General features: G+C 64.9%; 52 protein-coding genes, 1 tRNA gene and 2 pseudogenes (2 of these 55 only partly in view). 28 read left to right on the forward strand and 27 right to left on the reverse strand.

Annotated elements, in window-relative coordinates:
• On the forward strand, positions 1-503 hold the 3' portion of the coding sequence (locus XH87_RS27630) for an alpha/beta fold hydrolase (RefSeq protein ID WP_271589651.1). It extends 223 nt beyond the left edge of the window; the window shows 503 of its 726 coding nt (coding positions 224-726); its start codon lies beyond the left edge, outside the window; the stop codon is at positions 501-503.
• A gap of 36 nt (positions 504-539) precedes the next feature.
• On the opposite strand, the gene XH87_RS27635 is transcribed toward XH87_RS27630, so the two are convergent.
• The 3 genes from XH87_RS27635 to XH87_RS27645 all read right to left on the reverse strand — a co-directional run bounded on the left by XH87_RS27635 (position 540) and on the right by XH87_RS27645 (position 4,001).
• Positions 540-1,679, reverse strand: coding sequence for an amidohydrolase/deacetylase family metallohydrolase (locus XH87_RS27635; RefSeq protein ID WP_271589652.1), 1,140 nt, complete (start codon positions 1,677-1,679; stop codon positions 540-542).
• A 151-nt stretch (positions 1,680-1,830) separates the two neighbouring features.
• Positions 1,831-3,291 carry a catalase gene (locus XH87_RS27640; protein ID WP_271589653.1) on the reverse strand — a complete coding sequence of 487 codons (1,461 nt, stop codon included), beginning with the start codon at positions 3,289-3,291 and terminating at the stop codon, positions 1,831-1,833.
• Between the two features lie 68 nt (positions 3,292-3,359).
• Positions 3,360-4,001 carry an HD domain-containing protein gene (locus tag XH87_RS27645; protein WP_271589654.1) on the reverse strand — a complete coding sequence of 214 codons (642 nt, stop codon included), beginning with the start codon at positions 3,999-4,001 and terminating at the stop codon, positions 3,360-3,362.
• A gap of 105 nt (positions 4,002-4,106) precedes the next feature.
• Between XH87_RS27645 and XH87_RS27650 the strand changes: the two genes are divergently transcribed.
• Positions 4,107-5,090: a GlxA family transcriptional regulator gene (locus XH87_RS27650; protein ID WP_271589655.1), complete on the forward strand. Its 984-nt coding sequence runs from the start codon at positions 4,107-4,109 to the stop codon at positions 5,088-5,090.
• Positions 5,091-5,113: 23 nt separating this feature from the next.
• On the opposite strand, the gene XH87_RS27655 is transcribed toward XH87_RS27650, so the two are convergent.
• Positions 5,114-5,190, reverse strand: a tRNA-Arg gene (locus XH87_RS27655).
• 141 nt (positions 5,191-5,331) lie between these two features.
• Between XH87_RS27655 and XH87_RS27660 the strand changes: the two genes are divergently transcribed.
• Positions 5,332-5,685, forward strand: a complete 354-nt coding sequence (locus tag XH87_RS27660; protein WP_271589656.1) for a VOC family protein — start codon at positions 5,332-5,334, stop codon at positions 5,683-5,685.
• A gap of 125 nt (positions 5,686-5,810) precedes the next feature.
• Complete coding sequence (locus XH87_RS27665; protein ID WP_271589657.1) at positions 5,811-6,104, forward strand: GYD domain-containing protein; 294 nt, start codon at positions 5,811-5,813, stop codon at positions 6,102-6,104.
• A gap of 211 nt (positions 6,105-6,315) precedes the next feature.
• Here XH87_RS27665 and XH87_RS36650 read toward each other — a convergent pair.
• The 3 genes and pseudogenes from XH87_RS36650 to XH87_RS27680 form a co-directional block, all read right to left on the reverse strand.
• Positions 6,316-6,664 (reverse strand): annotated as a pseudogene (locus XH87_RS36650) (cupin domain-containing protein).
• A 27-nt stretch (positions 6,665-6,691) separates the two neighbouring features.
• A complete protein-coding gene (locus tag XH87_RS27675; protein WP_271589659.1) occupies positions 6,692-7,330 on the reverse strand; it encodes an RraA family protein in 639 nt (212 codons plus the stop codon).
• A gap of 21 nt (positions 7,331-7,351) precedes the next feature.
• A complete protein-coding gene (locus tag XH87_RS27680; RefSeq protein WP_271589660.1) occupies positions 7,352-8,866 on the reverse strand; it encodes an AMP-binding protein in 1,515 nt (504 codons plus the stop codon).
• A gap of 231 nt (positions 8,867-9,097) precedes the next feature.
• On the opposite strand from XH87_RS27680, the gene XH87_RS27685 reads away from it, so the two are divergent.
• Complete coding sequence (locus XH87_RS27685; RefSeq protein WP_271589661.1) at positions 9,098-9,721, forward strand: hypothetical protein; 624 nt, start codon at positions 9,098-9,100, stop codon at positions 9,719-9,721.
• Positions 9,722-9,823: 102 nt separating this feature from the next.
• Here the strand turns inward: XH87_RS27685 and XH87_RS27690 are convergent, their stop codons facing one another.
• Both XH87_RS27690 and XH87_RS27695 read right to left on the reverse strand, forming a co-directional pair.
• Positions 9,824-10,039: a hypothetical protein gene (locus XH87_RS27690; RefSeq protein ID WP_271589662.1), complete on the reverse strand. Its 216-nt coding sequence runs from the start codon at positions 10,037-10,039 to the stop codon at positions 9,824-9,826.
• 18 nt (positions 10,040-10,057) lie between these two features.
• Positions 10,058-11,065: a 2-dehydropantoate 2-reductase gene (locus XH87_RS27695; protein ID WP_271589663.1), complete on the reverse strand. Its 1,008-nt coding sequence runs from the start codon at positions 11,063-11,065 to the stop codon at positions 10,058-10,060.
• A 159-nt stretch (positions 11,066-11,224) separates the two neighbouring features.
• Here XH87_RS27695 and XH87_RS27700 point away from each other — a divergent pair, with 159 nt between their 5' ends.
• The gene (locus XH87_RS27700; protein WP_035708274.1) at positions 11,225-11,785 is read left to right on the forward strand and encodes a YidB family protein; all 561 of its coding nucleotides are present in this window, start codon (positions 11,225-11,227) and stop codon (positions 11,783-11,785) included.
• Between the two features lie 90 nt (positions 11,786-11,875).
• Entirely contained in the window at positions 11,876-12,148 is a 273-nt protein-coding gene (locus XH87_RS27705; protein WP_007599301.1) for a GlsB/YeaQ/YmgE family stress response membrane protein, read from the forward strand.
• A 154-nt stretch (positions 12,149-12,302) separates the two neighbouring features.
• Here the strand turns inward: XH87_RS27705 and XH87_RS27710 are convergent, their stop codons facing one another.
• Entirely contained in the window at positions 12,303-13,088 is a 786-nt protein-coding gene (locus XH87_RS27710; RefSeq protein ID WP_271589664.1) for an SDR family NAD(P)-dependent oxidoreductase, read from the reverse strand.
• 247 nt (positions 13,089-13,335) lie between these two features.
• On the opposite strand from XH87_RS27710, the gene XH87_RS27715 reads away from it, so the two are divergent.
• The 3 genes from XH87_RS27715 (at position 13,336) to XH87_RS27725 (ending at position 16,457) form a co-directional block, all read left to right on the forward strand.
• Positions 13,336-14,400 carry an acyl-CoA dehydrogenase family protein gene (locus tag XH87_RS27715; protein ID WP_271589665.1) on the forward strand — a complete coding sequence of 355 codons (1,065 nt, stop codon included), beginning with the start codon at positions 13,336-13,338 and terminating at the stop codon, positions 14,398-14,400.
• Between the two features lie 18 nt (positions 14,401-14,418).
• A complete protein-coding gene (locus tag XH87_RS27720) occupies positions 14,419-15,579 on the forward strand; it encodes an acyl-CoA dehydrogenase family protein (protein WP_035675223.1) in 1,161 nt (386 codons plus the stop codon).
• Positions 15,580-15,644: 65 nt separating this feature from the next.
• Positions 15,645-16,457, forward strand: coding sequence for an enoyl-CoA hydratase/isomerase family protein (locus tag XH87_RS27725; protein WP_271589666.1), 813 nt, complete (start codon positions 15,645-15,647; stop codon positions 16,455-16,457).
• A gap of 192 nt (positions 16,458-16,649) precedes the next feature.
• On the opposite strand, the gene XH87_RS27730 is transcribed toward XH87_RS27725, so the two are convergent.
• The 3 genes from XH87_RS27730 to XH87_RS27740 form a co-directional block, all read right to left on the reverse strand.
• On the reverse strand, positions 16,650-17,402 hold the full coding sequence (locus tag XH87_RS27730) for a hypothetical protein (protein WP_271589667.1): 753 nt from the start codon (positions 17,400-17,402) through the stop codon (positions 16,650-16,652).
• A gap of 2 nt (positions 17,403-17,404) precedes the next feature.
• Positions 17,405-18,196, reverse strand: a complete 792-nt coding sequence (locus XH87_RS27735) for an enoyl-CoA hydratase (protein ID WP_085973855.1) — start codon at positions 18,194-18,196, stop codon at positions 17,405-17,407.
• Between the two features lie 121 nt (positions 18,197-18,317).
• Positions 18,318-19,523 (reverse strand): ABC transporter substrate-binding protein, encoded by a 1,206-nt coding sequence (locus tag XH87_RS27740; RefSeq protein ID WP_271589668.1) that lies wholly within the window; start codon positions 19,521-19,523, stop codon positions 18,318-18,320.
• Positions 19,524-19,818: 295 nt separating this feature from the next.
• On the opposite strand from XH87_RS27740, the gene XH87_RS27745 reads away from it, so the two are divergent.
• Complete coding sequence (locus tag XH87_RS27745) at positions 19,819-20,670, forward strand: thermonuclease family protein (protein ID WP_271589669.1); 852 nt, start codon at positions 19,819-19,821, stop codon at positions 20,668-20,670.
• Positions 20,671-20,803: 133 nt separating this feature from the next.
• Entirely contained in the window at positions 20,804-22,195 is a 1,392-nt protein-coding gene (locus XH87_RS27750) for a M48 family metalloprotease (protein WP_271524866.1), read from the forward strand.
• Positions 22,196-22,234: 39 nt separating this feature from the next.
• Here the strand turns inward: XH87_RS27750 and XH87_RS27755 are convergent, their stop codons facing one another.
• On the reverse strand, positions 22,235-23,563 hold the full coding sequence (locus XH87_RS27755; protein ID WP_035708261.1) for an MFS transporter: 1,329 nt from the start codon (positions 23,561-23,563) through the stop codon (positions 22,235-22,237).
• 181 nt (positions 23,564-23,744) lie between these two features.
• On the opposite strand from XH87_RS27755, the gene cyoA reads away from it, so the two are divergent.
• Genes cyoA through XH87_RS27790 form a run of 7 tightly spaced genes read left to right on the forward strand, consistent with a single transcriptional unit; the run spans position 23,745 to position 30,681 of the window.
• Positions 23,745-24,905, forward strand: a complete 1,161-nt coding sequence (gene cyoA / locus XH87_RS27760; protein WP_271589670.1) for a ubiquinol oxidase subunit II — start codon at positions 23,745-23,747, stop codon at positions 24,903-24,905.
• A gap of 11 nt (positions 24,906-24,916) precedes the next feature.
• A complete protein-coding gene (cyoB, locus tag XH87_RS27765) occupies positions 24,917-26,914 on the forward strand; it encodes a cytochrome o ubiquinol oxidase subunit I (protein WP_035708249.1) in 1,998 nt (665 codons plus the stop codon).
• Complete coding sequence (gene cyoC / locus XH87_RS27770) at positions 26,915-27,544, forward strand: cytochrome o ubiquinol oxidase subunit III (RefSeq protein ID WP_271589671.1); 630 nt, start codon at positions 26,915-26,917, stop codon at positions 27,542-27,544. It begins immediately after the preceding gene.
• Positions 27,541-27,918, forward strand: coding sequence for a cytochrome o ubiquinol oxidase subunit IV (gene cyoD, locus XH87_RS27775; protein ID WP_158668289.1), 378 nt, complete (start codon positions 27,541-27,543; stop codon positions 27,916-27,918). The genes cyoC and cyoD overlap by 4 nt, the downstream gene beginning before the upstream one ends.
• A gap of 13 nt (positions 27,919-27,931) precedes the next feature.
• Complete coding sequence (locus XH87_RS27780; protein ID WP_271589672.1) at positions 27,932-28,783, forward strand: SURF1 family protein; 852 nt, start codon at positions 27,932-27,934, stop codon at positions 28,781-28,783.
• Complete coding sequence (locus XH87_RS27785; protein ID WP_035708238.1) at positions 28,755-30,158, forward strand: ATP-binding protein; 1,404 nt, start codon at positions 28,755-28,757, stop codon at positions 30,156-30,158. The genes XH87_RS27780 and XH87_RS27785 overlap by 29 nt, the downstream gene beginning before the upstream one ends.
• Complete coding sequence (locus XH87_RS27790; protein ID WP_035708235.1) at positions 30,148-30,681, forward strand: response regulator transcription factor; 534 nt, start codon at positions 30,148-30,150, stop codon at positions 30,679-30,681. The genes XH87_RS27785 and XH87_RS27790 overlap by 11 nt, the downstream gene beginning before the upstream one ends.
• Before the next feature lie 182 nt (positions 30,682-30,863).
• On the opposite strand, the gene XH87_RS27795 is transcribed toward XH87_RS27790, so the two are convergent.
• From XH87_RS27795 to XH87_RS27815, 5 genes and pseudogenes are all read right to left on the reverse strand, one after another.
• The gene (locus XH87_RS27795) at positions 30,864-31,706 is read right to left on the reverse strand and encodes a CarD family transcriptional regulator (protein ID WP_081492469.1); all 843 of its coding nucleotides are present in this window, start codon (positions 31,704-31,706) and stop codon (positions 30,864-30,866) included.
• 344 nt (positions 31,707-32,050) lie between these two features.
• On the reverse strand, positions 32,051-32,389 hold the full coding sequence (gene fdxA / locus XH87_RS27800; protein ID WP_035708232.1) for a ferredoxin FdxA: 339 nt from the start codon (positions 32,387-32,389) through the stop codon (positions 32,051-32,053).
• A gap of 132 nt (positions 32,390-32,521) precedes the next feature.
• A pseudogene (locus XH87_RS27805) lies at positions 32,522-32,785 on the reverse strand (RNA-binding S4 domain-containing protein); the annotation flags it as partial.
• A 70-nt stretch (positions 32,786-32,855) separates the two neighbouring features.
• A complete protein-coding gene (locus XH87_RS27810; RefSeq protein ID WP_271589673.1) occupies positions 32,856-36,227 on the reverse strand; it encodes a helicase-related protein in 3,372 nt (1,123 codons plus the stop codon).
• A 774-nt stretch (positions 36,228-37,001) separates the two neighbouring features.
• Positions 37,002-37,823, reverse strand: a complete 822-nt coding sequence (locus tag XH87_RS27815) for a DUF3108 domain-containing protein (RefSeq protein WP_271589763.1) — start codon at positions 37,821-37,823, stop codon at positions 37,002-37,004.
• A 627-nt stretch (positions 37,824-38,450) separates the two neighbouring features.
• On the opposite strand from XH87_RS27815, the gene rpmB reads away from it, so the two are divergent.
• The 4 genes from rpmB to ftsZ all read left to right on the forward strand — a co-directional run bounded on the left by rpmB (position 38,451) and on the right by ftsZ (position 41,499).
• Entirely contained in the window at positions 38,451-38,759 is a 309-nt protein-coding gene (gene rpmB / locus XH87_RS27820; protein ID WP_131872631.1) for a 50S ribosomal protein L28, read from the forward strand.
• 523 nt (positions 38,760-39,282) lie between these two features.
• On the forward strand, positions 39,283-39,501 hold the full coding sequence (locus XH87_RS27825; protein WP_333909200.1) for a phospholipase effector Tle1 domain-containing protein: 219 nt from the start codon (positions 39,283-39,285) through the stop codon (positions 39,499-39,501).
• A gap of 81 nt (positions 39,502-39,582) precedes the next feature.
• Positions 39,583-40,209 carry a hypothetical protein gene (locus XH87_RS27830; protein ID WP_271589674.1) on the forward strand — a complete coding sequence of 209 codons (627 nt, stop codon included), beginning with the start codon at positions 39,583-39,585 and terminating at the stop codon, positions 40,207-40,209.
• Between the two features lie 33 nt (positions 40,210-40,242).
• Positions 40,243-41,499 (forward strand): cell division protein FtsZ, encoded by a 1,257-nt coding sequence (ftsZ, locus tag XH87_RS27835; protein WP_271589675.1) that lies wholly within the window; start codon positions 40,243-40,245, stop codon positions 41,497-41,499.
• A 300-nt stretch (positions 41,500-41,799) separates the two neighbouring features.
• Here ftsZ and XH87_RS27840 read toward each other — a convergent pair whose 3' ends face one another.
• On the reverse strand, positions 41,800-42,450 hold the full coding sequence (locus XH87_RS27840) for a hypothetical protein (RefSeq protein ID WP_271589676.1): 651 nt from the start codon (positions 42,448-42,450) through the stop codon (positions 41,800-41,802).
• A gap of 187 nt (positions 42,451-42,637) precedes the next feature.
• On the opposite strand from XH87_RS27840, the gene XH87_RS27845 reads away from it, so the two are divergent.
• Both XH87_RS27845 and XH87_RS27850 read left to right on the forward strand, forming a co-directional pair.
• Positions 42,638-43,972, forward strand: a complete 1,335-nt coding sequence (locus tag XH87_RS27845; protein ID WP_271589677.1) for a DUF2235 domain-containing protein — start codon at positions 42,638-42,640, stop codon at positions 43,970-43,972.
• 431 nt (positions 43,973-44,403) lie between these two features.
• Positions 44,404-44,649, forward strand: coding sequence for a PilZ domain-containing protein (locus tag XH87_RS27850; protein WP_028177491.1), 246 nt, complete (start codon positions 44,404-44,406; stop codon positions 44,647-44,649).
• A gap of 174 nt (positions 44,650-44,823) precedes the next feature.
• Here the strand turns inward: XH87_RS27850 and XH87_RS27855 are convergent, their stop codons facing one another.
• The 5 genes from XH87_RS27855 to cobS form a co-directional block, all read right to left on the reverse strand.
• Positions 44,824-45,231, reverse strand: coding sequence for a hypothetical protein (locus tag XH87_RS27855; RefSeq protein ID WP_271589678.1), 408 nt, complete (start codon positions 45,229-45,231; stop codon positions 44,824-44,826).
• Between the two features lie 320 nt (positions 45,232-45,551).
• Entirely contained in the window at positions 45,552-46,664 is a 1,113-nt protein-coding gene (locus XH87_RS27860) for an NADH:flavin oxidoreductase/NADH oxidase (protein WP_271589679.1), read from the reverse strand.
• Between the two features lie 299 nt (positions 46,665-46,963).
• Entirely contained in the window at positions 46,964-48,061 is a 1,098-nt protein-coding gene (locus tag XH87_RS27865; RefSeq protein WP_271589680.1) for an esterase-like activity of phytase family protein, read from the reverse strand.
• Complete coding sequence (gene cobT, locus XH87_RS27870) at positions 48,058-49,962, reverse strand: cobaltochelatase subunit CobT (protein WP_271589681.1); 1,905 nt, start codon at positions 49,960-49,962, stop codon at positions 48,058-48,060. The genes XH87_RS27865 and cobT overlap by 4 nt, the downstream gene beginning before the upstream one ends.
• Positions 49,963-50,144: 182 nt before the next feature.
• The gene (gene cobS, locus XH87_RS27875; protein ID WP_035708178.1) at positions 50,145-51,143 is read right to left on the reverse strand and encodes a cobaltochelatase subunit CobS; all 999 of its coding nucleotides are present in this window, start codon (positions 51,141-51,143) and stop codon (positions 50,145-50,147) included.
• A 297-nt stretch (positions 51,144-51,440) separates the two neighbouring features.
• On the opposite strand from cobS, the gene XH87_RS27880 reads away from it, so the two are divergent.
• Positions 51,441-52,094, forward strand: a complete 654-nt coding sequence (locus XH87_RS27880) for a DedA family protein (RefSeq protein ID WP_271589682.1) — start codon at positions 51,441-51,443, stop codon at positions 52,092-52,094.
• Positions 52,095-52,362: 268 nt separating this feature from the next.
• On the opposite strand, the gene XH87_RS27885 is transcribed toward XH87_RS27880, so the two are convergent.
• On the reverse strand, positions 52,363-53,928 hold the full coding sequence (locus XH87_RS27885; RefSeq protein WP_271589683.1) for a winged helix-turn-helix domain-containing tetratricopeptide repeat protein: 1,566 nt from the start codon (positions 53,926-53,928) through the stop codon (positions 52,363-52,365).
• Between the two features lie 144 nt (positions 53,929-54,072).
• Here XH87_RS27885 and XH87_RS27890 point away from each other — a divergent pair, with 144 nt between their 5' ends.
• Both XH87_RS27890 and XH87_RS27895 read left to right on the forward strand, forming a co-directional pair.
• The gene (locus XH87_RS27890; protein WP_271589684.1) at positions 54,073-54,312 is read left to right on the forward strand and encodes a DUF1127 domain-containing protein; all 240 of its coding nucleotides are present in this window, start codon (positions 54,073-54,075) and stop codon (positions 54,310-54,312) included.
• Between the two features lie 811 nt (positions 54,313-55,123).
• Positions 55,124-55,963, forward strand: coding sequence for a Crp/Fnr family transcriptional regulator (locus XH87_RS27895; protein WP_271589685.1), 840 nt, complete (start codon positions 55,124-55,126; stop codon positions 55,961-55,963).
• A 246-nt stretch (positions 55,964-56,209) separates the two neighbouring features.
• Here the strand turns inward: XH87_RS27895 and XH87_RS27900 are convergent, their stop codons facing one another.
• Positions 56,210-57,101 carry the 3' portion of a citrate synthase family protein gene (locus tag XH87_RS27900; protein WP_271589686.1) on the reverse strand. The gene runs 329 nt beyond the window's last position, so the window shows 892 of its 1,221 coding nt (coding positions 330-1,221); its start codon lies beyond the right edge, outside the window; its stop codon occupies positions 56,210-56,212.

Below are 57,101 nucleotides of genomic sequence, written 5' to 3' on the forward strand. Positions count from 1 at the left end.
ATGGCGGCATGGTCATCACCGGTGTCGCCGACCTCGCGCCGGAGCGCATCCGCCGCCTAGTCTACTGGAACGCCTTCGTGCCCAACAACGGCGAATGCCTCAACGACATGGTGCCGCCGCACTATGTCGGGCTGTTCGACGCCATCGCGGCCGAGCGCGGCGACGGCTCCGTGGTGCTGCCCTTCCAGATCTGGCGCGACGCCTTCATCAACGATGCCGATCTGGAGACGGCGCAGCGCGCCTATGACGTTCTCAATTCGCATCCGCTGGCGACCTTCACCGACAAGATCGCGCTCAAGGCCAGTCCGGCGGAGATGCCGCTGGCCAAATCCTACATCAACTGCACCGAAGACACCGCGCTGCCGCACAGCCATGGCTGGCATCCGCGTCTGTCGGAGAAGCTCGGCCTGTTCCGTCTGGTGCAGGTACCCGGAAGCCATGAGCTCTGCTTTACCGACCCGGCACGGCTCGCCGATGCGATCATGGAGGCGGGACGGGACTAACAGCGCGCCCTGATGCCCCTCTCGATCCGTGGCAGCTCAATTCGGATACCACCAGCGGCCGCCGATGACGACGCCTTCGGAGACGATCTTGCGGTCGCCGATCAGGTGCTCGCCGACGACGTCTTCATAGTCGAACTGGCCCTGCCTGATCGAGATCAGCGTGGCGTCGCCCACGCTGCCCGGCTTGAGGCTGCCGAGCTCGGGGCGGCGCAGCGCCATCGCCGCGTTCACGGTCGAGGCCGCGATCACGTCCGGCAGCTCCATGCCCATGCACAGGAATTTCGACATGGTCGTGACCTGGTCGTAGGCCGGGCCGTCGATGCAGAGCTGATGGATGTCGGAGGAGATGGTGTCGGGATAGAAGCCGTTGGCGAGCATCGCCCGCGCGGTCTTGAACGCGAACGAGCCCTTGCCGTGGCCGATGTCGAACAGCACGCCGCGCTCGCGCGCATCCAGCACCGCCCTCTTCACCGTGCCCTGCGCGGTGGCCGGCGTGTTGGGGAAGGGACGGAACGCGTGGGTCAGCACGTCGCCGGGCCGCAGACGTGCCAGCACCTCCTCATAGCTCGGCGGCGGGTGGTCGATATGAGCCATCAGTGGCATGCCGACCTCGTTCGCAACCTCCAGCGCAATATCGAGCGGCACGGCCCCGGAGGTGCCCGAGGAATGCAAGCCCACGCGCACCTTGATGCCGACGATGAGATCGCGATTGGCATCGGCGACCTTGGCCGCGTCGACCGGATTCATCAGCCGCAGCTCCTCGCTTTCGCCGACCATGATCCGGTGCGAGAAGCCGAAGATGCCGGCATGCGAGACGTGCAGGTAAGCGAGGATGCGAACCTGGCTCGGCTCGATCACATGCTTGCGGAAGCCGGCGAAATTGCCGGGCCCGGCGCTGCCGGTATCGACCGCCGTGGTCACGCCGGAGAGACGACAGAATTCCTCGGCATCGATGCCGAGCGAGGTGCCGCCCCAATAGACATGGGTGTGGAGATCGATCAGCCCCGGCGTCACGATGAGCTGCGAGACGTCGCGCACCTCGGTGCCCGGATCCGTCTTGAGCCCGCTGCCGATCGCAGCGACCTTGCCGCCAGAAAAGGCGACATCGGTCACGGCATCGAGCTTCTGGGACGGGTCGATCACCCGCCCCCCGCGCAGGATCAAGTCGAAAGGCATCGTTGTCTCCGGATCTAGCTGTGAGGCGGCCTATTGGTCAGCCGAGAGGAGGGACTCCCCACACTTCTAGCAATTTTTGCGCCGGAGTCCTTGGCAAACCGAGACGAAGACCCATGACAAATCAGCAGTCCCGGGCATGCCGTCGATGCACCTATTCGGAGCGAGCCGTGGCAAGGCGCATCAGCGCTTTGCGGACACCGGCGCCATAGGCCGGATCGGCTTTCGTGCAGTTCGCGATGTGGCGCTCCTGGATGTGGATGGCGGCACTGCCGACGGCGCGCGCCGTATTGTCGAACATGACCTGCCGCTGCGCCGCGTTCATCTTGCGGAACAGGTCTCCGGGCTGCTGATAGTGGTCGTCGTCGACCCGATGATCCCAGTGGGCAGCTGCGCCCTCAATCTCCAGCGGCGGCTCGTTGAGGTCGGGCTGATCGGTCCATTCGCCGTGACTGTTCGGGAAGTAGCTCGTCGTCCCACCCAGATTGCCGTCGGTCCGCATTGCGCCGTCGCGATGATAGCTGTGATACGGACATTTCGGGGCATTGACCGGAATCAAATGATGGTTGACGCCGAGGCGATAGCGCGCCGCGTCTCCATAAGACAACAGACGAGCCTGCAGCATCTTGTCGGGCGAGAAGCCGATGCCGGGCACGACATGGGCCGGCGAGAAGGACGCCTGCTCGACCTCCGCGAAGACGTTTTCGGGATTCCGGTTCAGCTCGAAACAGCCGACCTCGATCAGCGGAAAGTCCGCCTTGGGCCAGACCCTGGTCAGATCGAACGGGTTGAACGGAAACGCCTTGGCTTCTTCATCGGTCATGACCTGCACGAACATGGTCCAGCGCGGAAAATCGTCACGCCCTATGCTCCCGAACAAATCGCGCTGATGAGACTCGCGGTCCTTGCCGACGAGCGCCTCGGCATCAGTGTCCGTCAGGTTCTCGATGCCCCGCTGCGTGCGGAAGTGAAACTTCACCCAGGTCCGCTCACTGGCAGCGTTGAGGAAACTGTAGGTATGGCTGCCGAACCCGTGCATGTGACGATAGCTCTTGGGAATGCCGCGCTCGCTCATGACGATGGTGACCTGATGCAGCGCTTCCGGCAGCAGCGTCCAGAAGTCCCAATTGCTGTCGGCGCTGCGCATTCCCGTCCGCGGGTCGCGCTTGATCGCGTGATTGAGGTCGGGGAAACGCAGGGGATCGCGGAAGAAGAACACCGGGGTGTTGTTGCCCACCATGTCCCAGTTGCCTTCCTCGGTGTAGAACTTGAGCGCAAAGCCGCGGATGTCGCGCTCGGCGTCGGCCGCGCCGCGCTCGCCGGCGACGGTCGAGAACCGCGCGAACATCGGCGTCTGGTTGCCGACTTTCGAGAAGATCTTCGCCTTGGTGTAGCGGGTGATGTCATGGGTTACGGTGAAGGTGCCGAAGGCACCCGATCCCTTGGCATGCATCCGCCGCTCGGGAATCACTTCGCGGTCGAAATGAGCCAGCTTCTCGATCAGCCAGATGTCCTGAAGAAGGGCGGGGCCGCGACGCCCCGCGGTCATGATGTTCAGATTGTCGCCGACGGGAGCGCCGGTCGCGTGCGTGAGACGGGGTGGCTTGTCGCTCATGTGATGATTCCCGATCGGTGATTTGGAGAAAGAGGCGGTAGGGCCGCGCGGCGGCGCCGAACGCCGGCTCAGCCGTGCCAATGCGAGCCGCGGATGACGCTGCAGAAATTGCCGCGATGGAAATGCGGCTCCTTGTCGGCGATGACGTCGGCCTTGACGTTGCCGAAGGTGGTGTCCGGCCTGTGCTTGATGCCGTCGTAGAACGCCTGGATGATGTCTTCCTTGAAGTGCGGCGTTCGCGGAAACGCCTCCACCACCGCCTCGCGTTCCTCGTCGGGATAATCCTCGTAGGTGAGGCCGAGAACGTCCATCTCGACGCCGGCGGTCACCAGAGCGACAACGGGATGCATGTGCTGCGGCACGCCCGGCGTCGTGTGCAACGCGATCGCGGTCCAGACCGTGTAGGCGTCGGCTTCGGAGATGCCATGGCTGCGCAGGAAGTCACGAGCGGCGTGCGCGCCGTCCACCTCGAACCGCTCGTGCTTGCTGCCATGGCCCGGCATCAGGCCGATGTCGTGGAACATCGCGCCGGCATAAAGCAGCTCGCGGTCGAATTTCAGCCGGCGGCGAATGCCGGCCAGCGCGCCGAAATGATAGACGCGGCTGGAATGGTTGAAGAGCAGGTCGGTCTCGGTGTCACGGATGTAGTCGGTGACGGCGCGCGCCAGCTTGCTGTCGGGAATGGCGGCGGCTTTGACAATCTGTGGCATGGGGGTCTCCTGAAAATCTCTGGTCGCCTGCAAGCTAGATCCGGGCTATTCTGTCTTCAATTGACGTAATACGTCTAAAGCGGACAAATACCGACCGAGGCGGACATGAGCGGGAAGCCGAAACCGAGGACAGTCGTGATCGTGGCTTTGCCCGGAGTGCAGCTTCTCGACGTGGCGGGACCGCTCGACGTCTTCGCCGAGGCCAACATGCAGGCCGGCCACCTGGCCTATGTGCTTTTGGTGGCTGGAGCGGAACCCGGCCCGATTCGCAGCTCTTCAGGCGTGCGACTGATGCCCGACCGGATCGTCGATCGCGGCTTCCAGGAGAGCGTCGACACATTGCTGATCGCGGGATGCCCGCACGCCGGCGACGCGCCGGCTGACGGCATCGTGACCGATTGGCTCCGCCGGCGGGCGACCAGGACCCGGCGCTTCGGATCGGTTTGCAGCGGCGCCTTCTTCCTTGCCGCGGCGGGACTCCTCGACGGCAGACGAGTCACGACACACTGGGCGGTCGCCGACCGGCTTGCCGAGAAATACCCGTCAGTCACCGTCGACAAGGACGCGATCTACGTCACCGACGGCAAGCTTCGCACGGCTGCTGGCGTCACTGCGGGGCTCGATCTCGCGCTCGCTCTCGTCGAGGAGGATCTCGGGCGCGAGACGGCGATGAAGGTTGCGAGCCAGCTGGTGATGTTCTTCAAGCGCCCGGGCGGACAAATGCAATTCAGCCGCAAGGGAGAGACCGTCCCCGCCGGCCGGGCCGCACTGCAGGAACTGCAGCGCTGGGTCGCCGCCAATCCTGGACTGGACCACAGCGTCGCGAGCCTCGCGGCACGCATGGACATCAGCCCGCGTCACTTTGCGCGGCTATTCCGGGCCGAAGTCGGAACCACCCCCGCGACCTGGGTCGAGGAGGCCCGCGTCAACGCAGCGCGACGCCTGCTGGAGCTTGGAAACGAAGCGCCCAAGCAGGTGGCCCTGCATTGCGGCTTTGCCGACGCGGACACGTTGCGCCGCGCATTCGCCCGCCATGTTGGCGTGACACCCGCCGAATATCGCAAGCGCTTTGCGCGGATCGCGGCCTGATACGCGATACCAGAGGAAGAGAGTGGCGATCCCGGCATGACTCGAACATGCGACCTACGGTTTAGGAAACCGCCGCTCTATCCGGCTGAGCTACGGGACCGCGGAACCCGCGGGGCGGGCTCGGCCCCCTCATAGCAGAGCAGGATGCGGTTCGCCAGCCGCAAGGCGGGCCGGACCATCCTCAAGCTGAGCAAGGCGGCTGTACAATCGCGGCCCGATCCCTCCCGGCGGAGCAGTCCACATGATCGACAGCATCAGCGCCATCACGCTCGGCACCCATGACATGGCGCGCGCCGTGCACTTCTACCGCTCGCTCGGGGTCGAGCTGCTGTATGGCGGCGATGCCGCGGCATTCACGAGCTTTCGCGCCGGCAGCGGCTATCTCAACCTGACGGCGCAGCCGGACGACAGGCGCTGGTCCTGGTGGGGCCGCGTCATCTTCCATGTCGCCGACGTCGACGCGACCTATGAGCAGGCCCGTGCTGCGGGATGGCAGCCGTCGACCACGCCGCGCGATGCCGAATGGGGCGAGCGCTACTTCCATCTCACCGACCCGGACGGCCACGAGCTCAGCTTCGCGCGGCCGTTGTCCTGACCGAATAAGTCGCAGTCGCTGACGTTCCCCAACGTGCAAGTGGCGCTGTCTCAGCCGCTGTGGCAAGCTCGGCGTGGTTTCCTCGAGCGAGAATTGCATCTGGGCTCAAACCAGGGAGGACGACCATGGTGACCTATGTCGTGCTGGGAAATTTCACTGATCAAGGAGTCCGCAACGTCAAGGACTCGCCGAAGCGGGCGGAGGCCTTCAAGGAGATGGCCAAAACGTTCGGCGTGACCGTGAAGGAGATCGTCTGGACGCAGGGACGATATGACGTTGTGACGGTTCTCGAGGCTCCGGATGAGGCCGCCGCGATGTCGCTCGGCCTTAGTCTCGGCGCACTCGGAAACGTCCGCACCGAAACGCTGCGCGCGTTCTCGGCAGCGGATATGAAAAATATCGTCAGCAAGATGCTCTGACGCTCAAGGCTGCGCGAGCGCACTGAACTTGGCACTGGACTTGGGATGGTCTCCCGGGAAGAGGGTCTCACGCCCTGATATTGTTGTCCTTCACCACCTTGCCCCAATAGGCGACCTGCTTGTCGAAGAAGGCGGCCAGCAGCACCCGTCGTGTGATCGTCATGGTCCCCTCCCTTTTGATTTTGCTCTTTGTTTTTTGTTCTTGAGCGCTTCAGGTCGTGCCGAAACCCGACCCCGCTTTTTTGTATTCTGGCCGAGGCGGACTGAAGATGTCCAGCACGCGGGCGCCGTCGGGACCGGCGCGCATGGTGTGTGGCACGTTGCCGGGCGTGCGCCAGAAGTCGCCCTTCTTCACCGGGATTTCCTCGTCGCCCTGGACGCGGATCGCCGAGCCGTCGAGCAGCACGCCCCATTGCTCCTCGGGATGATGGTGCAGCGTGCCTTGCCGACAGCATCGCCTGCTCGCCGGAGAAGATGCGCGTGGTCACCCCAGCCGCCAGCTCGCGGAAGAGGCCGTCGCTGGCATCGTCGATGTTGTGGAATTCGTCCTTCTGGCTCACGCGATCCTCCCCTTCGTTCCTCTCCGATCAGGACTTGCCGTATGAGCCCTGATAGCGGCCCTCGCGGATCGCCTTCAGCGTCTCCTCCTCGCGCGCGACCTGGGCGCGGACGGCGTCCAGCAGCGCGGCGGCGCCGGCGGCGGGAAACGACACCACGCCGTCCTCGTCGCCGACCACGATGTCGCCGGGGGAGATCACGCTGCCGCCGACGGCAACGGGCACGTTGATCTCGCCGGGGCCGTTCTTGTAGGGGCCGCGATGGATCACCGCACGCGCATAGCAGGGAAAGTCGTCGGCCGCGAACGCCGCGACGTCGCGGATCGCGCCGTCGATGACATAGCCTTCGGCTCTGCGCCACTGCGCGATGTTCTTCATGATCTCGCCGACCAGCGCCCGCGTCTCGTCGCCGCCGCCGTCGACCACGATGACGTCGCCGGGGCCGACCAGTTCGAGCGCGCGATGGATGGCGAGATTGTCGCCGGGCCGGGTGCGCACGGTGAAAGCCGTCCCCACCAGCTTGCCGCCGCGATGATACGGCCTCAGCCCCACCGCGCCCGGCAACCGGGCGAGATTGTCCGAGATCACCGAGGTCGGCGCACCGCGGAAGCCCTCGATGATATCGGCCGGCGGCTTCGGCACGCTGTTCGCTGCGATCGTGATCGTCATGTCAGTCCTTCCGTACTAGTCCTACTCATGCGCCTGCGCCTTCGCCGGCCAAATCCGGAAGGCGCGCCCCTCCTTCATCCACGCCGCGCGCTCATCGCGCAACAGCGTGCGGCGGACTTTTCCGGAATCATCGCGCGGCGCGGTATCGACGATCTCGAAGCTTTCCGGATGCTTGTAGCGGCTGAGCCGGTCCTTCAAGAATTCCGCCATGCCGTCGGCGATGACCTGGCCGTCGGCATCGCCCTCCGGTTCGATGATGGCATGCACGCGCTGGCCCAATTCCGGATCGGGCAAGCCCACCACGACGCACGAACGCACGCCGAGGCAGGCGGAGACCGCAGCCTCCACCTCGGCCGGATAGATGTTGGCGCCGCCGCGCAAGACCATGTCGGCGAGGCGGTCGCCGAGATAGAGATAGCCTTCCGCATCCAGCCTGCCGATATCGCCGAGCGACTCCCAGCCATCAGCGCGGCGTTTCGGCTCGGCGCCGAGATAGTGATAGGTGGCGTCCTTGCCGTCGTTGTTGAGAAAGTAGATCTCGCCGGTCTCGCCCGGCGCGACGTCGTTGCCGTCCTCGCCGATGATGCGAAGCTTCGCCATGTCGCCGATCTTGCCGACCGAGCCCTTGTGCGTCAGCCATTCGGTGCCGGAGATGATGCAGGCGCCCTGCCGCTCGGTGCCGCCATAGAGTTCCCAGATCCGCTCGGGCCCGAGCCAGGCGATCCAGTTCTCCTTCAGCCAGGACGGCATCGGCGCAGCCATGTGGAAGACCGTCTGCAGGCTCGACACATCGTAGGCGTTGCGCACGTTCTCCGGCAGCGCCCAGATCCGGTGCATCATGGTCGGCACGAAATTGACCCATTGCACGCGCTCGCGTTCGATCTGGCGCAGCGTCTCCTCGGCATCGAACTTGGCAAGGCCTGTGAGCTTGCCGCCGGTGAACAGCGCATAGTGCGACACGATGAACGGCGCATTGTGGTAGAGCGGGCCGGGATTGAGCAGCGAGACTCCGAACGGGATGTTGAGCGGCGGCGCGGCCACCGTGTCGGTCACCGCCGGCTGGTGATCGAGGATCACCTTGGGACGGCCGGTCGAGCCGCCCGAGGTCATCGCTTTCCAGTAGCGCGCCACCGGAGCATCGAGCGGCTCGTCCGAGAAACCTTCCGGCCCGAAGTCCGCGGGCAGCCGGTTCGGCGCATTCCAGTCGGCCTCGCCGCCAACCACCAGCGCGGGCTTGAGGATGTCGAGCACGGCAGCGGCTTCGCCGCGCGGCAGCCGCCATGACAGCGAGGTCGGCGTCGCCCCGCACTTCCATACCGCAAAGGTGGTCTCGAAGAACGCGTTGCCGTTCGGCAAGCCGATCGCGACAAAATCGCCGGGCTTGACGCCCTTGGCTGCAAAGGCCCGCGCGCGCCGGTTGGCGCCGCGCTCGAGCTCGTCCCATGTCAGCGCGTCCTGCCCGTGACGGATAGCGATCGTGCCATGCGGTTTGCGTTCAGCGTACCAGCGCGGCACGTCGGACAGGGGCAGCAGCATCAGGCGTTTCCACTTCGTCTTCTTGGCGTCACCTCGGGAGTAAGGCGCTCGCAGCAAGAGTGTAACAGCCTGCGGGCGCGGCGCTGTGACTCTCGCGCCACGTCAAGCATAAAATGTCAGCATTACAGACATGAAATTCCCTGGTTCCATGGGTGACAAGGCAGCAATAAAGGGGCAAAAATCCGTTTCGACTCAGTCCGGGTTGAGTCTTGCAGGGATTGCTCTCGCAGAATGTCGGCCGTGTCTACATCGCGTCGTGCGGCGCAGCTTTTCGTTACCGCAGCAGGGTTTTTCCTGCTGACGCATGCGCATGCCGAGGCGCAATGGTGGAAGCGCGCGCCGGTTGATTTCGAGGAGTGCGCCGACGCCGCCGAGAAGGCCGCCACCAAGGCCGAGAAGACATCTGCGCTGGCCGATTGCAACGCCAAGTTTGCCGGCCGCCGCAAGCCGGGCGGCGGCTATTCCTATTACGACTTCCTCCAGGATCGCACCTTCGACATCGCCGGCCCCAATCCGACGCCCGAGGAGCAGAAGAAGATCGACGAAGCCTACACTGCCTACCTCGCCCAGCAGCGCCGCAGCAACGAAGCGGCCCAGGCCACTGCCCGCCAGCAGCGCGAGCAGCAGGAGCAACAGGTGCGGCAGTTTCAGCAGGTCGCGCTGCGAACCGAGGTCGAGCGCGTGCCTATCCCGGTCGGACGGCCGAAGGTCCAGCAGGCCGCAGGCCCGAGGCCGAAGGGCCCGCCCTGCACCAAGGGCTCGTTCTCCTGCGAATGGCCGCGGCTGTCGGAAAGCTTGAACGATCTGAAGAAGCTGTTCAACCCGACACCGAGCAAGCCCGCGAAGAAGGGCTGAGCTGCGCTGTTTCGTTCCGCTGTCGCCACCAACTCCGCTGTCGTCCCGGATCTGCGCGCGCTTAGGCCGCGCTTGTCCGGGACGACAGCGGAGTGTGGAGCGTCAGTTCGCGTGCTTCTTCTTGCGGTGCTTCGGTTTGACCGACGGCGTACTCGCAGGCTCCGTTACTGTCGGCGAACTCCCCAGCTGCGACCGGCTCTCCTGCAATCGCCTGTCATAGCCGGGCGAGTTCACGACCGTCGGCGGCCTCGCATAGGCCAGCGTCGAGGCGCCGCAGAGCGCGGCCAGCGCGAGCCCGACCATCAACCAACGCTTCATCGAATTCCTCCTTCACACTCACGCCGACCCGCGAATCTGCCGCGGCGTCAGACGCGGCGGACCGTTGCCGGCCGCCTCGGCTTCCTTGATCAGCGCAACAATGCGGCGCATCAGCGGCACGTCGACCTGGTTCTGCTCGGCGAGTGCGACGACCACGCCCTGGAGATAGTCGATCTCGGTCTTGCGGCCCTGCTTCAAATCCTGCCACATCGAGGAGCGCGCCTCGGGATCTATCTTCATCGTGCGTCCCAGGATGGCCTTGAAGATCGCATCCGGCAGCCGCAGCAAGGTCGGAGACCAGCTCATCGGGATCGGCGTTGACGAGACCGGAGCGATGCCGGCGGCCTTCAGCGCAGCCAGCCCTTCCGCCATCTGGTCGGCGAACAGCCTTCGCCAGTCGCGGTTTGCCAATTGCGCGGCGAGCGGCAAGTCCGACAACGCACTGAGCGCATTGTTCAGATTGATGATCAGCTTGCCCCATTGCACGCCGGTGATGTCACCGCTGGCGCGCACCGTCAGGCCGGCCACCGAGAGCGCGGCGGCCGTGTTCCCCGGATCCTCTCCCACATGGATGTCGCCGGAGGTCGAGCGGTGGAAACGGCCCTCGCCCATCGCGATCACGTTGAACGGCACCATGCCGGCGAGCACGCGGCGGCCGACGAGACGCTGGCGCAGCGCCGCGACATTGCCGATGCCGTTCTGGAGCGAGACGATGACGGCATCCTGCGGCGCATGCTGCGCGATCTGGTCCGCGACATCGGCGGTGTCGGCGCTCTTCACCGTGACCAGCACGATGCCGGCGCTGTGGAGGATCGCGGGGTCCTCCGATAGCGCGAGCTGACCCGCGCCAAGCCTCGTCTCGGAGCCGTCGAAATCGGTGAGCCGCAGGCCGAACCGTTCGATCTCGGTCTTCACCCGCGGCCGGACCAGGAGCGCAACGCGGCGGCCGGCAGCCGCCAGCATGCCGCCGACGAAACAGCCGATGGCGCCCGCGCCGGCGACTACGATCGGTCGATCCGTATCCACTGACCTCGCTCCCCGAATGACCAGCTTTCGATAGCAGAGGCCAAGGCCCCGCGGCTACGGCGCATCCGCCTTGTAACCGTCATGAGAGCCCCATATGTTCTCGCCCCGGGGGCAGTCAGCGGCGAGCACTCGCCGAACGAGACGCCAAAGGAGAGCACCATGGGTCTACTCGACGTCCTCAATGGCATGCAGAACGGACCGCGCGGCCCCTCTACGCCGAGCTCCGAGAAATCCTCCGGCGGCATGTCGCCGATGACCATGGCGCTGCTCGGCCTGCTCGCCTGGAAGGCGTTCAAGCATATGACCGCAAATCAGTCCGGCGCGGCACCGCAACCGGCGCCGGCGCCTCCGCCGGTGAATGCCGGCGCGGGCGGCGGGCTCGGCGACATTCTCAAGGGCGGCCTCGGCGGCCTGCTCGCCGGCGGCGCGGCCGGAACCGTGCTGAGCGGCGGGCTCGGCGATCTCCTCAACCAGCTCCAGCAGGGCGGCCAGGGCGACGCCGCGAATTCCTGGGTCGGCAAGGGCCAGAACAAGCCGATCGCGCCCGGCGATCTCGCCAGCGCACTCGGCGCCGATCAGATCGAAAGCCTGTCCGCCCAGAGCGGCCTGTCACGCGAGGAACTGCTCTCCGGCCTCAGCCAGTATCTGCCGCAGATGATCGACCATCTGACGCCGGACGGACGACTGCCGACCGAGAACGAGCTGTCGGGACGAATCTGAAGTTCTTGATCTGAGCATGGTCTCTTCGGAGAACCGCGGCACACTTCTCCGGATCATGCTCGAAGCGTTCTCGGGAAGGGGAGCACACTCATGAGCATGGGCGGCCTGTTGTGGATCATCGTCGTCGGCTTCGTCGCCGGCCTCATCGCGCGCTGGCTGGCGCCGGGACCGAATAATCCGAGCGGCTTCATCCTCACCACCATCCTCGGCATCGCCGGCGCATTTCTGGCGACCTTCATCGGCCAAGCCATCGGCCACTACAGTCCCGACCAGGGCGCCGGCTTCATCATGGCCACGGTCGGCGCGGTGGTGGTGCTGTTCATCTGGCACCGGCTGGTGGCGAGCGGCGTGATCAAGGGGTAGTGCCTCCTCGCGTTGAAGTCGGCACACTACCGCGTCGCCGTCATGCCCGGGCGTGACCCGGGCATCCATGTCTTTCTATCCGCGCGGCAACACGTGGATGGCCGGGTCAAGCCAGGTCAAGCCCGGCCATGACGTGGAGAGAGCACAGCACCAATCACGTAATCAGATGCATCCCCGCATCCATGCGCACGACCTCGCCGGTCATGTTGCTGGAGGCCGGCATCGCCAGGAAGCAGACGAGCTGCGCGATGTCTCCTGCGGTCGACGCGACCTTCAGCGGCACCTTCGCCACCACGCCGTCGCGCACCTGCTTGGCTCCGGCCTCGCCGCGGCCCTTGGTGAACCAGGGGGTGTCGATATAGCCGGGGCATACCGTGTTGACGCGGATCAGCGGCGCCAGCGCGCGGGACAGCGACAACGTCATGGTGTTGAGTGCGCCCTTGCTCGCGGCGTACGCAATCGACGAGCCGACACCGCTGATGCCGGCCACCGAGGACACGTTGACCACTGCGGAAGGCCGCCCGGAAGCCTTCGCGCCCGCCTCGAGCAGGCTGCGCGCCGCGCGCACCATCTGGAACGGGCCGATGGTGTTGACGCCGTAGACCCGCTGGAAATCCTCCGCCGACAATCCGTCGAGATCGGCGTGAGCCACATGCTTGGTGGTGCCGGCATTGTTGACGAGAATATCGAGCCTGCCCCAGGCGCTGGCGGCAGCCACGATCTTGCGGCAATCCTCATCTTTGGAAACGTCGCCCTGCGCGACCAGGACTTCGGCCGCACCGGCCTTGCGGCAGAGCTCGGCCGTGGCCTCGGCCTCCTTCTGGCTCGACGAATAGTTGATGACGAGCCGTGCCCCGCTCCGCGCGAGAATCTCCGCAGTCGCTGCGCCAAGACCGGAGGCGGACCCCGTCACGATTGCGTACAAACTGTCCTTTGCCATCCCGAATTCCTTCCCCTGTTCCGACGTTGATGTTCTCTTTAGCGAGTTTGCCGCGCCCTGCAAATCGAGCAAACTCCGCTAAGCGGAATTAGCCTCCTATTGTCCTTGCGCCCATGCCCGCGCCGCAGGTTGATCTGCGATCAACGCTTGTCAGGGCCATGGCTTTTTCCGATCATCCGGCGCAAGAAGAAGCTGCGCGCCGGCCCAGGGAGGCGGGACGCGCCAATGGCAAGACACGGGGAACGCTGTGGCGGAGAGTGACAATATCGTCGTCGAGACCGCGGAGAAAATCTTCGCCGATCTCGCCGACCCGCAAACCATCAACAACGACAGGAAGGGTTCGTGGCGAGCGCCGCTGTGGCAGGCGCTGAGCGAGGCGGGCCTGCCATTGTCATGGGTGCCCGACGACCTCGGCGGCTCCGGCGCTAGCCTTGCCGATGGCTTTGCGCTGCTGAACGCCGCCGGCCGTTTCGCGGTCGCGGTACCCCTGGCCGAGACCATGCTGGCGGGTTGGCTGCTAGCGCAGGCCAGGATCGCCTCGCCCGAAGGCGAGATGACCGTGCTGCCGGGATCGCCGAAGGACCGCGTCACCCTCGATGCCGACGGCGCTCTCTCCGGCCGCGCCCGCGGCGTGCCGTTCGCGAAGACAGCGAAGCATTTCGCGGTGCTTGCGCACGGCAAGGATGGCGTTTCCATCGCGCTGGTCGATGCGACCAAGGCGCGGATCGAGGCCGGGCTGAATGTCGGCTACGACCACAGTGACAACGTGACGCTCGACAAAGTTCAGCCCGTCACTCTCAAGCCCGCGCCGAAAGGTCTTGACCAGACCACGCTGATGCTGATGGGCGGCGTCGCGCGCAGCCTTCAGATCGCAGGTGCGCTGGAATCCATGCTCGACATCTCCGTGCGCTATTCCAACGAGCGCGTCGCCTTCGAGAAGAAGATCTCGAAATTCCAGGCGGTGCAGCACAATCTCGCGCGCCTTGCCGGCGAGTCCGCCGCGGCGCTTGCGGCGGCGACGTCTGCCGCCGATGCCATTGCGAACGCAAAGGCATTCGACGACGAGGTCTACCTCGAAGCCGCCTCCGCCAAGATCCGCTGCGCGGAAGCAGCCGAGAAAGGCGGCGGCATCGCCCATCAGGTCCACGGCGCGATCGGCTTCACCATGGAGCATATCCTGCACCGCTATTCGCTGCGGGCACTGGCCTGGCGCGACGATTTCGGCTCGGAAAGCCATTGGGCCGTCGAGCTCGGCAAGCTGGTCGCAAACCGCGGCGCCGACGAATTGTGGCCGCTCGTGGCGTCGCGCTGATCAGGAGACGAGACAACAATGACCGCTGCCCTCCGTTTCGATCCGATCCGCCTGCCGGAGAAATGCGAGCAATTGCGCAAGGAAGTACGCGCCTTCCTCGCCGAGGAAATCGCCGCCGGCACCTTCGATCCGCACAAGCCCAACCGCGAGGATACCGACGCGCCGGAATTTTCCCGCCGGGTCGGCGCCAAGGGTTGGCTGGGGATGACCTGGCCGAAGAAATATGGCGGCCAGGAACGCTCCTTCCTCGAACGCTACGTCGTGACCGAGGAGATGCGCGTCGCCAACGCGCCGACGCGGCGCTTCTTCGTCGCCGACCGCCAGAGCGGGCCGGTGCTTTTGAAATACGCGCCGGAGCACATCAAGATGGACATCCTGCCGCGCATATGCCGCGGCGAGATCTGCTTTGCCATCGGCATGAGCGAGCCGAACTCCGGCTCCGACCTGTTCGCGGCGAAGACGCGCGCGACCAGGACCGACGGCGGCTATCTCATCAACGGCACCAAGATCTGGACCTCGTCGGCGCATATCGCCGACTACATGATCGCAATCTTCCGGACCTCGCCGCCGACCAAGGAAAACCGCCGCCACGGCCTGACCCAGTTCCTGGTCAAGATGAAGCAGCCGGGCATCAAGGTGAACCCGATCGGCCAGATCACCGGCCAATACGAGTTCAACGAGGTCGTCTTCACCGACCACTTCATTCCCGACGATCACGTGCTCGGCGAGGTCGACGGCGCCTGGAAGCAGGCGACGAGCGAGCTCGCCTACGAGCGCTCGGGCCCCGAGCGCTTCCTCGAGACCTATTACGTGCTGACCGAGCTGGTGCGCGCAGTCGGCCCCAATCCGGACACGCGCAGCGCCGAGGGCATCGGACGCCTGGTGGCGCAGCTCCACACCATGCGGCGCATGTCGGTCTCGGTCGCCGGCATGCTCGAGGCCGGCAAGGAGCCGGTGGTCGAGGCCTCCATCGTCAAGGACATCGGCACCGTCTGGGAGCAGCAGCTGCCGCATCGCGTGCGCGATCTCGCCGCCTTCGTCGAGGAGACCGCGAGCAACCGCGAGACGCTGGAGCGGCAACTCGACTTCGCCATCAAGACCGCGCCGAAACTCACCATCCAGGGCGGCACCACCGAGGTGCTGCGCGGCATCATCGCCCGCGGACTTGGCTTGCGCTAGTCGCGCGGATCTGGCTTGCGCCAGCCCCGCGGACGGGGCTTGCGCCAATTCAAACGAGGACCACCATGAGCACCTACAAGGATATCGGCGTCGAGAAGGTCGGGCATGTCGGCACCATCGAGATCCGCCGCCCGCCGCTCAACTTCTTCGACATCTCGCTGATCAACCAGATCGCGGATGCGCTCGAAGAGTTCGACCGCGACATCGCGATCCGTGCGTCCGTGCTCTCCGCGCAGGGCAAGGCGTTCTGCGCCGGCGCCAATTTTGGAGATCCGGCGCGGCAGGCGCAGGAGGCGCGCGAGGCCGAGAAGAAAGGCGACCCCGCCGACAGTCTCGGCCCGATCAACCATCTCTACATCCAGGCCGTACGCATCTTCCGCGCCAAGAAGCCGATCGTCGCCGCCGTGCAGGGTGCCGCCATCGGCGGCGGGCTCGGGCTCGCGGTGTCGACCGATTTCCGCGTCACCTGCCCCGAGGCGCGCTTCTCCGCGAACTTCACCAAGCTCGGCTTCCATCCCGGCTTCGGCCTCACCGTGACGCTGCCCGAACTGATCGGCAAGAACAACGCAGAGCTGATGTTCTACACCAGCCGCCGCGTCACCGGCGAAGAGGCCTACAAATGGGGTCTCGCCAACGAGCTGGTGCCGCAGGACCAGGTGAAATCGGCCGCGATGAAGCTCGCCGGCGAGATCGCCGAATGCTCCCCGCTCGGCCTGCTCTCGACCCGCGCCACGATGCGCGCCGGCCTCGCCGACCGCGTGATGGCCGCGACCAATCACGAGCTCGCCGAGCAGACCAGGTTGCGGGCGACGGAAGATTTTAGGGAAGGCGTGAAGGCGACGGAAGAACGGCGGGCCGCGAACTTCAAGGGAAGGTGACGCGCCGTACCACACCAGCGCCGCCACAATTTCTCTGTCGTCCCTGCGAAAGCAGGGATCTCCATAACCACAGGGAGAGATTGCAGCGCAAAGCTGTCCACCGCGAGTCTTCGCCAAATCACTCCCTGTGGTGATGGGTCTCGGATCGGCGCTTCGCTTGTCCGGGACCACTGCGGTTGGTGTGGCAGCAGCTCAGGCGGCAAGCCGGAACGTCACGCCGCCGAGCAGAAACTCGTTGCCCGCGACCGCGAGCCCCTTCGCCCGTGCCGCATGCAGCACGCGTGCAACATCAGCCACCCGAAACTCCAGTGCAGCCATGATCTCGCTTGCGCCCTTGACGAAGCGAAAGGTTGCGTTCGGCAGCTTCAGTTCGGCATCGCCACTCGGCGCAACGCCGATGATCCTGCCCCAGTGCTCCGCCAGCCCCGCCGGATCCGGGCTCTGCATCTCTACCGCCGTCAGTGCCTGCGTCACGTCCTTGCGAATGAATTTTTGCCAATCCGGTCCCGCCGGCGGATAGGCGCCCAGAATGTCATCACTGCCTTCGGTGTGATTGAACTCGATGAAGGCGGCGCGGCAGTCGCGCGGGTGGAGCTGCACGCCGTGATAGGGCACATGGTCGATGACGTTGGCGGTGCGAACGCCGAGCGCGTTGGCGTTGCGGCCGCGCTCGTCCGGATCATCGCAGCAGAAGATCGCCATATAGCCGCCGCGGCCGCCGGTCTTCTCGATGAAGCGGCCGGCGGTGGTGCCGTCCTTGAAGGGTGCCACCACCTCCAGCAAAATCGTGTCGACCGGGAGCAGCGCGTTCTCCAGGCCGTACTTCGCGACATTGCCGTCGCGGTAGCAGACGGAAAGGCCCATGATCTCCGCGATGTCGGAAATGACGGGCGCGAGCTGCGGCGCGACCAGGCAGATCTGCCGCAGCCGCATATAGGACGCCATCGTCATGCGCCCTTGAATGTCGGCTTGCGCTTCTCGACGAAGGCCTTGGCGGCCTCCTTGTGGTCCTCGGTGTCGCCACAGCGGGTGTGATGGATCGCCTCGCCGTCGAAACAATCCTCCAGCGCCAGATGCTCGGCGTTGTTGATGTTGCGCTTGATGAAGCCGAGCGCGATCGACGGCCCCTGCGCCAGCGATAGCGCGAGCTCGTGGGCGGCGGCGTCGATCTCGGCGTCGGGGACGACCTTTGTCACCATGCCGATCGCATGCGCTTCCCTGGCAGTCAGCACCGGCGACATCAGATAGAGCTCGCGCGCCCGCGCGCTGCCGAGCAGCTGGGTCAGGAAATAGGTGCCGCCGTAATCGCCGGAGAAGCCGACTTTTGCAAAAGCGGTGGTGATCTTGCAGGATTCGGCGGCGATGCGCAGGTCGCAGGACAGCGCCATCGACAGGCCCGCGCCGGCGGCGGCACCATCGAGCTGCGCCACCACGGGCTTCGGCATCTGATGCAGGATGCGCGAGACCTCCATGCCGCGCCGCAGATTCGCAAGCTTCTGCTCGAACGGCAGCGGCGCGCGGCCGGCCGCCATCGACTTGACGTCGCCGCCGACGCAGAAGGAGCCGCCCGCGCCCTTGAACAGCACCGCCCGCACCTCGGGATCGTCGGCCGCGCGCCGGGCCGCTTCGACCAGCCCGGCGACCATGTCCGGATTGAGCGCGTTCTTCCGCTCCGGGCGGTTCATCGTGATGGTGAGCAGCCCGCCTTCGAGCTTCTGCAGGACCATGTCGTTGCTCACAGGACGTCTCCCTTGTTGTTATGTCCTCCGTCGTTCCGGGGCTCGCAAAGCGAGAACCCGGAACCTCGAGATCCCGGGTTCGCTTCGCGCCCCGGGATGACGGCGTGACTGCGTCACGCCGTCATTTCTTCACCAGCGGGCAGCGCGACTGCTCGAGTGACTGGAACGCCTCGTTGCCGGGCACGGTGGCGAGCAGCTTGTAATCGTCCCAGCGGCCCTTGGACTCCGACGGCTTCTTCACCTCGAACAGGTACATGTCGTGAATCATGCGGCCGTCCTCGCGGATCTTGCCATTCTTCGCGAAGAAGTCGTTGATCGGCGTCTCCTTCATCACCTTCATCACCGCCGCGGCGTCGGTCGTGCCGGCGGCCTTCACGGCCTTCAGGTAGTGTGTGACGGAGGAATAGACGCCGGCCTGCGCCGAGGTCGGCACCCGCTTGGTGCGCTCCATGAAGCGCTTCGAGAATGCGCGCGTGTCGTCGTTGAGGTCCCAGTAGAACGCCTCGGCGAGCAACAGGCCCTGCGCGGTCTCGAGCCCGATCGAGTCGATGTCGGAGACGAAGGCGAGCAGCGGCGAGACCTTCTGGCCGCCCTTGGTGATGCCGAACTCGGCCGCCTGCTTGATGGCGTTGACGGTGTCGCCGCCGGCATTCGCAAGCCCGATCACTTTGGCCTTGGAGGCCTGGGCCTGAAGCAGGAACGACGAAAAGTCCGACGTGTTGAGCGGATGGCGCACGCTGCCGAGCACCTTGCCGCCGGTCTTGGTCACGACATTGCTGGTGTCCTTCTCCAGATCCTGGCCGAAGGCGTAATCGGCCGTGAGGAAGAACCAGGTGTCGAGGCCCGACTTCACCGCCGCCAGGCCGGTCACGTTGGCCTGGCCGAAGGTGTCGAACACGTAGTGGATGGTGTAGGGGCCGCAGGCCTCGTTGGTGAGACGGATCGAGCCCGGACCGTTGAACATGATGATCTTGTTGCGCGCCTTGGCGATCTCGCCGGCGGCCAGCGCGGTCGCGGAGGCCGCGACGTCGTAGATCATCTCGACGCCCTGGTTGTCGAGCATGTCGCGGGCGATGTTGGCGGCGAGATCGGCCTTGTTCTGATGGTCGGCCGCGAGCACCTGGATCTTGCGCCCCAGCACCTCGCCGCCAAAATCCTCGACGGCCATCTTGGCCGCGGTCTCGCTGCCGGGACCGGTGATGTCGGCATAGAGGCTCGACATGTCGAGGATGCCGCCGATCTTCAGCGGCGGCTTGTCCTGGGCCTGCGCGGCGCTCGCATTGAGGGCAAACGCGGCGGCAAAAATGCCGGACAGAATAAGCTTCATCGAAAAGACCTCCCTTATCGCGCCGTACTCTGATGGCGGCTTGGTTATTGCTCTTGGGATAGTGCTGTTGCCGCAATCATGCCGCATGCGCAAGAGCGCAGCAAGCGCGGGGCGCCATGCGCGTCTTGCGATTGCCTCATGTTTTCCGCAAAACGGAATGGTGGGAACGTGACGAGATCTTTCCACGTCATCATGAGCGCAGCGACCTGTCCGCCGAAGCGTTAGCGAAGGCGGAAGCAAGCCGGAGTCTTTCCGCGGAGGGACTCTGGATTGCTTCGTCGCTCCGCTCCTCGCAATGACGGAGTGTGAGGAAGCGTCTTCGCGAAACGCTAGACTTGAGGTAAAGCTGGAGCGCAACGCAACCTTCCCGGGTCACGTGACGCGCCTGCTTCACCTCATCGTCGCGTTCTCGATTGCCGAGGCTACCGCCGCGTTCGCCGCGCCGTGCCAATTCGAATCGCAAGGTGAAGGCCGCGTTGCCACCATCGTTGATGCACGCAGCGTGCGTCTCGACGACGGTCGCGAAATCCGTCTCATGGGAATCGAGCCGACGGCGACCACGAAGCAGGCGCTGGCATCGCTGCTGGCCGGCCGCGACGTGACGCTGCGGAGCACCGACGACACGCCCGACCGCTACGGCCGCCAGGGTGCGCTGATCTTCATCGGCGAAAGCGAGGTCTCGGTGCAGGCCATGCTGCTCGCCCAGGGCGATGCCATGTTCTCCGCCGAGATCGCGGACAAGGACTGCGCGGCCTCCCTGATGGCGTCCGAAGCCGTGGCACGGCACAAAAAAATGGGCAGCTGGGCTGACCCGTCGGCCATAAAAAACGCGGAAAGTCCGGACGATATCTTGGCGGAGATCGGGCGCTTTACGGTGGTCGAGGGCAAAGTCCTGTCGGTTCGGCAAGCTGGGGCAACGACCTACCTCAACTTCGGACGGAACTGGACACGCGGCTTTGCCGCGACTATTTCAAAGCGCACGCTACCGGCGTTCGAAAGCGCCGGCATCGCACTTAAGTCCTTGGAGAATCGGCGTATTCGAGTTCGGGGCTGGGTGGAGGGGAATACGGGGCCACGGATCGATGTGCGCCTCGTGGGGCAGGTCGAGTTGCTGGGCGCAAACGAGCCGACTGGGGTAAGGCCTTGAAACGGCCAGGCACGGGTTAAGCGACGTGAATGGGGTGCTAGAACGGCACGTACGGAGTGAACGCCGCCGCCTGCGGGCTGCGCCGGTAGCGCTTTGCCTCGTCCTGGGCACCTCGCTCGCCGGTTGTGGCGATATGGGCCGGTTCCAGACCGGGGCGGCCCCGGCCACCGTCGTGATGCCGAAGCCGAAGCCCGCCGTCGCCCAAACCCCCGCCACCGAGAAGGAGCACGAGCGCATCCTGGCGAGCTATGGCGGGACCTATGACGATCCCAAGCTCGAGGCGCTCGTCAGCAAGACCGTCGACCGGCTGGTCGCGGCTTCCGACCGTCCCGACCAGGGCTACAAGGTCACCATCCTCAATTCCGGCGCGGTGAACGCCTTCGCGTTGCCGAACGGCCAGCTCTACGTCACGCGCGGACTTCTTGCGCTTGCGAGCGATACGTCCGAATTGTCCTCCGTGCTCAGTCACGAGATGGCGCATGTGCTGTCCAAGCACGCCGCGATGCGCGAGGACCAGGCCCGCCAGGCCGCGATCGTCACCCGTGTCGTCACCGACATGAGCAACGATCCCGATCTCACCGCGCTCGCGCTGGCCAAGACCAAGCTCACCATGGCGAGCTTCTCGCGCAAGCAGGAGATCGAGGCCGACGGCATCGGGGTCGGCATTTCCGCCCGCGCCCATTTCGACCCCTACGGCGCAGCGCGCTTCCTCTCGGCGATGGAGCGCAATGCCGAACTGAAGGCCGGCAAGAGCTCGCTCGATCCGCGCGCGCAGGATTTCACCTCGTCGCATCCGGCGACGCCCGAACGGGTGCAGAACGCGCAGAATATCGCGCGGCAATACACTGCGCCGGAGGGCGCCGAGCGCGATCGCGAAAGCTACCTCGCTGCGATCGACAACCTCGTCTATGGCGAAGACCCCAGCGAAGGTTTTGTCCGTGGCCGGCGTTTCCTGCATCCGAAGCTCGGCTTCACCTTCCAGGCGCCGGACAATTTCACGCTCGACAATACCGCGCAGGCCGTGATCGGCGTGCGCGAGGGCGGTGCACAGGCGATGCGCTTCGACGTCGTGCGCGTGCCGGCCGAACAATCGCTCGGCGACTACCTCAATTCCGGCTGGATGGAAGGCGTCGAGAAGGCGTCGACCGAGGATCTGACGATCAACGGGTTTCCGGCGGCGTCCGCCACCGCCAAGGGCGAACAGTGGCAGTTCAAGGTCTATGCGCTGCGCTTCGGCAGCGACGTCTACCGCTTCATCTTCGCGACGCGGCAGAAATCGACCGAGAGCGAGCGCAACGCGCGCGAGACCGTCAACTCGTTCCGTCGCCTGACTCTCGACGAGATCCAGGCCGCGCGCCCGCTGCGCATCAAGGTCATCACCGTGCAGCCCGGCGACACCGTGGAATCGCTCTCCCACCGCATGGACGGCGTCGATCATCCCGCCGAGCGCTTCCGCGTGCTGAACGGCCTCGACCGCACCGCGCAGGTGAAGGTGCGCGACCGGGTGAAGATCGTGGCGGATTGACGCTGCGCTGGCGCTGCAGATGTGGCTGCTGCTCGAGCCTCAGCGCCCGGCATCCATGTCGCCCGCCTCGCGCTGGCCGCTGAGCCAGAGCGCGAGCAGGGTCCAGAACGCGCCGGACAGGAGATACGCACCCGAGGCGATGACGCCGAGATTGGTCGCGAGCAGCAGCGCGACGAGCGGGGCGAAGCCTGCGCCGAACAGCCAGGCCATGTCCGAGGTCAATGCCGAAGCCGTGTAGCGGTAGGCCTGCCGGAAGTTCGAGGCGATCGCGCCGGAGGACTGGCCGAAGGACAGGCCGAGCAGGATGAATCCGATCACCATGTAGATGGTCTCGCCGAACGCGCCGGCATCGAGCAGTTGCGGGGCGAAGCCGCTGTAGATCGCGATCGCGATCGCCGATCCCATCAAGAGCGACTTGCGGCCGACGCGGTCGGCGATGATGCCGGAGATCACGATCGCGGCGACGCCGAACACGGCGGCGACGATCTCGATGATCAGGAAGCGCACCGGGCTTTCGCGGGTGAACAGGAACACCCAGGACAACGGAAACACCGTGACCATGTGGAACAGCGCGAAGCTCGCCAGCGGCGCGAACGCTCCCAGCATGATGTTCTGGCCTTCGCGCGCGACGGTCTCGGAGATGCGCGAGGGCTGCAATTCGCGGGTCTCGAACAGCGAGGCATATTCCTCGGTCGTCACCATGCGCAGGCGCGCGAACAGCGCCACGACGTTGATCGCGAAGGCGACGAAGAACGGATAGCGCCAGCCCCAGTCGAAGAAATCGTCGGCCGACAGATTGCCGGCGAAATAGGCGAACAGCGCGCTCGCCACGATCAGTCCGAGCGGAGCGCCGAGCTGCGGCACCATCGCGTACCAGCCGCGCTTGGAGGCCGGCGCATTCAGCGCCAGCAGCGAGGCCATGCCGTCCCAGGCGCCGCCCCAGGCCAGACCCTGCGCGATACGCGCCAGCGCCAGCAGCCAGATCGCGGCGACGCCGATCTCGCGATAGCCGGGCAGGAACGCGAGCGCCACTGTGGCGGTGCCGAGCAGGAACAGCGCCGACACCAGCTTGGCCGTCTTGCCGTAACTCCGGTCGATCGTCATGAAAATGACGGTGCCGATCGGCCGGGCCATGAAGGCCAGCGCGAAGATCATGAAGGAATAGAGGGTGCCGGTCAGCTCGCTCGCGAACGGGAACACCAGGCGCGGGAACACGATCACCGAGGCGATCGCGAAGACGAAGAAGTCGAAGAATTCCGAGGTGCGGCCGATGATGACGCCGATGGCGATCTCGCCGGGACTGGCCTGGTCGTGGCCGTGCTCGCCCGTGTGGAGGTCTGCCATTGTGGGGGTCTGTGCCGTCGCCATTCGTGCGCCCTTAACGTCCTGAAAACCAAAGCCGACCGCCCGGCGGGGGCCCAGGCAATCCCGCCCTGTCTGACCCAACATCCCGCACCGCAACATTGGACAAATTGTCCAATGTCCGGATTGTTGCGCCGCAGCTACCCGTTGGCTCCGCAAAGGAAACTCATTCTCAAAGGCTCGGCCCGTGTCTCGTCTCAAGATCCTGGCGCTACTACCTCTGGCTGCCGCACTCAGCGGCTGCGACTACGTCGTGCTGGCGCCAGCCGGCGACATCGCTGCCCAGCAGCGCGACCTCGTCATCATCTCCACCGTCCTGATGCTCCTGATCGTCCTCCCCGTGATGGCGCTAACGGTGCTGTTCGCCTGGCGCTACCGCCAGTCCAACGCTTCGGCTCGCTATGAGCCGGAATGGGACCATTCGACCAAGCTCGAACTGGTGATCTGGTCGGCGCCGCTGCTGATCATCGTCTGCCTGGGCGCGCTGACCTGGATGGGCACGCATCTGCTCGACCCCTATCGCACCCTCGGCCGCATCCATGCCGACCGCGCCGTGGACCAGTCCAAGGCCCCGCTCGAAGTCGATGTCGTCGCACTCGACTGGAAGTGGCTGTTCATCTATCCGGACTACGGCATTGCCACCGTCAACGAGCTGGCCGCGCCCGTCGATCGTCCGATCAACTTCCGCATCACCGCGTCCTCGGTGATGAATTCGTTCTACATCCCCGCGCTCGCCGGCCAGATCTACGCGATGCCGGGCATGGAGACCAAGCTCCACGCCGTCGTCAATCACGCCGGCACCTACAAGGGGTTCTCGGCGAACTACAGCGGCGCCGGCTTCTCCGGCATGCACTTCGACTTCCAGGGTCTCGACGACAAGGGCTTTGACGCCTGGATCGCCGGCGCCAGGTCGGCCGGCGGCTCGCTCGGCCGCGCGGAATATCTCCAGCTCGAAAAGCCCAGCCAGAACGAGCCGGTGCGGCGCTGGGGCGCCGTCGATGCCGATCTCTACCGCCTGATCCTCAACATGTGCGTCGAGACCGGCAAGATGTGCCAGAGCGAGATGATGGCGATCGACGCCAAGGGCGGCGCCGGCCATCAGGGCCTGACCAACACGCTGCCGCTCACTTACGACAAGTACGCCCGCCGCGGCTCGCCGCTCGGGCCCGAGCCCAGCTTCGTCGTCGGCACCTGCACGCCGGATGCGCCGCAGGGCAAGACCACCGCCTCGATCACGGCCCCGACCGACACCATGCCGCTCATCGGCGCCGGCCTGAAGCGGCCGTCGTTCACGCCGCTGAAGTCCTCTTCCTTCTTCCTCGGACAGCGTCCGAAGTCAGACTCCTAAAGAGAACGCGCATGTCTCCTGATCTCCTCAAGCTCATCTTCGGCCGGCTCGGCCTCGAATCGCTGCCGCTGCACGAGCCGATCGTCGTCGGCACTTTCGTGGTGGTCGCGCTCGGCGGCGCCGCGCTGCTCGGCGGCCTCACCTATTTCCGCCTCTGGGGCTATCTCTGGCGCGAGTGGTTCACCACGGTGGACCACAAGCGCATCGGCATCATGTACATGATCCTCGGCATCGTGATGCTGCTGCGCGGCTTCGCCGACGCGCTGATGATGCGCGGCCAGCAGATGCTCGCCTTTGGCGGCTCCGAAGGCTACCTCAACGCCCATCACTACGACCAGGTCTTCACCGCCCACGGCGTGATCATGATCTTCTTCGTGGCGATGCCGCTGGTCACCGGCCTGATGAACTACGTCGTGCCGCTCCAGATTGGCGCACGCGACGTGTCGTTCCCGTTCCTCAACAATTTCAGCTTCTGGATGACGGTCGGCGGCGCGGTGCTGGTGATGGCCTCGCTATTCATCGGCGAATTCGCCCGCACCGGCTGGCTGGCTTATCCGCCGCTGTCGAACATCGGCTACAGTCCCGACGTCGGCGTCGACTACTACATCTGGGCGCTGCAGGTCGCCGGCGTCGGCACGACGTTGTCCGGCATCAACCTGATCTGCACCATCGTCAAGCTGCGGTGCCCCGGCATGACGATGATGAAGATGCCGGTGTTCACCTGGACCTCGCTCTGCACCAACGTCCTGATCGTCGCCTCCTTCCCCGTCCTGACCGTCGTGCTCGCGCTGCTGTCGCTCGACCGCTACGTCGGCACCAACTTCTTCACCAACGATTTCGGCGGCAGCCCGATGATGTACGTGAACCTGATCTGGATCTGGGGCCACCCCGAGGTCTACATCCTGGTTCTCCCCGCCTTCGGCATCTTCTCCGAGGTCACCTCGACCTTCTCCGGCAAGCGGCTGTTCGGCTACACCTCGATGGTCTACGCCACGGTCGTCATCACCATCCTGTCGTATCTGGTGTGGCTGCACCATTTCTTCACGATGGGCTCGGGCGCCAGCGTCAACTCGTTCTTCGGCATCACCACGATGATCATCTCGATCCCGACGGGCGCGAAGATGTTCAACTGGCTGTTCACGATGTATCGAGGCCGTATCCGCTACGAGCTGCCGATGATGTGGACGATCGCCTTCATGCTGACCTTCGTGATCGGCGGCATGACCGGCGTGCTGCTCGCGGTGCCGCCGGCCGACTTCGTCCTGCACAACAGCCTGTTCCTGATCGCGCACTTCCACAACGTGATCATCGGCGGCGTGGTGTTCGGCGCGTTCGCCGGCATCAACTACTGGTTCCCGAAGGCGTTCGGCTTCAAGCTCGATCCGTTCTGGGGCAAGATGTCGTTCTGGTTCTGGGTCACCGGCTTCTACCTCGCCTTCATGCCGCTCTACGTCCTCGGCCTGATGGGCGTGACCCGCCGCCTGCGCGTGTTCGACGATCCCTCGCTTCAGATCTGGTTCGTCATCGCCGCGATCGGCGCCCTCTTCATCTTCATCGGCATCCTCTCCATGCTGATGCAGTTCGCGGTCAGCCTGCTCAAGCGCGAGCAGCTCAAGGACGTCACCGGCGATCCCTGGGACGCGCGCACGCTGGAATGGGCGACCTCCTCGCCCCCGCCGGACTACAACTTCGCCTTCACCCCCGTCGTTCACGACAATGACGCGTGGTGGGACATGAAGAGGCGCGGCTACCAGCGTCCGCTGACCGGGTTCAAGCCGATCCACATGCCCAGCAGCACCGGTACCGGCATCATCCTCGCCGGCCTCGCCACCGCGATGGGTTTCGGCCTGATCTGGTACATCTGGTGGCTGGCGGCTGCGAGCTTCATCGCGATGCTCGCCGTCGGAATCGGTCATACCTTCAACTATCACCGCGACTTCGACATTCCGGCTGAAGACATCATCCGGACCGAGGACGCGCGCACCAAACTGCTCGCCGGAGCCAAGTAAATGACTGTCTCTGTAAATCCCACGCAAACCGGCGAGCCGGTCTTCTATCTCGCCGACGAGCATCCGCATCCGGAAGGCTGGAGCACCTCGCTCGGCTTCTGGATCTACCTGATGAGCGACTGCCTCATCTTCGCGATTCTGTTCGCCACCTTCGGCGTGCTCGGCGGCAATTACGCCGCCGGCCCCGCCCCGAAGGACCTGTTCGACCTGAACCTGGTCGCGGTGAACACCTCGATGCTGCTGCTGTCGTCGATCACCTATGGCTTTGCCATGCTGACGATGCAGCAGAACAAGATCGGCCAGACCCAGATGTGGCTGGCGATCACCGGCCTGTTCGGCGCCGCGTTCATCGGCATCGAGCTCACCGAGTTCGCCCACATGATCCACGAGGGCGCTACCCCGCAGCGCAGCGCCTTCCTGTCCGCGTTCTTCACGCTGGTCGGCACCCACGGCCTGCACGTCTCCTGCGGCCTGATCTGGCTGGTGACGCTGATGGTGCAGGTCCAGAAGTTCGGCCTGATCGAGGCCAACCGCCGCCGCCTGATGTGCCTGTCGATGTTCTGGCATTTCCTCGACGTGGTCTGGATCGGCGTTTTCACCTTCGTCTATCTCCTGGGAGTTCTGCGATGAACACCGATACCCACGCCGCCCATGCGGACCATCATCACGGCGACGGCCACGCCCACAGCACCTTCTCGGGCTACATGCTCGGCTTCGTGCTCTCGGTGGTGCTGACCGCGATCCCGTTCTGGCTGGTGATGAGCGGCGCGCTGCCGAGCAAGCAGATCACCGCGCTGGTCATCATGGCTTTCGCGGTCGTGCAGATCGTCGTCCACATGATCTACTTCCTGCACATGAACACGACGTCCGAAAACGGCTGGAGCATGATGGCGCTGATCTTCACCATCGTGATGGTGGTGATCGCGCTGTCCGGTTCGCTGTGGGTGATGAGCCACCTCAACAGCAACATGATGCCGGTGCACCAGATGACGGGAATGAACTGAGCGAGGCTCCGAAGTGAGCAGGACGCAGGCCGTGACGAGCAAGCCGGGGGGGACGCGCAGCGCGGCTGCGCGCGCCCCTTCCTTGTGGCTCACGGTCCTCTCGCTCATCGCCTTTGCAATTCTCGTCGCACTCGGCGTCTGGCAGATCGAACGCCGCGCCTGGAAGCTGGCGCTGATCGACCGCGTCGAGCAGCGCGTTCATGCCCCGGCCCGGCCGGTCCCCTCGCCCGCTTCATGGCCCACCATCAGCGCCGCAAGCGACGAATACAGGCACGTCAGCGTCAGCGGCCGCTTCCTGCACGACCGCGAGACGCTGGTTCAGGCCGTGACCGAGGAAGGCCCGGGTTATTGGGTGCTGACGCCGCTGAAGCGCGATGACGGCACGCTGGTGCTGATCAACCGCGGCTTCGTGCCGTCGGAGCGGCGCGATGCATCGACGCGCCGTGACGGCAACCCCGACGGTGAGGTCGAGATCGCCGGCCTGCTCCGCATGACGGAACCGAAGGGCGGATTTCTCCGGGACAACGTGCCCCGGCACAACCGCTGGTACTCGCGGGACGTCGCCGCGATTGCGGCGGCACGCGGCCTTCACGACGTCGCGCCGTTCTTCGTCGATGCGGACGCCGGATCACAAATTGCCGGCGGTCCGATCGGCGGATTGACCGTGATCCGCTTTCCCAATAACCACCTGATCTACGCGCTGACGTGGTTTGCCCTCGCTTTCATGCTGGCGGGTAGACTTTTCGTCACATTCGGCGGCGGGCTGTTCCGCCGCAAGCGCTTCGTCCACGAAAAGGTCGGCGGCTCGGATGCCGTCGCCCGCAGGACGGGATCAGATGCTGGAACGTTCGTCGAGCCGACCTGACGACGGGAAAACGCTTTCCCAGACGCTTGCGCGTGACGGGCTGGCCGTCACGCTGCAGTCGCAGGCAGACGCGCGCAGCGAGCTGATCGGCACCGCTCCGACCGACGACGAGACCAACCGCAAGAACATGGCGCTGCTGATCCAGCTGCGCTGGACCGCGGTGGTCGGCCAGATCGTGACCATCGGCGCCGTGCATTTTGGTCTCGGCATCCCGCTGCCATTGGAGCGGATGGGCGCCGTGATCGGCGCGCTTGTGCTGCTCAACGTCTCCAGCCTCGTCTGGGTGGGCCATCGCGCCGCGATCACCAACAACGAGCTGCTGGTCGCCTTGATGCTGGACGTCGCCGCGCTGACCGCGCAGCTCTATCTCTCCGGCGGCGCCACCAATCCCTTCACCTCGCTGTTCCTGCTCCAGGTGACGCTGGGCGCGGTGCTGCTCGATGCCCGCTCGACTTGGTCGCTGGTCGCCCTGACCTGCGCGAGTTTCGTGTGGCTGACGCTGGCATACCGCCCGCTCGATCTGCCGCCCAACCCGTTGAGCGAGACTTACACGCTCACGGTCGCCGGCATGCTCCTGGGCTTCGTGCTCAACGCCGTGCTGCTGGTGGTGTTCGTCACCCGCATCAATCGAAACCTGCGCGAGCGCGATGCGCATCTGGCGGCGCTGCGCCAGCATGCCGCCGAGCAGGACCACATCGTGCGCATGGGCCTGCTCGCCTCCGGCGCCGCACATGAGCTCGGCACCCCGCTCGCCTCGCTCTCGGTGATCCTCAGCGACTGGCGCCGCATGCCGGATCTCGCCGCCGACCAGGAGCTTGCCGAGGATCTCGCGGAGATGGAGACCTCGCTGCAGCGCTGCAAATCGATCGTCACTGGCATCCTGGTGTCGGCGGGCGAAGCGCGCGGCGAAGGCTCCTCGCCGACGACGGTGACGGCCTTCGTCACCGCGCTGGTCGACGAATGGCGCAATGCGCGCTCGGCCCGCACGCTCTACTTCGTCAACACCTTCGGCGAGGACGTCGCGATCGTCTCCGACGTCGCGCTCAAGCAGGTGATCTTCAACGTGCTCGACAATGCCTATGAGGTCTCGCGCGACTGGGTCGAGCTCGTGGCCGAGCGCGAAGGTGACAACCTCGTGCTGTCGATCTCCGACCGCGGCCCGGGCTTTGCGCCGGAGATGCTGGCGCAGCTGGGAAAGCCCTACCAGTCGAGCAAGGGCCGCGCCGGCGGCGGGCTCGGCCTGTTCCTGGTGGTGAACGTCGTACGCAAGTTGGGGGGCAGCGTGACCGCCGAGAACCACAGGAAGCGCGGCGCCACGGTGCGCCTGACGCTGCCGCTCGCAACGCTCGCGATCGGAGGAAATTTTGACGCCTGATCGTTCGCTCATCGTCGTCGAGGACGACGCCGGCTTCGCCCGCACGCTGAAGCGCTCCTTCGAGCGCCGCGGCTACGAGGTCGTGCTCGCCGCCTCGATCGAGGAGGTGCACCAGGTGCTGGAGCAACGCTCCTTCGGCCATGCCGTGGTCGACCTCAAGCTCGGCGGCGCCTCGGGGCTCGCCTGCGTCGAGCTCCTGCACACGCACGATCCGGACATGCTGATCGTGGTGCTGACCGGCTTTGCCAGCATCTCGACTGCCGTGGAGGCGATCAAGCTCGGCGCCTGCCATTATCTCGCAAAGCCGTCGAACACGGACGACATCGAAGCCGCCTTCACCAAAGCCGAAGGGAATACCGAGGTCGCACTCGACGCGCGGCCGACCTCGATCAAGACGCTGGAATGGGAGCGCATCCACCAGACCCTGATCGAGACCGAGTTCAACATCTCGGAAGCGGCGCGCCGCCTCGGCATGCACCGGCGCACGCTGGCGCGGAAGCTCGAGAAGCGGCCGGTGAAATAGCCGGCGCGCGGCACGTCGCCGTAGCCCCGGATGAGCGAAGCGACATCCGGGGCCTCTGCATCGGCGCAGACCGCTCCTACAAAACCGACTTCGTCCTGTCCGCCGCATCGTCAGGCAGACCATGCACAAAAAAGCCCGGCCGTTCGGCCGGGCTCTTGATGGCTTGCGCAGAACCAGGCTGCTTACGCCGCCTCGTCGGCGACGGTGGTGTCGTCGCCATCGGTATCATCGGTATCGCCCTCGGTATCCGTGTCGCCCTCGCCGTCGGCGGCTTCCGCCTTGGCGCTGGCGCGGCGCGGGCTCTTGGCGAGCTGGGCCTCGATCTCCTTGACCGCTTCGGTCTCGGTCGAGTGCTGCACCACCGCGATCTCGCGGGAGAGACGGTCGAGCGCCGCTTCATAGAGCTGGCGTTCCGAATACGACTGCTCCGGTTGCGACTCCGAGCGATAGAGATCGCGCACGACTTCCGCGATCGCGACGATGTCGCCCGAATTGATCTTCGCTTCGTATTCCTGGGCGCGGCGCGACCACATGGTGCGCTTGACGCGGGCGCGGCCCTTGAGCGTCTCCAGCGCCTTCTTGACCAGCACCGGGTCGGACAGCTTGCGCATGCCGACGTTCGCGACCTTGGCGGTCGGGACGCGCAGCGTCATCTTGTCCTTGATGAAGTTGATGACGAACAGCTCGAGCTTCGCACCGGCGATCTCCTGCTCCTCGATGGCCAGGATCTGGCCGACGCCGTGGGCGGGATAGACGACGAACTCGTTGGCCTTGAAGCCCTGACGCTGGGTCACGACCTTCTTTTCCTCGACCTTCGGCGCAGCAGCAGGCTTGACCGCCGGCTTGGCGGCCACGGGAGCCTTGGCAGGCGCAGCGGCAACAGGGGCCTTCGTCGCGGGCTTGGCAACGGGAGCCTTGGCGGTCACCGGCTTGGCAGCGGGAGCCTTGGTGGCAGCAGCGGGCTTGGCAGCAACAGGCTTGACAGCGGTCGCTTTGGCGGCCGGTTTGGCAGTCTTGTTAGGCATTGCGCTTCTTTTGTTCTTCGAGGACTTTGCAGCCGGCGCCTTCGTCGCGGTCCGACCCTTGGATGCGCTACGGCTGGCCGCGGCGACTTTTTTGGCCTCCTTATGGGAAGCCCTCGCTGAAGTACTCTTTTTACGCGTTTTCTGTGACACAGCCTGCGCGCGGAAACTGCCACGCCCCTGTTCGACATTTGGTTTCACGGGAACCCAGAGGGGCCAACGGGGCTGACGGGGTTCGGCTTAATGTGCCCAATATAGCACATTTCCCGCAAAAATCAATGATTTAGGGGTCTTGAGGGCTGGTTTTCGGCTGAAGCGGCGCTATTAGGGTTAAGTTTGGGCCCGAATTAGTCGCCGGAGCCGGGGTTCGGAGAAAAATATTTCTCGAACTTGCCATCCATCCCGTCGAACTCCTTGGCGTCAGCAGGTGATTCTTTCTTCTGGGTGATGTTCGGCCAGCTCTTGGCGTATTCGGCGTTGACCTGAAGCCACTTTTCCAGGCCCGGTTCCGTGTCCGGCTTGATGGCGTCGGCGGGGCATTCCGGCTCGCACACGCCGCAATCGATGCACTCGTCGGGGTGGATGACGAGCATGTTGTCGCCCTCGTAGAAGCAGTCGACCGGGCAGACCTCGACGCAGTCGGTGTACTTGCACTTGATGCAGTTTTCAGTGACGACGTAAGTCATCCAACGCTCCGAAAAGCTCTTTTAGAAGTCGCGGCTTGCCTAGCGCGGATGGCCCTGCGCTGCAAGGTCGGGAAGGCCCGATCATGACGGCTTTGTGTGTTTGATCGACCAAGAAATGAATGGGATGCGCAATTAATTGCGCATCCCGAGCTCTTCGTAGAGCACCCGTGCCGAGGCAGCATCGCCGCGGCGTTCGCTAAAGCTTGTCACTCTCAACACGCGCACCGTGCGGTCGAGCGCGATGGTGAGCACGTCGCCGATCTTGACCGCATGCCCCGGCGAGGTCTCACGCGCGCCGTTGATGCGGACGTGCCCTGTGACGACCAGCTCGGCGGCGGAGGTGCGCGCCTTCACCACCCGCGCATGCCACAGCCATTTGTCGAGGCGCTGCCGCTCGGTCGTCGTGGCTCTATTCCTTTCGACGCGTTCTCGTCACGCCGCTCCGCACGTCGCTTGAAAACGCCTGCTATTCCTTCCGGCCGGACAGCTGCTCTTTCAGTGCGGCGAGCTTGGCGAAGGGCGAGTTTGGATCGGCGGGACGATCGCGCTCGCGCGGGCTTGCGCTCGAGGCATAGGGACGGAGCGACGGACCGCCCTGGCGGTCGCGTCCCTTGTCGCGGTCACGGCCGCGGTTGTCGCGGCCCTTGTCGCGTTCTCCGCCGAACTTGCCCTTGTCGCGATTGCGATCCTTGTCGCGATCCTTGTCACGATCCCTGCCCTGGAAACCGCGATTCCGTTCGCCGCCCTCGCCGTTTTCGCGGCCCTTGCGGAAATCCTTGCGATGATGACCGCCACGATGCCGCTCGCCCGGCTTGGCGCCTTCGGCGGCTTCGCCAGGCGCAGCCGCGCCAGCCTCGGCCCCCGCCTGCGGACGCGGCTGATGGTGACGCTGGTGGCGATGGCGCTCGTGGCGCGGCTTGCGGTCCTCGTGACGGCCGGCCGGGCGCCAGACCTCGACCAGCTCGGGCTCTGCCGGCGCGACTGCCGCCTCAGGCGCGGCAGCGTCCGGCGATGCCGCAGCTTCGGTCGCGGCCGTCTCGGCGGCGGCGGCTTCGAGCCCGGCAGCCTCGGCGGACGTCGCGGCCTCTTCCGCCGGCGGCGCGATGCCGGGGGCATCTTCGGGCGTGACAGGGGCCTCGGGAGACACTTCGAGCGCCGGCTCCTCATGGGCGGGCTCGTCCTGCGGCTCCATGCCGGGCGCGTCTTCGACCGTGACGGCTTCGATAGCGGCTTCGGTCGATGCAGTCGCCTCCAGCGGCAGGCCGGCGACGGCCTCCGCCGCGGTCTCGGTCTCCGCGCTGCCCTCGGCAGGCGGCGTCTCGGCCGCAACCGTTTCGGTGACGACGGGCTTCTGCGGCAGCGGCGGACGCTTCTCCATGCGATAGCCGAGCGCGCGCAGCACGGAGGCGAAGTCCTCGCCGGCCGAACCCGTCAGCGAGGTCATCGCCTGCGTGACGACGAAGCTGCGGCCGTCGAATGCGCCGGCGGGCTTTTCGCCGGGCGAGTTCTCGCGCCACGCCAGCGCCGGGCGGATCAGATCGGCCAGCCGCTCCAGGATGTCGACGCGCACCGCGCGCTCGCCGGCCTGCTTGTAGCCGAGCACGCGATAGGCATCGCGCGGCAGCTGCTTGTCGACCGGGAACGAGGTGCGGCCCGAAGACGCCAGATGCTGCGCGCCCGACAGCGCGGAGAGATCGATATTGTCCTGCTTCAGCGCCCAGAGCAGCGCGGCCAGCGCGCGCGCGGCGGGCTTGAGCAGACCGGGGAAATAGATGTGGTAGGCGCCGAAGCGGACGCCGTATTTCCGCAACACGGCGCGCGAGGGCTGGTCGAGATCCTTCAGCTCGTTCGCGATCCTGGGACGCTCGAGCACGCCGAGCGCCTCGACCAGCTGATAGGCGATGCCGCGGGCAATGCCGGTGACGTCCTCGGCCTTCGACAGCTCGAACATCGGCCCGAGCAGTTTTTCGATATGGGTCTTGAGCCAGAGCTCGAGCCGCGCCTGCACCTTGTCGCGGGGACCGCCGGTCAGGCGCTCGTCGGAGATGATGCGGATGCGCGGATGCAGCGCCTCGTCTGCGGCGGACAGCCGCGCCACGGCATCGCCGGTCCAGCGGATGATGCCTTCGGAGGTCAGCACGAACTGCTCGTCCGGCGCATTGCCGAGCTTCTCGGCGCGCGCGTTGATCTCGCCGGCGAGCACCGCTTGCGCTGCAGCCTGCAAGGCTTTCGCATCGGAGCCGGCTTCCGCCGCATCCGGTGCAAAGGTGAAGCCGTCGAGGCGGCCGATGACATGGCCTTCGACGATGACTTCGCCGGTCTTGCCGATTTCAGTATTCAAGCTCGTGTTCTCCCGCAGGCGGCGCATCAATACACTGGTCCGGCGATCAACGAAACGCTCAGTCAAGCGTTCATGGAGCGCATCCGATAATTTATTTTCGACCTCCCGCGTGATCCCCTGCCAGCGCTCGGGGTCCCTCAGCCAGTCCGGGCGGTTGGCGACGAAGGTCCAGGTGCGGATCTGGGCGATTCGGGCCGACAGCGTGTCGATGTCGCCGTCGATGCGGTCGGCCTGGGTGACCTGGGACTCGAACCAGGCATCCGGGATGCAGCCCTTCCGCATCAGGAAGCCGTACAGCGTCGTCACCAGCTCGGCATGGGCGGCCGGCGACAGCTTTCTGTAGTCCGGGACCTGGCAGGCTTCCCAGAGCCGTTCCACGGCGGCCTTGCCATGCGCGATATCGCGCACCTCGCCGTCGCGGGTGGCGTGGTCGAGCACGCGCATGTCCTCGGCAACAGGCGCGCGCGTCAGCGTCTCGTGGCCGGGGGCGAGGTTCAGCGACACCTGCAGCGCGCCGAGCGAGGAGAAATCCAGCTTCGAATTGCGCCATTGCAGCACCTTCACGGCATCGAAGGTGTGGTTCTGCAGCGCGTTGACCAGCTCGGGCTCGAACGGCGCGCAGCGGCCCGTGGTGCCGAAGGTGCCGTTGCGGGTGGCGCGCCCGGCGCGGCCGGCGATCTGCGCGAATTCCGACGGCGTCAGGCGGCGGAACTGGTAGCCGTCGAACTTGCGGTCGGAGGCGAAGGCGACGTGGTCGACGTCGAGATTGAGGCCCATGCCGACGGCGTCGGTGGCGACGAGATAGTCGACGTCGCCGTTCTGGAACATCGCGACCTGCGCGTTGCGGGTGCGGGGCGAGAGCGATCCCAGCACCACGGCGGCGCCGCCATGCTGGCGGCGGATCAACTCGGCGATGGCGTAGACTTCATCCGCCGAGAACGCGACGATGGCGGTGCGGCGCGGCTGGCGCGTGATCTTGCGGTCGCCGGCGAATTCGAGGCTGGACAGGCGCGGCCGCGTGATCATGGACACGCCCGGCAGTAGCCGCTCGATGATCGGACGCATGGTGGCGGCGCCCAGCAGCAGCGTCTCGTCGCGGCCGCGGCGGTTGAGGATGCGATCGGTGAAGACGTGGCCGCGTTCGAGATCGCTCGCGATCTGGACCTCGTCGACGGCGAGGAAAGAGACGTCGATGTCGCGCGGCATCGCCTCGACGGTCGAGACCCAATAGCGCGGATTCTTCGGCTTGATCTTCTCCTCGCCGGTGACGAGCGCGACGCTGGCGGCGCCCGCCCTGTCGGCGATCTTGTTGTAGACCTCGCGCGCGAGCAGGCGCAGCGGCAGGCCGATCATGCCCGAGGGATGCGCGAGCATCCGCTCGATGGCGAGATGGGTCTTGCCGGTGTTGGTCGGCCCGAGCACCGCGGTGACGCCCGCGCCAGGCACTCGATCGTGAAGGGCGCGCTCGGAAGCGAAGGGGGAGGAGGAAAAGGCCATGTCTGGGCGATTAGGTAGTGGCGATTTGGGCGAATGTCAGTGCTGCAATGGGGCGGGCCGGGGGCTGGCGCCAAATACGCCTACCGCTGTCATCGCCCGGCTCGACCGGGCGATCCAGTATTCCAGAGACGGCAATGATTGAGCCGAGAAGCCGCGGCGTACTGGATGCCCCGGTCAAGCCGGGGCATGACAGTGGAGCATGTGGCGGCCCTCCCCGAACCTTCCGCAACTGTCTCACTTTGCGACGTTTTTCCCGTTCGCTTTAAGCTTCGGAACGACTCTAGAACGAATCGCGGCCGAATCGCTGACTCCCCGTTGAGTCCCGTTCCGTTCACGCAACATGTCGCGGGACTCGTGTTGGCTGCGCACTAGATGGAGGTTCGGGCCGCCGCGCAAGCGGCGTGTGAAGGGCGAATTCCTTAAAGCTGGGGACGGCGCGGAGTCGAATCAGAATCGGAGAGGAGTCAAATGGATTCCCGCCGGGCGAGACCTGGCAAGACAGGCCAGAACAAAAAGTGCGAAAACAACCCCATGCACAGTAGGTAAGTCATTGATTTTGCGAAGATTCCCTTACCCTCCCCTGGAGGGGGAGGGTCGGCGCACAGGGAGCGCAGCGACATGGGCGTCGGGGTGGGGTGATCTCTCCATTCGGGCAGTCTCCGTGCGGAGAGATCACCCCACCCCGCTCGCGCTGCGCGCGATCGACCCACGGGCGAGCTACGCTCGTCCCGGACCCCTCCAGGGGAGGGTAAACGCGGACCGCCGCTACGGCTTTTACTGCGTCTTCGCCACCCTTGGCGGCTGGGCTGTGGTGATGAAGCTCGTCGCTTCCAGCATGGCGGGCCCGAGCGGCGTCGGCACTTTCAGCCAGAACGGGACCAGGATGCGCGTGCCGGCGACGGGGGCGAACGCGATCTCCATGTTGCGCTGGGCGGCGAGGTATTTGATCACGGGACGGTCGGGGATGTAGCCGGCGACAGGCACGAAATAGATCGCGCAGACCACGACCGGGCCACGATAGCCCTTTTCGGCCTTCACGGTCTCCATGCGCTTGAAATCGAGCTTGAGGTCGTAGCGCATGCGGCCGTCGAACACGGGCGCCGAGCTGTGGCAGGCCTCGGGCGAGACAGGATCGCCGGTGCCGGGCACGCGCAGCAGCGAGGCCGTCATCGGGTCCCAGACGCCGCGGCGATGGGCGTCGGTGACGACGATGCGGTCCGGATCGACCGGCGGCTCCGGCAGGATCGCAAAGTCCTTCACATTGCCCTTGTCGAGCGTGATGCGGATCTCTTCGGTCTTCTTCTGGGTGGTGGTGGAGGCCTGGTAGCCGGTCGCCACCAGCGCGCCGCCGACGACGCGCCCCTGGCTGGCGCCGGTGCCGGACCCGCCCGTGAACGATTTCAGCAGCCCCGTGGTGCCGCCCGCGGCCGCCGCCGAAAACACGTCGTCCTGGATGTCGATGTTCCAGCCGCCCTTGCCGACGGGAATGCCGGCGAGCGAAGCCTCATACTGCGCCTCGAGCTTGCCCTGCGCCGCCGCCGGCACCGCGCCCCACGCCAGGCCCCAAGCCAGGGCCAGCGCGCAAATGGCAGCCAGCCAGCGCGCCGGGCGCGGACTGGCCGGGCGCAGGTCTTGCGCAAAATGCGACGTTGCAGGCACGAAACAATCCAATCGGGGCGCGATGCGCTGTTACTTAAACCAAAAACCGCGGCAAACAATGTGTCCGGACCTGTCGGGGTCGGAACTCCAGCTGATATTTCGGCGGCGAATACGCCCTTTATGTGATGGTAAGGCGCGACAATCATTGCCGTTTTGGTGATCGGGAGGTAATCCTCTCTCCCCACATTCCACCGTCATGCCCCGGCTCGACCGGGGCATCCAGTACGCCGCGGCCCCTCTGGCCGACCACAGCCGTCTCGGTGTACTGGATCGCCCGGTCCCGGCTCCGCCAAGGGCTACGCCGAGGCCCACAGGGGTGCTCGGCCCGCCGAAGCCTTGGCGAAGGCGGCAAGCCGGGCGATGACACCTGTTGCGAAGCGCGAGATCCCGGGTTCGGGCTCCGCCCGCCCCGGGACGACGGGCCAAAAACGGCCCGTCGCTTGACGCAAGGCCCCTTCCCCCCTATACGTCCGCCCGCTCCCTGCAAGGACGAAAGAATTTGCCCCCGTGGCGCCCCGAATGGCGGCCGCAGATCGTTGGGGGTTCAGGATAAGGATTTTTGCCATGTCTCGCCGCTGCGAACTGACGGCCAAGGGCCCCCTCGTCGGCCACAAGGTCAGCCACTCCAACATCAAGACCAAGCGCCGCTTCCTGCCGAACCTCGTCAACGTGACGTTCCAGTCGGAAGCCCTCGGGCGCAACGTGCGCCTGCGCGTCTCCACCAACGCGGTCAAGAGCGTCGACCACAATGGCGGCCTCGACCCCTTCCTGCTCAAGGCCAACGCCGACAATCTGTCGCCGCGCGCCCTCGAGCTGAAGCGCGCCATCCAGAAGAAGGTCGGCGACACCGCGCCGGCGAAGCAGGCCAGCTGAGATTCTCGGAATTTGGGCGGGGGCTAGGTTGCGTCGCGTGGCGTAGGCTTAGCCGGTAAGAGTTTGCGTTGCGGCCGGATCGGAAGATCCGGCCGTTTTTGTTTTGCGGGCTTTCAAGAAGCAGTTTGATTTCGTCGCTACAACTCGGAAGTGAGCAACGTCGGATAACTTTCCTACGTATACATAAGGAGCGATCCGATTCCCCTCTTCATCTGGATCAGCCTGCAACAGCCTGAATTCTTCAGCAATGATCGGGGTAGGTCCAGCATCATGCTCCTCCTGCGACCCCACTGTCACCGCGAACCCCTTGGCGATGATTATTGAGTAGTGCCTCGCAACTACCTTGCGAAATTCATCAACCCAGCGCTAAACGACGCTTAAGATGATCCGATGATGAATTTTGACATCATCGACAGTTTCGCGTGCTCCGGATTTCTGGTTGGGCTCGAGGAGCAAGTGTCTCACACCTTTTCTTGGCTTCCGCTATATTCGCCCCGGTAGCATCACCCCGGAGGCGCATCCCATGGAGCACGCAGCCAGCCCAGCCGCGAAAAACCTCGTCATCTGCTGTGACGGCACCGGCAACGAGATCAGCGAGAACATCTCCAACGTCCTGAAGCTCTATCGCTGCCTGCGCAAGACGGACAGGACGCAGCCGCGGCACATTGTGCCCTGCGCGTCCGGCGGCCGGCACCGCAGCGCCACCCGTAAACAGCACCGCGCGCGGTTAACCGTCCATTAACCAACGCACCCTAGCCTGCTGTCATCGTCCAGCCATCACTAGCTCGAAATGCCTTCCCGGTTCGCTCCAGGAGAAGCGCCGATGTGCGTTGCGTTGTTGACGTATGCCGATCTCAGTGCCCGCCTCGATATCTCGCGCGAGGCCGCGCGGTCGCTGGCGAGACGTCGCCGCCTGCCGCGCTCGCGCTCGGAGGGCGGCAAGGCCCTGGTGAGGGTTGATTTCTCCGCGCTCCGGTACACGCCCCGCCCGCGAAAGGGCCGCCGGGCAGACCCCGTCGATGCCTCCATGGCGAAGACCGAGGCGATGGAGCCATTTCCGTTCCGACGGAGTCGGAACGGGGCTCCAGATTCTTGTTCTGACGCGTTTTCTTCACGCGAACCGGTATCCACTTCGCTCGAAAACGCTTCTGAGACCCGGGCCTTCAAGGCGGAGATCGCGCGGCTCGGAGACGTCGCAGCCGCCTACAGGGCCGTGTTCGAGCGCGAACGGGAGCGCGCCGACCGCCTCGCCGTCGCGCTGCTGCAGGCGACCGCCGAGACCAGGGCCGTCAATGCGTGGGCGGCACAACTGGAAGACGAAATGGCGGCGTTGCGGAGCGGTCGCCGCCCTGGCGGCTCGATCGCGGGACAGGCGGCGCGTCGGTTGGGGCATCTGGCCGCCTTCATCGTGCAAGCGGACCGCGCCGCCCGCACGCGAGACTTTCTTTGATCCCCGGCTCGCCGGACTAATCGTGAGGGAAAAATGGCTGGGAATATCGATATCCATGAAATGAAGGCCCGCATCGTCGTGTTCGGCGTCGGCGGCGCCGGCGGCAATGCCGTCAACAACATGATCACGGCCGGGCTGCAGGGGGTCGAGTTCGTGGTCGCCAACACCGACGCGCAGGCGCTGGCGATGTCGAAGGCCACGCGCCTCATCCAGCTCGGCACAAGGGTGACCGCAGGCCTCGGCGCCGGCTCGCAGCCGGAACTGGGACGCGCCGCAGCCGAAGAGGCGATCGACACGATCCGCGAGCAATTGACCGGCGCGCACATGGTGTTCGTGACGGCTGGCATGGGCGGGGGTACCGGCACCGGGGCTGCACCCGTCGTCGCCAGAATCGCGCGCGAGCTCGGCATTCTCACCATCGGCGTGGTCACCAAGCCGTTCTACTTCGAGGGCCAGCGCCGCATGCGCTTTGCCGAAGCCGGCATCGAGGAGTTGCTGAAGACGGTCGACACCCTCCTGATCATCCCGAACCAGAACCTGTTCCGGGTGGCCAGCGAGAAGACCACGTTCGCCGATGCCTTCGCCCTTGCCGACCAGGTGCTTTATTCGGGCGTGGCCTGCATCAGCGACCTCATCGTCAAGGAAGGGCTGATCAATCTCGATTTTGCCGACGTGCTCTCCGTCATGAAGGAGAAGGGCAAGGCCATGATGGGACGGGGCGAGGCTTCCGGCGAGAAGCGCGTGCTCGCCGCCGCCGTGGCCGCGATCTCCAATCCGCTGATCGAGAACCCCTCGATCAAGCGCGCCAGCGGCCTCATCATCTCCATCACCGGCGGCAAGGATCTGATGCTGTACGAGGTCGACGAAGCCGCGACCCGCATTCGCGACGAGGCCGACCCGGACGCCAACATCATCGTCGGCGCGTCGTTCGACGAAAGCCTCGAAGGCATCGTCCGCGTCTCGGTGGTGGCGACCGGAATCGATAATCTCGACGCGGCGCAGGCGCTGCCGGTGGAAACCGCGCTCACCCAGCTCGCCGGCAGGCTGCGCAACGACGGCCGTCGCATCGCCGATCGCATCGAGCGCAGTGCCCCCCTTCCGCAGGCGGTAAGCCCGCCGCTCCGCCCGCAGCCGCACCACCCCGTGGGGCCGCCGGCAAGGCCGGGCCTGGATTCTGCGCGGCAGGCGGCGCTTCAGCCGCTCGATCCTTACGGCCGCGCCCCTGCGCGCAATGCGCCCGACGAGGCCGTTCTCGATATCCCGGCCTTCCTGCGCCGCGCCGCCAACTGAGCGGTGAAGGAGGTGCGCTCCCTCCCTCCCTCGCTTGCGGGCAGGGGTATCGTATATGGAGCGATCTCGCCTGTGGCCATCCTTCGAGACGCCCGCCGTTGGCGGGCCCTCAGGATGAGGATCGAGGGCGCTGCGCCAGTTTCAACAGGCTCCGATGCTGCTTAGCCTCATCCTGAGGAGACTGCTGAAAGCGGTCGTCTCGAAGGACGAGGCGCGCGCTCCCGCGCTTGCGGGAGAGGGTTGGGGACTCGCTCCGAACGTCAGCAGACAAGCTTTCGAGCCGCGCAGCGCGCCGAGGCTTCAAGCTGCCGTGCTGCGCGGGCTCTCCGCTGCTTCCTTCTTGTCCGTCTCCTTGTCGCGGGACAGCCACGCCGGAAAACGAAGCAGGCGCTCGTTGGTGTCCTTTGGCAGCTCGATGGGCGGCGCTTCAATGGCCGAACTCGGCAGGTCCAGCGCGGCGTGTCCGGTTCGCACCGCATCCGCGCGCTGATCCAGTTCGCGCAACAGGGGATCGAGCACGCTGTCGATCTCGGTCGCCACCGACACCAGGAAACTATTGAGCTCACGCGCCTCGGGCACAACCGCCGCAGCCTGCTCGACCGCCCTGGAGAGACCGTCAACGACGGGTGCAAACGCGCCGGCGGCTTGCTTGATTCGTGCCTTGATTGCTTCGATCTCGCTCAGGACGCGCTCACGTTCCCGCCTTTTCTTCTCCTCCGAAAGGCGGGCTTCAATTTCGGCGATCTGGGCCGTCAGGGTCGTGGCTTCGGATGCGAGCGCATCGCGTCTTCCGCGCGCGCGATCGAGATCGCGGCTGAGATTGTCCACTAAGTCGTCCCTTGCGAACATGGCTTTGCTCCGTAGGACAGGCGTTTTGACCTGTAGGACGGCCTTGGCGCGAACCGCCAGCCTCGCCACCGACCGGATGGCCGGATCGGCCGAAACAGGCATCAATTTCCGTCGCGTCACATGGGCCGACATGGTGACCCCCATCGTCAACATTAGGCGACGGCATGGTTAACAAAGGGTTAATGTCAACAGACGATGCGGCCATGGACCGGGTGCCGGCGACGCCGCCTCCTCGCTGCCATCCAATTTCGCTATACTCGCCCCGGTAGCATCACCCGGAGCGCATCCCATGGAGCCCGCGCACGACACCGACCGCAAGCTAGATCCGAAACACCTCGTCATCTGCTGTGACGGGACCGGCAACGAGATCTCGGAGAACATCTCCAACGTCCTGAAGCTGTATCGCTGCCTGCGCAAGACGGACAAGACCTCGCCGCGGCAGATGGTGTTCTACGATCCCGGGGTCGGCACGGTGACGGAGCCGTCGACGTGGCACCGGATCAAGGCCAACGTCAACCTGGTGCTGGGGCTCGCCACCGGCTACGGGCTCGATGACAACGTGCTCTCGGCCTATTGCTTCCTGGTCGAGCATTATGCGCCCGGCGACAGGATCTACCTGTTCGGCTTCTCGCGCGGGGCCTACACGGTTCGCGTGCTGGCGGGGCTGATCCACAAGATCGGCCTGATCTCGCCGGAGCAGGAGAACCTCGCAGGCTCGGGCCTCGTCGCCTACAAGCAATATTCCGGCACCGGGCGCGGCAACGACATCGAGGACCTCAAGGACGTCGCTTTCGACGAGAGCGGGCCGCTGCCGAAGGACGAATTCGACCTCGCCGCGCAGTTCGCGCGCATCACCTCGACGCGCTGGCCGACCATCCACTTCATCGGCGTGTGGGACACGGTGGCGAGCGTGATCGTGCCGCGGCGTGACAATTTCTTCTTCGTGTTCAGCCTGGAGGAGCTCGCCTTCACGCTGCGTAATCCGAGCGTCAGGATCTTCCGGCAGGCGATCGCGATCGACGAGCGGCGCTGCATGTTCCGCCTGAAGCAGTACCGCCAGCCGCAGGACTTCTGGAGCAACCGCTACGTCCCCGACGAGAAGAAGGTGCCGCAGGACATCCTGCAGGTGTGGTTCGCCGGCGTGCACAGCGACGTCGGCGGCGGCTATCCGGAGGCCGAAAGCGGGGAGTCGAAATATCCGCTGATCTGGATGATCGAGGAAGCCGCGAAGGCCGGACTGAACTTCAACCCGCGCACGGTGAACCAGCTCGCCTGGGGCGTCCAGCGCAAGAACTCGCCGTTCAAATATGTGGAGCCCGCATTCACGGGGAAGACGGGCGAATTGCACGATTCGATGACGCCAGCCTGGCGCGTGCTGGAGTATGTGCCGAAGAGCGCGAAGTACAAGGAATGGCCGGAGCGGAAGGCGGTGCTCGGCTTCTACATCCCCAACTGCGAGCCGCGCGTCATCCCCGAAGGCGCCCATGTGCATGAGAGCGTGCTGAAGCGGATGGCGGTGGAGCCGGACTACCGGCCGGTGAACATGCCGAAGGACTACGTGACGGTGCCGATGCCGGTGCGGCCGGGTCACGCGGAGGCTGCGGGGGAGATGGAGGGGGTGTGAGGGGCACACGAGCGCAACAAAGCAGCTGTTGTCCCTGCCTAAAGCGCGATGAGATTCGGATGAATCATCATCGTGCTTCAGGTTGTTGTTTGCGCATGATCTTTCCGGAAAACCGCTTCGCACTTTTCCGGATCATGCTTTAGTGCGCACGGAGCGCAGGAACCCATAGCCACAGGGAGCGGTGTGGCGAAGACTTGTCGTTCGGTACTGCTACTACCCACATCGATAGACCACGCGGTATGGGTCCCTGCTTTCGCAGGGGACGACGGCGGAGGTTGAGGTGGCACTTCCCACCCCGCCACCGCCGCTTTCCGCCTTCGCCGGCACTTTTCGTTAAAATTCTCCTGCCGGCCTTAGCTGGTTCGCATCAACTCCCCGGCATCATCGCCACCCGAACCCGCCGCTAGATGCGGAATTGGAGGAGAGTGCCAATGCATCCGCGCCGCCATGTCCGCGTCAAGCCAGCAGGGCTGGTGTCGCGCCAGGCCAAGATCATCACCGACCCGCGCGCGCCGGTGATCCCGTGCACGCTGATCGACTATTCGCCCGGCGGCGCCTGCGTCGATCTCGGCGGCCAGGTGAAGATTCCCGACCGGTTCGAGCTGCTGCACGTCAACACCAAAAAGCGCTGCCGCATCGCCTGGAAGCGCGGCACGCGGGTGGGCGTGGTGTTCTAGGCTTACCCTCCCCTGGAGGGGGAGGGTCGAGCGCGCGCAGCGCGATCGGGGTGGGGTGATCTCTCCACTCGGGCAGTGCATGTGTGGAGAGATCACCCCACCCCGCTGCGCATTCCGCTTCGCTGCATGCCCAGCGACCCTCCCCCTCCAGGGGAGGGTAAGAAAGAGCGTCCCCTACTTCCGCATCCTCGCCTTTGCCCCCGCGACGATCTGCATGGCGACGCCGGCGAGCCAGCCGGCGAAGACCAGCCAGGTCCAGGCCATGTGCGGATCGAGCCGGAGCACGATGACGGCGACGGAGACGAAGGCGGTGAGCGTCGCGAACAGCGTGCCGGCGGCGCTCATGAATTCGGCGGCGTCGATCTGGCTGTGCGCATCGTCGAACGGCATCTGCGGCGTGTCGATGCCGAGATAGAAGCCGATGCCGCCGAGCAGCATCATCAGCAGCAGGAAGCCCTGCGTGGTGAGCGCGGGAATGGCCGATCCGACATGGGCGCCGATGAACAGCCCGCATGCCGCGCCAGCCATCGCAAGCCCCACGCGCTCGAAGATGTGAGCAGCTTTGCGGACAGGATAACGCATGGGCAGCCCTCCGTTGCTTCGACTGCACACGAGGTTAGGCCAGTTTCGGGGGGCGTGGAAGCTCGGGGGATTTACGGATGCGGGCGGGAAGCGAGGGGCGAACGCGCGGTCCACAAATTGCACTGTCGTCTCTGCGAAAGCAGTGCGAAAGCAGGGACCCATAACCACAGGCAGTGGTTGAGCGAAGAGTCACAGTCAAGTTGTCAACGCACACCGGGGATCATCGTGAGATCACGCGGCATGGGTCCCTGCTTTCGCAAGGACGACGTTGATGAGGCGCCGCTATCGCGTCACATGTGCAGTGGGCGCGACGCGTCCGCTCACCGCGCCCCGAAGGTGGTCTTGCCGAACAGCGCCTTCTGCGTCGAGGGCTGCGAGCGCCAATATTGCGGCGGCGCTTCGACCTCGCCGCCGAGCTCGGCGGCGGCGTGCCAGGCCCAGCGCGGGTCGTAGAGCATGCCGCGGGCGAGCGCGACCATGTCGGCCTTGCCGGATGCGACGATGTCCTCGCCCTGCCTTGCGTCCGTGATCAGGCCGACGGCGATGGTGGGCAATCCCGTCTCGCGCTTGATGGCCTCGGCGAACTGCACCTGATAGCCGGGGCCGAGCGGGATTTTCTGCAGCGGCGAGACGCCGCCGGAGGAGGCGTCGATCCAGTCGACGCCGCGCGCCTTCAGCGCTCGCGCAAATTCGATGGTCTGGCCTAAGTCCCAGCCGCCCTCGACCCAGTCGGTCGACGACACCCGCATGCCGACCGGCTTGTCGTGCGGGAAGGCGGCGCGCACCGCGTCGAACACTTCGAGCGGATAGCGCATGCGGTTCGCGAGGCTGCCGCCGTAGTCGTCGCTGCGCCGGTTCGAGATCGGCGACAGGAACTGGTGCAGCAGATAGCCGTGCGCGCCATGCAGCTCGATGGCGTCGATGCCGAGGCGCGCGGCGCGCCTTGCGCTGTCGACAAAGGCCTCGCGGATGCGCTTGAGGCCCGAGGCATCCAGCGCCAGCGGGGCGGCCTCACCCTCCTTGTGCGGCACGGCGCTCGGCGCCACCGTCTGCCAGCCGCCCTGCCCTTCCGGAATCAGCTGGCCGCCGTCCCAGGGCCGCGCGCTGGACGCCTTGCGGCCGGCATGGGCGAGCTGCATCGCGATCGCGGTCGAGGAATGCTTGCGCACCGAATTGAGGATCGGCTTCAGCGCGGCTTCGCAGGCATCGCTGTAGAGCCCGAGGCAGCCCGGCGTGATGCGGCCGATCGCCTCCACATGCGTCGCTTCGATGCAGAACATCGAAGCGCCCGACAGGCTGAGATTGTTGATGTGGGTGAAGTGCCAGTCGGTGGCGACGCCGTCGTCGGCCGAATACTGGCACATCGGCGACACCACGATGCGGTTCTTCAAGGTCAGGCCGCGCAGCTTGATCGGGGAAAACAGGACGCTCATGCGGGGAGTTCCGGAAGGTGGGAGGGGCAATGCAGGAAGTGTAATGGGGGACGCGCGGATTGCTAGGCGCATCAGGGAATGGCGGCCAGCCTCGGCGTGCATTTCCGCAATCATTTGGTCGAACCGCGGCGCGGCATAATCCGCTGTCGTCCCAGCGAACGCAAGGGACCCATCACCCCAGGGAGCGGCTTGGCGAAGATTGGTCGTTCGGGACTTCTATCTGCTGACCCGATAGATCACGCGGTATGGGTCCCTGCGTTCGCAGGACGACAGCGGAGTCTGCCGCACGACAGCAGGGGCTACTCCGCCAGCGTGAACTGCAGCAGCAAGGTCCGCTGCAGCATCGAGAAATTGTCGTCGGAGATCAGCGTCAGCACCGTCTCGCCGTCGGCCGTGACGTGGGCGTCGATGCCTTCCATGTTGTCGATCTCGTGGCCGAGATCGGCGGCGAACAGCGCGGGGCCGTCGACCAGCGCACCCGGCACGATCGACTTCAGGGGGATCGAGCGGATGCGGATGTCGACGCCGGTGAACCAGGAGAACTTGCGTTCGAGGATCAGGAGCTCGCCGGAAGCCAGCAGCACGGCATCGCTGATGTCGTATCTCTCGGTGCGCCGCACGCTGAATTGGCCGGGCGACGGGCCGCCGATCAGGAAGGCGACGAGGTTGCCGTCGGCGTCCAGCCCGCGCTCGGAGAAGGCGATCAGGGTGCCCGCGAGCGGCATGTCCTGGTCTTTGCCCTTGGGCACGACGACCATCGCCTCCAGCCCCTTGTTGTGGGGCAGCTTGCGCAGGGCCGGCGGGACGCTGATCACCTCGCCGCGGGCGCGGGTGCCGCCCCTGGCGAAATCGTAGCGCAGGATCTGGTTGACGCGCTCGAGCCCGACATAGACGAGGGTGCCGTCGCGCGCGATCGATTCCGAATCCCACCAGAGGTGCTTTTCCGTGATCGGCCGCCCTTCGGCGTCGAGCAGCGGCGCGGCCTCGACGTCAGCGAGGCCGACCATGTCGCGGCCGGAATAGCGGATGGTGCCGGTGAACCAGCCGCCCTGATCGGAGATCGCGAGGAAACGCTCGCCCTTGCCGTCGAGGAAACGGATGCCGGACAAGCCGCCGAAGCCGCGATAGGCCGAGGTCAGCACCAGGCCGCTGCGATATTCCAGCGAGCCGAAGCGCGTGCGCGAGCGGTCGCGCGGTTCGAAATTCGGAATGGGGCGCGCGTTGACCTCGACGCTGACAGGCGCGGCGACGGCGCGCTCGACCTGGAGCGGAGCTTGACCTGTTCTTGGCGGCGGCTCGGTCGCGGCTTGCGCCCGCGCAAGGCCGGAGACTGCGAGGGTGGAAAATCCCGCCGCCGCGTGACCGAGAAAGCTGCGGCGGGACGAGTGCGTGCTCACGAATGCAATTTGCGTCGCGGGCGACCGGCTGCTTGCGTGGGCGCCGTGTTGGTCTCGCTGAAGAGTTCGGCGAGCTTCTCGGTGATGGCGCCGCCGAGCTCCTCGGCGTCCACGATCGTCACCGCGCGGCGATAATAGCGCGTCACGTCATGGCCGATGCCGATCGCGATCAGCTCGACCGGCGAGCGGGTCTCGATCTCCTCGATGATGTGGCGCAGATGCCGCTCGAGATAGTTGCCGGGATTGACCGACAGCGTGGAATCGTCGACCGGCGCGCCGTCCGAGATCATCATCAGGATCTTGCGCTGCTCGGCCCTCGCCAGCAGGCGCTTGTGCGCCCAGTCCAGCGCCTCGCCGTCGATGTTCTCCTTGAGCAGCCCCTCGCGCATCATCAGGCCGAGATTCTTGCGCGCACGGCGCCAGGGGGCGTCCGCGGACTTGTAGATGATGTGGCGGAGATCGTTGAGGCGGCCGGGATTGGCCGGCTTGCCGGCGGCAAGCCACGCCTCGCGCGATTGCCCGCCCTTCCAGGCGCGCGTGGTGAAGCCGAGGATCTCGACCTTGACGCCGCAACGCTCCAGCGTGCGCGCGAGAATGTCGGCGCAGGTCGCGGCGACCGTGATCGGGCGGCCGCGCATCGAGCCGGAATTGTCGAGCAGCAGCGTCACCACGGTGTCGCGGAACGTCGCCTCCTTCTCGTGCATGAAGGACAGCGGGTGATAGGGATCGGTGACGACGCGCGACAGCCGCGCAGGGTCCAGGATGCCCTCTTCGAGATCGAACTCCCAGGCGCGGTTCTGCTGCGCCATCAGCTTGCGCTGCAGCCGGTTGGCGAGGCGGGCGACGATGCCTTGCAGATGCGCGAGCTGCTTGTCGAGATAGGCGCGCAGGCGCTCCAGCTCGTCATGGTCGCAGAGATCCTCGGCGGCGATGACCTCGTCGAATTTCGGCGCGAAGGCGTGATATTCCGGCCCGCGCGGCTCGTTCTTGCCGTGCGCGTTCGGACGCGTCGCCTCGCCGGGCGTCTCGTCGTCGCCGAGCTCGCCGTCGTCGAACGTATCGGAGGTCGAGGCCTGCGCGCTTTCCATCGCGCTCTCGCTCATCTCCTCGCTCGAAGCCTGCGCCTGATCGGCGCTCATCTCCTGCGCGGCATCGGAATCGGGCGAGCCCTCGGCGCCGGACTGGTCGTTGTCGCCGTCCCGGTTCTCGTCGTTCTCGTCATTGTCTTCGCTGTCGGCGTTGCGCTCGTCGCCGAGCTCGAGCGCCGACAACAGATCATGCACGGCGTCGCCGAACCTGGTCTGGTCCTCGACCACGCCATCGAGCCGGTCGAGCCGCTTGCCGATCTTGTCTTCGAGAATCGGACGCCAGAGATCGACCATCTTCTTTGCCGCCGCCGGCGGCGCGAGGCCAGTCAGGCGTTCGCGCACCAGCATCGCCAGCGCATCGGCGAGCGGCGCATCGGCGCGGTCGGTGATCTCGTCGAAGTTGCCGCGATGGAAATGGTCGTCGAGCATCGCGGTGAGGTTCTTGGCAACGCCGGCCATGCGGCGCGCGCCGATCGCCTCGACGCGAGCCTGCTCGACCGCCTCGAACACGCCGCGGGCCTGCGGATTGCCGGGCATCAGCTTGCGATGAACCTTGGGATCGTGACAGGCGAGCTTGAGTGCGATGGAATCGGCGTGGCCGCGCACGATCGCCGCATCACGCCTTGTCATTTTCCGCGCCGGCTCCGGCAAGCGCGCCTTGCCCGGCGCAAGGCCCGGGCGCTCGGCGGCGAAAGAGACGTCGAGCTCGGGCGATTTCGCGATCGCCTTCAGGCAGGAGGCAACCGAGCGCTTGAACGGCTCGGTCGGCGCTTCCTTGTTGCTGCGGAATTTGGAGTTGGAGGTGGTGCTCATCTCGATCTCACCGTCGTCCCAAGCTCAACCTGATCCGTCGTCCCCGCGAACGCGGGGACCCATAACCACGGGGAGAGGTTGTGGGCGAAGCTGGTAACTCCGAGTCTTCGCAAAACCACTCCCTGTGGGCATGGGTCCCGGATCTGCGCTTCGCTTGTCCGGGACGACACACCGAGAGAACTTCAGCTCAGCGCCACGTTCACCGCCGATTCCGGCAGCTCCGCGTTGAAGCAGCGCTGGTAGAATTCGGCGACCAGGGGACGCTCGAGCTCGTCGCATTTGTTGAGGAAGGTGACGCGGAAGGCGAAGCCGATATCGCCGAAAATGTCGGAGTTTTCCGCCCAGGTGATCACGGTGCGCGGGCTCATCACCGTCGACAGATCGCCATTGGCGAAGGCGTTGCGGGTCAGGTCGGCGAGGCGCACCATCTTGTTGACGATGTCGCGGCCTTCGCTGGTGCGATAGTGCTTGGCCTTGGCCAGCACGATCTCCACTTCCTCGTCGTGGCTGAGATAGTTCAGCGTGGTGACGATCGACCAGCGGTCCATCTGGCCCTGGTTGATCTGCTGGGTGCCGTGATAGAGGCCCGAGGTGTCGCCGAGGCCGACCGTATTCGCCGTGGCGAAAAGCCGGAACGCCGGGTGCGGCTTGATCACCTTGTTCTGGTCCAGCAGCGTCAGGCGGCCGGAGACTTCGAGCACGCGCTGGATCACGAACATCACGTCCGGGCGGCCGGCGTCGTATTCGTCGAACACCAGTGCGACGTTGTGCTGGAGCGCCCAGGGCAGGATGCCATCGCGGAATTCGGTGACCTGCTTGCCGTCGCGAACCACGATCGAATCCTTGCCGACGAGGTCGATGCGGCTGATGTGGCTGTCGAGGTTGACGCGCACGCAGGGCCAGTTCAGGCGGGCGGCGACCTGCTCGATATGGGTGGATTTGCCGGTGCCGTGATAGCCGGTCACCATCACGCGGCGGTTCTTGGCGAAGCCGGCGAGAATGGCAAGCGTGGTTGCGCGGTCGAAGCGGTAATCGGAATCGACTTCGGGCACATGAGGATCGACTTCGGAATAGGCCGGGACTTCGAGATCGCTGTCGATCCCGAACACCTGGCGAACCGACACTTTCATGTCGGGCAGACCGGAAACTTCCTCAACTTTGGACAGGGCGGCGGTCGTCATCAATCCTCCGAGGTCCCGGGCGGTCCCGAAACCGGTTATTCGCACGTTGGCTGCGGCTGGGTGCTGGAAAGCAACCTATCAGAGACAAGTGGCCGGCAGAAGCCCGCCCCCCAATCAAAGTTCCATTGTCTTTTCATTTAGATAGGCAAGGAACGCAGTTTTTGGAGGGCTGCCTTGCGAATCACGCCCGAATTTCGGGCGGGGTAACGTCGCTGCCTGCTCAAATGGCACTTTGGCCGCATGTGCTTACTTAGGTAGGGTCTGAATTCCAATGCTCCAACCCGCCATAGATACCGCGTGACGTCTTTTCTCGATCCCCTCATCTCCTTCGTCTCGGCCCATCCGTGGCTGGGCTATCTGACCCTGTTCCTGGCGGCGCTGCTCGAAGCCGTTCCGGTGGTGGGATCGGTGATTCCCGGTTCGACCATCATCCTGGCGCTGAGCGCTCTGGTTCCGGGCGGCGAATTGCAGCTGCCATGGGTGCTGCTGGCGGCCGCGCTCGGCGCCGTGCTCGGCGACGGCTCGGCCTACTGGATCGGGCACCGGCGGCAGCGCGAGATCCTCAACACCTGGCCGCTGACCAACTATCCGCGCGTGGTCGCCGAGAGCGAGAATTTCTTCCACCGCTTCGGCACCTGGGCGGTGTTCTTCGCCCGCTTCGTGCCGCCGGTCCGGGCCTTCGTCCCCGTGACCGCCGGCGCGCTGGGCATGGCGCCGGCGAAATTCTACGCGGTGAACATCCCGGCGATCCTGGCCTGGGCGCCGGCGCATGTACTGCCGGGCGTGCTGGCGGTCACGGCCCTGCACGAATATGCCGGGCTGCATCATCACGGGCATGTCGGCAAGCATATCTGGATCTTGACGGTGGTTGGCGTGGCGATCCTGCTGGGTTTGGCGGGATGGATCTATCGCCGCCGAAATGGCGTCACGGCGGCGAAGTCGCAGGCATGACGCTCATGTGATGGTCGTCGCGGCGAAAGCCAGGGCCATTCGGGCGTGTACTCATAAACGCCATCAGCCCGTGCCGATGCCCGCCTGAGTCCGATCAGTCTTCAAAACCAGAGATGGCAAGTTGGCCATGGCCAGTCGGCTAAGGGCCAGAGGCGGACGACCGACGGTAGATCAGCAGTCCTACAAGCCGACGCTTGCTGTACGATGAGCCAGGTGAGCATCGGGCGACAAGCTCGGGGCCAACAAGGCGATATCGACCATCCACATCTCACTGCGGTAGTCCGGCTTCTCTAAGGCCGTGTATCATTCTTGCGATGTACTCCGAAGGACGGCGAGACAGCCATCTCTCCATTTCGGTAATGCATATCTTCGGGCTGATCGCACGAATGCGTGCAGTTGCCGCTCTCGCTCGATCCCCGGCTCCGATGAGCGCGCTACTTGCCGCGACAACGAGAAGTGCCGGGGGATAGTTTGGCTTATCGCGCAAGCAAAGTTCGGCAGCAAACAGCGCCTGTTCGTCGCGGCCGGCATTAAAGTGAGCTTGGGCAATCCCGGCGCGCACACCAAAAAGAAATGGGTCGAATGGACTGAGGCGCTCGGCTTGCGCGAACCGTTCGATCGCCGCATCGGATTGGCCATTTATTACCTGCACCCAACCGCCGAGGAACCAAGCGGTCACTAGGTTGGGATTGAGCACGAGAGCCCTACTCGCCAAGTCGGCTCCCATCTCAACCTCGCCGGCTATTTCGGCAAGCACAAACCCCGCGACGCACAGCGCTGTCGCATCATCGGCGCCCAATCGTGCCGCAAGCCGCGCCAGCCGCTCGGCTTCCCGGGCGTCCTCACTATCCGCTAGCCCAGGGTGAGGAACGACATAGCACCATGCGGCCATTGCACTGGCTAAGGCAAAACTGGGGTCGAGCTGGATTGCCCTTTTGAACAACGCTAGGGCTTCGCGAAGGGATTTTTTGCTCCCGCGATGGAAGCTCGCCAGTCCGCGCAAATAGTAGTCGTACGCACGAAGGTTCTCGGTCGGTTTGCGCCGCGCGCGCTCGATCTCAGCCTGCTCAACCTTTGGCGAGATAGCACCGACGATCATCGTGGATAACTTGTCCTGGAGATCGAAGACGTCCTGCAACGTCGCATCGAAGCGATCCGCCCAAATATGCACACCCGTGGCTGTATCGATCAGCTGGCCGGCGATGCGTAGCCGGTTCACTGACTTGCGGACGCTGCCCTCCAGTATATACCGCACTCCCAACTCGCGTCCCACCTGCTTCAGGTTGGTCGCACCCTCTCGGTAAGTGAAACTTGAATTACGCGCGATGACGAACAATGTCTTGAAACGGGAGAGTGCAGTGATGATTTCCTCGACCATCCCGTCAGCAAAATACTCTTGATCCGGTTCTGAGCTAAGGTTGACAAAGGGTAGAACGGCGATTGAAGGCCGGTCGGGAAGCGGAAGTCCGGCTCCTGGCTCTTCCACCGGGCCGTCCAGGATCCCTCTAGTGCCCAAATCCCCATTCGCTTCGCGAACAGTACCGATGAAACGAAAGCCCTTTCTCGGCAGTGTCTTAATGAGGCGCTGTTGTTCTCCGGTGTCACCAAGAGCGCTCCGGGCAGCGTTTAGACGCGTCGTCAATGCCGCATCCGACACGCTGCGTCCATTCCAGATGGCGTTGATGAGGTCGTCTTTGCTGACAACCTGCTCCCTGTTGCGGATCAGGTAATCGAGCAGGTCAAAAACCTGCGGTGTGATCGACACCGCATCAGTGCCCCGATGCAGCTCGCGCCGTTCGGTGTCGAATGCGTATTCCTCGAAAAGATAGCGCAAGCTGCCATTCCTTCTCGGGGCCGCCTCTGTATTAGCGCACGAAGAATAAGCCGCCGGTAAGAGAAATGTAAGCCACCAGTTATGCGCGCCGGCACCTCTTGCAGCAACCTCCGCCTAGTGAACAGTCCAGGCAGGACACCCTCAATGAGCACGATCCACGGGACCACCGAGCTGAGACCGGCAACGGCAAGGCGGCAGGTCTACAGTCCTCTCGAAGCATACTGGAATGCATTTCAGGAGTGGCGCAAACGCCGGAGATTACTGGCCAACTTGTGCGACTTAAGTGACAGGGAGCTTACGGATATCGGTATTTCGCGAGGCGAAATCGACTACGTCGCCTCGCACCGGGGTAGCGATCCGCGAGGCATCCTATCCGGCGAATGAATGCTGATATCTGATAGCGATGGAAGAACGAATGATTAGTCACAACCAGAAGGCGTAGTCGCGCAGTGGTGACTTCCGATATGGTCATCAAATCGGGTCGATTGGCTATGTCCGTGGTCGTGTCCGGTGTACCACAGAGAGCTCAGGTCAACGCGAATATGGACGTTCGACGCTCAGGGCACTTGCAGCCGTGGCAGACGCGACCGCTCAAGTTGAGCAAAAAGACGAAAACAAAATGGTAGGACGTGAACCAATTCACATCTGACGAGGAGGAAGTATGAAAGTGGTAACTTACTAGAACCAAGGCTCGGGGAATGATTGCCAACCCTCCTGCTACGGAGTGCTCCATGAGCGGCGAACGGTGGCCTTACCTTGCCGGCGTTGCATCAATCATCTTAGCGATCTCCTTTGCGTACTTACTTGAACGGAAGTGCCAAAGAGACCTTGCAGTTCAACGCTCCTTTCCATCTGCTCTGTCCGAGCTCATTGTAGGAGACGAGCCGATTAGGTGTTGGTTTTGATAATTGATCTATGTGGAGGCCGGCTACTGCTCTGGGCCACAAGCGGCGTCCGGCCCTTCGGCGAAGGAATACGTCTACGGCCAGAAACGGCTTTGTGCATCGCAGGACGAAGCCCCCGGAGCCCCGCTCGGCCTGAGCGATGACACGCTACCGGCCACACGCCTGTGATCACTAAAAACAACCGTGCCGGGTAATATTGAACGTGGATCGATACCGCTTGTGCTGTCCGACTCGTCTGTCACGTATCCGCGAACTCCAACATAACCGAATGTTTGCATAGGGGTGATCCGATGAATTCCAATGCAGATTTTTCGAGAATTCTAGACCGCATACTTGATACAGCGGCCGACAATTTCAGGATCGCAAAGATCCTCGTTCAAATGGGACTTGATCCCGACAACATCACCTACGACGCACTGTTCAATCGACTGTTTGAAATTGTGTTGGTGAATATCACGCTCGCCAACATGTTCGCCTTGGTTGGCGCCATATTCTTTGTCGCTACCTTGCTGATGCAGAGAATGGTGCCGCTGCGGGTCGCGAATATGGTCGGCTGTACATTCTTCGCAATTTCTTGCGCGCTTTCTGGAAGCGTCGCCACCTTTCTGCTTTATCTGCTGCTGTTGCCAGTCAATGCCGTTCGCCTCCGCCAACTGCTCAAGCTCGTTAAGAAAGCACGTAACGCGACGCGGGGTGACAGGTCGATGGAATGGCTCAAACCATTCATGACCGAACGTAGATATCGCCGAGGCGACATACTCTTCAGGAAGGGTGATGCCGCTTCGGAGATGTTCCTCATCGTCACCGGGACGTTTCTCGTCAAAGAAATCGGCGTCGAGCTTCCGCCAGGGCGCTTCATGGGAGAGCTTGGCTTTCTCACACCCGATAACCGGCGAACCGCGACTGTCGAGTGCATAGAAGATGGCCAAGTCCTGACCATAACTTATGAAAGGCTACTTGAAATCTATTTTCAGAGTGATCAGCAATTCGGCTACCATATCCTCCTTCTGACCAGCCAGCGTCTTTTGGAAAACAACCAACGACTCCAGGAAAGCATCTCGCGGCTGGAAGCAGCTCTCGCACAAGAGAAGGCCGCGCGACAGATGGCAGCTGCGCGGGGCGCGGCTTGAAGGGCATCAATTACCGGTGAGGGCTTACTGTCGCCGCGCAGTGCGGCTCTCGCGACGCAACGATGTCCGCTTGGGGTCAAATGCTGCCGGTCACGCTCAGGCCGGAGCCTTCCGCTTTGCGTTAGTAGGCTGACGTTTTGGGATATGCGTCCCGGTCCTTGAGAGTTTGCCGGAACTCCCACTGCCGCGAGGATGGTATAGGTTCTGGCCTTCGCCCGGACGACGGCAGAAGATCGCTTGACGACGCTAGGTCGCGGCTCCCGCCCGCCGCCCCGGCGCCGGCCCCACATACCTCGCCCGCGGCCTGATCAACTTGCCGAACTGCAATTGCTCGCTGGCATGGGCGATCCAGCCGACGCTGCGGGCCATGGCGAACAGCGCGAGCTCGCTGCCGGCGGGCAGGCGCAGCGCGTGCACGAGCACGGCGAGCGCATAGTCGATGTTGACGAATTCGCCGGTCGCCTCCGCGATGCGCTCCGGCACCTCGCGGGTGAATTTTCGCGGCGCGCCGGCGCGCGACAGCGCGTTCAGCAGCGATTGCGCGCGGGGATCGCCGCGCTTGTAGACGCCGTGGCCGAAGCCGGCAAAACGCTCGCCGAGCGCGACGCGCTCGCGCACCATCGGCTCGACGTCGCGGTCGACCAGCGTTTTCACGAGCTGCGAGGCCAGCACGCCGGCGCCGCCATGCTTGGGTCCCTTCAGCGCGGCAAGGCCGGCGATGACGGAATCGTAGAGATTGAGACCGGTCGAGGCCGCGCAGCGCGCGGTGAAGGTCGAGGCGTTCAGCTCGTGATCGGCGAGCAGCACCAGCGCGCGGCGGATCAGATCGGGCGCATGCTTGGCGTCCGCCGCCCAGGCCTTGGCGATCTGCTGGTGCAGCAGCTCGGCCGACGGCTCGGCGTTGAGCATGGTCGCAACCAGGAGGCGGACGATGCGCGCGCCGACCAGCGCGCGGCCATCGGGCGCACGGGTGAAGGCGCGGGGATCGGCACTCGCGGCCAGCGCGAGCACGGCGATGGCGCGGTCGATCGGCGCCGCCCGGCGCGCTGCCGCTGCGATCGCGCGCATCTCCCGGGATATTTCAGGCTGATTGTCCGGATCGAACGGATCGACGCCGGAGACGTCCCAGAGCAGCGTC

The sequence above is a fragment of the Bradyrhizobium sp. CCBAU 53415 genome (assembly GCF_028128735.1).
Lineage (GTDB): Bacteria > Pseudomonadota > Alphaproteobacteria > Rhizobiales > Xanthobacteraceae > Bradyrhizobium.

Coding starts and splice junctions, on each gene's coding strand:
- XH87_RS27635 (WP_271589652.1), bottom strand. CDS start 1,679: ATGCCTTTCGACTTGATCCTGCGCGGGGGGCGGGTGATCGACCCGTCC.
- XH87_RS27640 (WP_271589653.1), bottom strand. CDS start 3,291: ATGAGCGACAAGCCACCCCGTCTCACGCACGCGACCGGCGCTCCCGTC.
- XH87_RS27645 (WP_271589654.1), bottom strand. CDS start 4,001: ATGCCACAGATTGTCAAAGCCGCCGCCATTCCCGACAGCAAGCTGGCG.
- XH87_RS27650 (WP_271589655.1), top strand. CDS start 4,107: ATGAGCGGGAAGCCGAAACCGAGGACAGTCGTGATCGTGGCTTTGCCC.
- XH87_RS27660 (WP_271589656.1), top strand. CDS start 5,332: ATGATCGACAGCATCAGCGCCATCACGCTCGGCACCCATGACATGGCG.
- XH87_RS27665 (WP_271589657.1), top strand. CDS start 5,811: ATGGTGACCTATGTCGTGCTGGGAAATTTCACTGATCAAGGAGTCCGC.
- XH87_RS27675 (WP_271589659.1), bottom strand. CDS start 7,330: ATGACGATCACGATCGCAGCGAACAGCGTGCCGAAGCCGCCGGCCGAT.
- XH87_RS27680 (WP_271589660.1), bottom strand. CDS start 8,866: ATGCTGCTGCCCCTGTCCGACGTGCCGCGCTGGTACGCTGAACGCAAA.
- XH87_RS27685 (WP_271589661.1), top strand. CDS start 9,098: ATGTCGGCCGTGTCTACATCGCGTCGTGCGGCGCAGCTTTTCGTTACC.
- XH87_RS27690 (WP_271589662.1), bottom strand. CDS start 10,039: ATGAAGCGTTGGTTGATGGTCGGGCTCGCGCTGGCCGCGCTCTGCGGC.
- XH87_RS27700 (WP_035708274.1), top strand. CDS start 11,225: ATGGGTCTACTCGACGTCCTCAATGGCATGCAGAACGGACCGCGCGGC.
- XH87_RS27705 (WP_007599301.1), top strand. CDS start 11,876: ATGAGCATGGGCGGCCTGTTGTGGATCATCGTCGTCGGCTTCGTCGCC.
- XH87_RS27710 (WP_271589664.1), bottom strand. CDS start 13,088: ATGGCAAAGGACAGTTTGTACGCAATCGTGACGGGGTCCGCCTCCGGT.
- XH87_RS27720 (WP_035675223.1), top strand. CDS start 14,419: ATGACCGCTGCCCTCCGTTTCGATCCGATCCGCCTGCCGGAGAAATGC.
- XH87_RS27725 (WP_271589666.1), top strand. CDS start 15,645: ATGAGCACCTACAAGGATATCGGCGTCGAGAAGGTCGGGCATGTCGGC.
- XH87_RS27730 (WP_271589667.1), bottom strand. CDS start 17,402: ATGGCGTCCTATATGCGGCTGCGGCAGATCTGCCTGGTCGCGCCGCAG.
- XH87_RS27740 (WP_271589668.1), bottom strand. CDS start 19,523: ATGAAGCTTATTCTGTCCGGCATTTTTGCCGCCGCGTTTGCCCTCAAT.
- XH87_RS27745 (WP_271589669.1), top strand. CDS start 19,819: ATGACGGAGTGTGAGGAAGCGTCTTCGCGAAACGCTAGACTTGAGGTA.
- XH87_RS27750 (WP_271524866.1), top strand. CDS start 20,804: ATGGGCCGGTTCCAGACCGGGGCGGCCCCGGCCACCGTCGTGATGCCG.
- XH87_RS27755 (WP_035708261.1), bottom strand. CDS start 23,563: ATGGCGACGGCACAGACCCCCACAATGGCAGACCTCCACACGGGCGAG.
- cyoB (WP_035708249.1), top strand. CDS start 24,917: ATGTCTCCTGATCTCCTCAAGCTCATCTTCGGCCGGCTCGGCCTCGAA.
- cyoC (WP_271589671.1), top strand. CDS start 26,915: ATGACTGTCTCTGTAAATCCCACGCAAACCGGCGAGCCGGTCTTCTAT.
- cyoD (WP_158668289.1), top strand. CDS start 27,541: ATGAACACCGATACCCACGCCGCCCATGCGGACCATCATCACGGCGAC.
- XH87_RS27785 (WP_035708238.1), top strand. CDS start 28,755: ATGCTGGAACGTTCGTCGAGCCGACCTGACGACGGGAAAACGCTTTCC.
- XH87_RS27795 (WP_081492469.1), bottom strand. CDS start 31,706: ATGCCTAACAAGACTGCCAAACCGGCCGCCAAAGCGACCGCTGTCAAG.
- fdxA (WP_035708232.1), bottom strand. CDS start 32,389: ATGACTTACGTCGTCACTGAAAACTGCATCAAGTGCAAGTACACCGAC.
- XH87_RS27810 (WP_271589673.1), bottom strand. CDS start 36,227: ATGGCCTTTTCCTCCTCCCCCTTCGCTTCCGAGCGCGCCCTTCACGAT.
- rpmB (WP_131872631.1), top strand. CDS start 38,451: ATGTCTCGCCGCTGCGAACTGACGGCCAAGGGCCCCCTCGTCGGCCAC.
- XH87_RS27825 (WP_333909200.1), top strand. CDS start 39,283: ATGGAGCACGCAGCCAGCCCAGCCGCGAAAAACCTCGTCATCTGCTGT.
- XH87_RS27830 (WP_271589674.1), top strand. CDS start 39,583: ATGTGCGTTGCGTTGTTGACGTATGCCGATCTCAGTGCCCGCCTCGAT.
- ftsZ (WP_271589675.1), top strand. CDS start 40,243: ATGGCTGGGAATATCGATATCCATGAAATGAAGGCCCGCATCGTCGTG.
- XH87_RS27840 (WP_271589676.1), bottom strand. CDS start 42,450: ATGCCTGTTTCGGCCGATCCGGCCATCCGGTCGGTGGCGAGGCTGGCG.
- XH87_RS27845 (WP_271589677.1), top strand. CDS start 42,638: ATGGAGCCCGCGCACGACACCGACCGCAAGCTAGATCCGAAACACCTC.
- XH87_RS27850 (WP_028177491.1), top strand. CDS start 44,404: ATGCATCCGCGCCGCCATGTCCGCGTCAAGCCAGCAGGGCTGGTGTCG.
- XH87_RS27855 (WP_271589678.1), bottom strand. CDS start 45,231: ATGCGTTATCCTGTCCGCAAAGCTGCTCACATCTTCGAGCGCGTGGGG.
- XH87_RS27860 (WP_271589679.1), bottom strand. CDS start 46,664: ATGAGCGTCCTGTTTTCCCCGATCAAGCTGCGCGGCCTGACCTTGAAG.
- cobT (WP_271589681.1), bottom strand. CDS start 49,962: ATGAGCACCACCTCCAACTCCAAATTCCGCAGCAACAAGGAAGCGCCG.
- cobS (WP_035708178.1), bottom strand. CDS start 51,143: ATGACGACCGCCGCCCTGTCCAAAGTTGAGGAAGTTTCCGGTCTGCCC.
- XH87_RS27890 (WP_271589684.1), top strand. CDS start 54,073: ATGAGCACGATCCACGGGACCACCGAGCTGAGACCGGCAACGGCAAGG.
- XH87_RS27895 (WP_271589685.1), top strand. CDS start 55,124: ATGAATTCCAATGCAGATTTTTCGAGAATTCTAGACCGCATACTTGAT.